Consider the following 56,731-nt stretch of genomic DNA (forward strand, 5'->3'; position numbering starts at 1 on the left):
TCGGTCACCGCAGCACGCTGCGGCTCCCTCCTCCGCCTTGCGAGACACCACCTGACCGATCCTCGCCACGGCAAGATCCGCAGGACAGGGCCTAGCCGTAGAGGGACTCGACCTGCTTGGCGAAGTCGCGCATCACGACGGCGCGCTTGACCTTGAGGGTCGGGGTGAGGTGTCCGCTCTCCTCGCTGATGTCGACGTCGAGCACGGTGAACTTCTTGATCTGCTCGGCTTTGGAGACGAACTTGTTGGCGTTGTCCACGGCCTTCTGCACCTCGGCGACGATGGCCGGGTCGGAGCTGAGGGTGGCGAGGTCCGCGTCCGTCCTGCCGTTGGCGGCCTTCCACTGCTCCAGGGCCTCGGCGTCGAGCGTGATGAGCGCCGCGACGAACGGCCTGTCGTCGCCGACCACCATCGCCTGGCTGATCAGCGGGTGGGCGCGGATGTGGTCCTCCATCGGGGCCGGGGCGACGTTCTTGCCCGCGGCGGTGACGATGATCTCCTTCTGGCGGCCGGTGATGCGCAGGTAGCCGTCCCCGTCCAGCTCACCGATGTCGCCGGTGTGGAACCAGCCGTCCTTGTCGATCGCCACGGCGGTGGCCTCGTCGTTGTTCCAGTAGCCCTCGAAGACATGGCGGCCCTTGACGAGCACCTCGCCGTGCTCGCCGATGCCGATGGTGACGCCGGGGAACGGCTTGCCGACGGTGCCGATCTTGTTGGCCCCCGGCAGGTTGACCGAGGAGGGCGCCGAGGTCTCGGTGAGGCCCCAGCCCTCGAGCACCTCGATGCCCACGCCGCGGAAGAAGTGGCCGAGCCGCTCGCCCAGGGCGGAGCCGCCGGACACGGCCGCGGTCAGCCTGCCGCCGGTCGCGGCGCGCAGCTTGCCGTAGACGAGCCTGTCGAACAGGGCGTGCTTGAGCCTCAGGCCCAGCCCCGCGCCGCCGGTGGACTCCGCCCTGCTCCAGGCGACGGCGGTCTCCGCCGCGGCGTGGAAGATCTTCCCCTTGCCGTCGGCGGTGGCCTTCTGCTCGGCGGCGTTGTAGACCTTCTCGAACACGCGGGGCACGCCCAGCAGGAACGTGGGCTTGAAAGCCTGCAGGTCGGGGCCGACGTTCTTCATGTTGGGGGTGTGCGCGAGGACCGTGCCCGTCTCGATCAGCACGATCTCGATGATGCGGGCGAAGACGTGCGCGAGCGGCAGGAAGAGCAGCGCCGCCCTGTCGTCCACGGTGAAGAGGCGCTCCAGCGGGCCGTGCGCGACGTTCCTGGCGGTGAACAGCAGGTTGTCATGGGTCAGCCGGCAGCCCTTGGGCCTGCCGGTGGTGCCCGAGGTGTAGACGATGGTGGCCAGGTCGGCGATGCCGCGGCTGGATCTGCGCTCGGCGAGCGTGTCGTCGCCGACCTCGGCGCCGAGCGCGGTCAGCTCGTCCAGGGCGCCACCCTCGATGCGCCAGATGTCCTTGAGGCCGGGCAGCTCCGAGATGCCCTCGCGGACCGTCTCCTCGTTCGAGTCCAGCTCGACGAAGACGGCCTTCGCGCCGCTGTCGGAGATGATCCAGGAGGCCTGGTCGGCCGAGGAGGACTCGTAGATCGGCACGCTGACCGCGCCGGCGGCCCAGATCGCGTAGTCGATCACGGTCCACTCGTAGCGGGTGCGCGACATCAGCGCCACCCGGTCGCCGGGTTCGACGCCGGCCGAGATCAGGCCCTTGGCCAATCCCGCGACCTGGTCGCGGAACTCGCGGGCGGTGACGGCGGCCCAGTCGTCGCCGACCTTGCGGCGCAGGGCGACGGCGCCCGGCTCCTCTTCGGCACGCCGGAACACCGTGTCGGTCAGGTTGGCGGAGGCGGGGACATCCACCAGCACGGGGACGCTGTACTCACGCACGGATCACTCCTGGAGACGCACGGATCGATGGGCTGCCTGGAAGCTATCGCGATAAGTTACGCATGAGTAAATTCGTCACCCAGGCGTTATGAAAGGCGATTTCACCGTACCAACTGCTCTCGCCTGGAGTCATTGGCCGCGCCGCCGTGTGAGGTTTGTTACTTATGCCGGTATTTGTGGGTGGTTAGGATGTCCGGCATGCGGGTTCATGTCGTCAGCGACGTACACGGGAGAGCCGACGCGCTGGCCCGCGCGGGGGACGGCGCCGACGCCCTGATCTGCCTGGGGGACCTGATCCTGTTCGTCGACTACGACGACCACTCCCAGGGCATCTTCGCCGAGCTCTTCGGGGCGGAGCGGGCGACGGAGTTCATCGCGTTGCGGACGGCCAAGCGGTTCGAGGAGGCGCGGGCGATGTCCTCGGCGCTCTGGGCGTCGCTGGAGGGCGGCCCGCGCGAGCACATCGAGCGCTCCGTCAGGCGGCAGTACGGTGAGATCTTCGCCGCGATGCCGACCCCCGCCTACCTCACCTACGGCAACGTGGACCTGCCGCACTACTGGCCCGATTACGTGCGCGAGGGCCACCGGGTGCTCGACGGCGAGACCGTGGAGATCGGCGGCCTGCGCTTCGGCTTCGTCGGGGGCGGGCTGCGCACCCCGTACCGGACCCCGTACGAGATCGACGAGGAGGAGTTCGCCCGCAAGGTGGAGGCCGTCGGCGAGGTCGACGTGCTCTGCTGCCACATCCCGCCGGCGATTCCCGAGCTGCTCTACGACGTGGTGGCCCGGCGGTTCGAGCGGGGCAGCGAGGCCACTCTGGAGGCGATCCGGCGGACCCAGCCGCGCTACGCCCTCTTCGGTCACGTGCACCAGCCCCTCGCCGCCCGCACCCGGATCGGCAGGACCGAGTGCCTCAACGTGGGGCACTTCAGGAACAGGGGCGTTCCCTTCGCGTTGGAGTGGTAGCCACCACCGGCCCCGCCGGGCGTACGCGGACGATCGTGAAGCAGTACGGTTGGCCCATGGCTGATCGCACCACCTCCAGCATCACGATCGGCGCGGACCGGTCGACCATCATGACGGTCATCGCCGACTTCCCCTCCTACCCCCAGTGGGCGGGCCAGGTGAAGTCCGCGCGGATCCTCTCCACCGGGGAGGACGGCCGCCCGGCCACGGTCAGGTTCGTCCTCGACGCGGGTGTGATCAGCGACGAGTACACCCTCCGCTACACCTGGAACGGCGACGAGTCCGTCGACTGGAGCATCGCCGAGGCGGGGAAGATGCTCTCCGGGCTCACCGGGAGCTACCGTCTCACCGACGCGGGCGGCGGCACCGAGGTGACGTACGAACTCGCCGTCGACCTCAAGGTGCCGATGATCGGCATGATCAAGCGGAAGGCGGAGAAGGTCATCGTCGACACCGCCCTGAAGGGGCTGAAGAAGCGCGTCGAGACCCGATGAGGTCGCGGAACCGTCCCTCGGGAGGATGACGTGAGCCGGGTTCTGCTCTTCACCGGCAAGGGCGGCGTCGGCAAGACGACCGCCGCCGCGGCCACCGCCACCCTCGCCGCCCGGTCCGGCCTCAAGACCCTGGTGGTCTCCACGGACACCGCCCACTCGCTGGCCGACGCCCTCGGCGTGCCCGTGGGGGAGGAACCCACCGAGATCGCCCCCGGCCTCTCCCTGCATCAGGTCGACACCCAACGGGCGCTGGAGCGCCAGTGGGGCGAGCTGCGCGACTATGCCAGGGGCGTCTTCGCCGAGCTCGGCCTCGACGAGGTGACCGCCGAGGAGATCACGGTGCTGCCCGGCGCCGAGGAGGTCATCGCGCTGCTGGAGCTGCGCGAGCAGGCGCGCACCGGGCTGTGGGACGTCATCGTCATCGACTGCGCCCCGACCGCCGAGACGCTCAGGCTGCTGGCCCTGCCCGAGGCCCTCGACTGGCACGTGAACCGGCTGCTGCCCGTAGGCAGGCGGCTGCTGCGCACCCTCTCCCCGCTGATCCGCCGCCTGGCGCAGGTCAGCGTGCCGGAAGACCACGTGGTGGGCGCGGGGGAGCGGCTCCACCGGGGGCTGCTGGAGGTGCGCGAGCTGCTCACCGGGCCCGGCGCGAGTGTCCGGCTGGTGCTCACCCCGGAGGCCGTCGTGCTGGCCGAGGCCCGCCGCACGCTCACCTCCCTCAGCCTGTACGGCTACCGCGTCGACGCGGTGATCGCCAACCGGGTCTTCCCCTCGGAGGGCGCCGACGAGTGGCGGCAGCGGTGGGTGCGGGCCCAGGCCCTGCACCTGGCCGAGGTCGAGGAGTCCTTCGCGCCGCTGCCCGTGCACACCGTGCCCTACCTCGAGGCCGAGCCCGTCGGCCTCGACGCCCTCGCCGGTGTCGCCGAGGCCATGTACCGCGGGAGCGACCCCTTCGCCCCGCCCTCCGTCGACCCGCCGCTGCGGATCACCGCCGAGGGCGAGCTGATCCTGGCCCTGCCGCTCGCGGACAAGAACGAGGTGGATCTGGCGCGCAAGGGCGACGAACTGATCGTCAACGCTGGTTCCTACCGCCGGGTCCTGGCCCTGCCCGCCGCGCTGGCTCGCAGGTCGGTGCGGGAAGCCGCGCTCCGAGATGGATTTCTCCGGGTACGGTTCGAAGCGGGAGGGCCTGATGACCGATAACACGAATGACGCAGAGAAGACCCCGAAGCCGCGTGCGCCCAGAAAGCCGCGTAAGGCCGCCGACGTTGTGACCCCGGAGGTCGCCGATACCGGAGGCGCCGAGAAGGCCTCGAAGCCGCGTGCGCCCAGAAAGCCGCGTAAGGCCGCTGACGTCGTGACGCCGGAGGTCGCCGCCGAGGTTGCCGATACCGGAGGCGCCGGGAAGACTTCGAAGCCGCGTGCGCCCAGAAGGCCGCGTAAGGCCGCTGACGTCGTGACGCCGGAGGTCGCCGCCGAGGCCGTCGACACCGGAGGCGCCGAGAAGGTCCAGAGGAGCCGCCGCGCGAAGCCTGCCGGGGGAGCCGCGAAGTCCGGGCGTACCGGATCGGCCGAGCCTGTCAAGCCGGTCGAGCCGGCTGCGGCGAGGACCGAGTCCGTCGAGCGGATCGAGGTCGTGGCCGAGGCCTCGGATTCCGGGCGGCCCCCGACCTCGGAGCAGGCCGAGCGCGACGCGCGCGCCGAGTGGTTCGAGCGCGCCGATCGGGCCCGGCGCGAGGAGCGGACCGGCTGGACCCCGTGGGGCCGCCCCGGCGAGCGCGAGGAGCCGGGCGGGAACGAGGAGCGCGGACGAGACGAGCGAGTGCGCGAGGAGCGGGCCGAAGCAGGTAGGGACCCGCTGGGCACCGCCGCCGAGGAGGCGTTCAAACTCTTCGACACGCTGCAGCAGAAGGCGGCCAGGGAACTGGGCAAGAATCTGATCAAGGGCACGATGACCGGTTTCGGCAGCGCGTTCTCCGGTGGCGGTCGAGGAAGAGAGCGGGACGTGTGGGAGGAGGCGGTCTCCGAGCCCGAGGAGTACATCTGCCGGGCCTGCCCCGTCTGCCGCGCGATGGCCGCGCAGCGTGAGTCGGGAGCCGCCGTCACCGACCACCTCATGCAGGCCGGCACCGAGTTGTTCGCCGCCTTCAAGTCGGCGGTCGAGGGGCTCGGCAAACCCGCGCCCGGCCAGCGGACACGGGAGCGCGAGGACACCCCCGTGGAGCACATCGACCTGGGGTGAGCCCAGGGGGAGAGGAAGAAACGGACAATGGCGCTGACCATCGGCGTGGACATCGGCGGTACGAAGGTCGCGGCGGGAGTCGTCGACGAGGACGGCCAGATCGTCGCGCACCTGCTGCGGCCCACCCCGGCCGAGAACCCCGAGCAGGTCGCCCACACCATCGGTGACGCGATCCTGGAGCTCGCCAGGGGCCGCGAGATCGAGGCCGTCGGTCTCGGCGCCGCCGGGTTCGTGGACGAGACCCGGTCCATCGTCCGGTTCGCCCCCAACCTCGCCTGGCGCGAGGAGCCCCTGCGGAAGAAGGTCTCCGACCTGGTCGGCCTGCCCGTCGTGGTGGAGAACGACGCCAACGCGATGGCGTGGGGTGAGGCCAGGTTCGGCGCCGGCCGAGGGGAGAGCCACCTGGTGTGCGTGACCGTCGGCACCGGCATCGGCGGCGGCATCGTGCTCGACGGCTCCCTCTACCGGGGGCGCTGGGGCATGGGCGCCGAGTTCGGCCACATGCAGGCGGTCCCCCAGGGGCGTCAGTGCGGGTGCGGCAACCTCGGCTGCTGGGAGCAGTACGCCAGCGGCAGTGCCCTGGTCCACGAGGCCAGGAAGATCGCCGAGGCCGAGCCGGACAGGGCCGTCACGCTCTTGAAGATCGCCGGCGGTACGCCGGAACAGATCGAGGGCCACGAGGTCACCGAGGCCGCCAGGCAGGGCGACCCGGCCGCGCTGGCCGCGTTCTCCTCGATGGCCCGCTGGATCGGCCGGGGGCTGGCCGACCTCGTCGCCGTCCTCGACCCCGGCTGCTTCGTGCTCGGCGGCGGTGTCTCGCGCGCCGCGGATCTGTGGATCGACGAGACCCGCGAGTTCTTCGCCACGCACCTGAGTGGCCGGGGGCACCGCCCGCTGGCCGACATCCGGCCGGCCGAGTTGGGTGCCTCTGCGGGCCTGGTGGGGGCCGCGGATCTCGCCCGCAGGCGCTGACCGGGGTCCTCCTCGACAAGACGCGCTGAGGAAGGCCCCGCCGGGCCGCCCTCAGCGCGTCCGGCAGGAGCACCGCTCGGCCCTGCCCGGTTTCGGGCCGCGCCTGCCGTAGACCTCCGCCGGAGAGCTTGGGCGGTCGGCACGCACCGCCGCCCGCCGACGGCCCGTATACCGATTAGGGATGGATGGCTGGTATGTCCGGCGGTGCGCGGTTACCCTCGCGTCACGCGTCGCGAAGTGAGGCAGCCGTGGTGCTCAGGATCGCCAGCTACAACGTGCGTTCGATGAGGGACGACATCCCGGCGCTGAAGCGGGTGGTCGCCGCGCTCCGCGCGGACGTGCTCTGCGTGCAGGAGGCGCCTCGGTTCCTCTGCTGGCGCCGCAGGCGCAGACGGCTGGCGGCCTTCGGCGGACTGTCCGTGGCGGCCGGCCGCCGCAGGGGCGGTGTCGCCGTGCTGACCGGTCCCGGCGTGCGGCTGCTGCACGGGGAGGGGCACCTGCTGGAGCCCTTCTTCCCCCTGGAGCGGCGGGCCATCGCGATCGCCGTGGTGGAGGCGGAGGAGCGGCGGGTCGCCGTCGGCTCCATCCACCTGGACCTCGACGAGACGGCCAGGCGCCGGCACGCGGGCGAGGCGGTGAGGCTCCTGGGAGAGGTGGCAGGCCGGTTCGGCGCGTTGCCGGTGCTGGCCGGAGACATCAACGAGCAGTCCGGGCAGCCGAGCTGGCAGCACCTCGCCGAGCGGCTGACCGACTGCTACCCGGTCTCACCGCGCGGTGACGGCTTCACCTTCCCGGCCAGGGGGCCGCACAAGCGGATTGACGCGATCTTCGCGATGGCCGGCCTCTCCGTGCTCTCCTGCGGGGGTGTCGAGGCCGATCCGGCAGACCTGGTGGCCGCCACCGACCACCTGCCGGTGGTCGCTGAACTGGATCATCGGCACCCCGGACCTCATCTCTGAAGAGCCGGCTTTCCCGGGGAGCTGAGAAAACCGGTGGGATCAGGGTTTTCACGACGAACGGTAGGGCGTCTTTCCGGATCGCGCCCGTCAACTGGAGAGACCGGGACACGGGGAGGGGACGAGCCCCGTACCATTTGAAACATGACCCGTCGCCTTCCGCGGCGTGCGCTGGCTCTCTGCGCGGGAGGCCTCATCCTGCTGTCCTCGCACACCTTTCCAGCACATGCCGATCCCGTCAGCCCGCCCGTGGCCGAGGCCTGGCAGGCTCCGGCCAGCGCGGGCCTGAGCAGTGACGGATCACTCTCCGACGTGGTGGGCATCTCGGCCACGAGTGTGTGGGCGGTGGGCCAGCAGAGCGTCTGGGACGTCTGGCAGAGCCGTGGCGCGATCACCCACTGGAACGGTTCCTCCTGGAAAGAGGTCGGCATCCGCAACGACCCGACGGGCGCGGGGCCCCTGCGTTCCGTCGCGGCCGCCTCGGCGTCGGAGCTGTGGGCCGTCGGTGAGGGACATGACGGTCTTCCGTACCTGGCGAAGGGAGACGGGGCGGCCTTCGACAGGGTCGTCGTCGACAAGCTGCACGCGGGTGACTGGCTGGGCGGGGTGGCGGCCGTCCCCGGCAGGGTGGTCGCCGTCGGCCGCCGTGACAAGCAGCCCCTGCTCGTGACCGGCACCGGTTCGAAGTGGAAGCTCACCCAGCTTTCCGGCAGGGGCATGCTGTACGGCGTGGCGCTGTCGGGCAAGAGCGACGGGTGGGCGGTGGGCGACGCCGCGGGCAGGCCGTTGATCATGAGGCAGTCCGACGGGCGCTGGAAGCCTTTCAAGACCCCCGAGATTCCCGGCGGCTACCTGCGTGACGTCCACCTCGACGGGCCGAAGCGGGCACTCGCCGTGGGTGGCCTCTACCGGGGGGCCGGCGAGACCGTCCCGTTGATCCTGTCGTGGAACGGCAAGAAGTGGTCCCGGGTGTCCCTGCCCGCCGGTGACATCCGCCTGTACGGGGTGACCGGTGACCGCAAGGGCCACTTCTGGATCTCCGGGGTCGATCTGGACCGGCCCGGCGAGGCGTTCCTGCTCCGCTACGACGGGCACAAGGTCAAGGCGTTGCGCGGTCCCGAGAGCACCGACTCCCGGACGGTGAGGCTCCAGGCCGTGACCTGTCTGCCGGGCACCGGCACCGTGTGGTCGGTCGGCCACGTGGTCGACGCCTCCGGCAAGTACACGGACGTGATCGAGCGCTTCGGCACCCCGGTGCGCGCCAAGCCGTAGGGCCGGGCCCCGCTCAGATGACCGCGCCGTCGTCCCAGCCGGAGTCGTTGGGCGGGCCGTCGCCCATGCGGACCACCAGCGCCACGAAACCGCCGATGAACGCGGCGACCGCGGTGAACAGCATCCAGCCCTGCAGGTTCCAGCTGAGCGCGGCGCTGAGCAGCAGGTAGGCGGGCCCGCCGAACAGGGCCAACCATGCGATCTTGGTGGTGGCGTCGGTCTTGGGCAGCGGGGGTGGTGGCGGAGGCACGTAGTGCTCCTCCTCCTCGCCGTCACTCCGTTCGCTGTCGGAGTCGTCGTCGGCCGGGTCGTCCTCACGCAGGAGGTCTTCCTCGTCCGACTGCTTGATCACCCGTCGCGGAGGTTCGGCCGGAAGGTTCTCGCTGTCCGGCCAGGGCTGATGTGCCGAGTCATGCTCGGCGGGGTCGTTGAAGGACGCGACGATCTGACGCCAGACCTCGTCCTCGTCACTTTGAGGTGTCACTTAGCTGGGCCCATTGTTCATCGGCCGATCACTTTCTCCCGGAGACCGCGCATCCTCCGCTCGGGATCAGTCTCTCTGCAAGGGTACAGACGCGTTCGTCTTGATGAACTCCAGGCTCCCCGCAAAGATCTGATCCGCATCGTTGTCAAGAGTCGCGACGTGGTAGCTGTTGGCGAGCTCCACCACATTCAGATTCCCCCCGGTCAGCCTCTCACGCAGAATACGCACACTCGCCGGTTTCACAACATGATCCTGTGGACTATGGAAAACCAGTACGGGCTGGGTGATCTTGCTCAGCTCCGACTGCGTCAGTGACCAGAGCCGGGGGAGGGTGGCCGCGGCCTTGACCGGTGTGCGCGGGTAGCCGAGCTCGGTCGCCCCCTCCTTCTTGATGTCCCCCGCCACGCCGGGCACCGACGCGATCACGAACCTGAGCAGGGGGGCCAGCCTGAGCAGCGGCACGTCGTTGGCCACCGACGGGTTGACGATCACCAGCCCCCTGATCCGGTCGCCGTGCACCTCGGCCAGCCGCAGCGCCATGCAGCCGCCGAGCGACAGGCCCATGACGAAGACCTCGGCGCAGTTGCCACGCAGGTCCGCCAGGGACTTGTCCAGCTCGGCGTACCAGTCCTCCCAGCGGGTGTGGCTCATCTCCTGCCAGGTGGTGCCATGGCCGGGCAGTCGTGGCAGCGACACGGTGATGCCCGCCGCCGCCAGGTACTCGCCCCACGGTCGCAGGGACTGTGGCGATCCGGTGAATCCATGACAGAGCAGGACGCCGATCTGTCCTCCCACATGGTGGTACGCCTCCGCACCGGGCATGACTGGCATCGCGGCTCCTTGTAAGGTTCGCCCGATCGTCGCACGACTGGGGCGTGTTTTGCGAGAGGTCGATTTGGGTGGTTCGGTGGTGTAGGTGACCGAGGCCGGAAGTGGGAGGATAACTCCAGGTCCTCGCCTGTCAACTGAAGGAGCATGGAGTGTTCTACTGGGTGGTGAAGGCGATCCTCGGACCCCTACTCCACGTGACTTTCCGCCCGTGGGTGGAGGGCGTGGACAACGTGCCGAGGCAGGGGCCGGTGATCCTGGCCGGAAACCACCTGTCGTTCGCCGACCATTTCTTCGGTGCGCTCTTCCTGCGGCGCAAGGTGATCTCTCTCGGCAAGTCCGACTACTTCACCGGCCGCGGCCTCAAGGGCATGCTGAGCAGAGCCTTCTTCAGTGGTGTCGGCACCGTCCCGATCGACCGCTCAGGGGGCAAGGCCAGCGAGGCGGCGCTCCGCACCGGCAGGCGCATCCTTGACGAGGGCCATGTGCTCGCCATCTACCCCGAGGGCACCCGCTCCCACGACGGCCGTCTCTACAAGGGCAAGACCGGGGTGGCCCGCCTGGCGCTGGAGTCGCGCGTGCCGGTCATCCCGTGGGCGATGGTCAACACCTTCGAGATGATGCCTCCCGGCCGTATCCTGCCCAAGCTGGGCATCCGTCCCGGTGTGAAGTTCGGCAAGCCGCTGGACTTCACCCGCTACTACGGGATGGAGGAGGACCGCCTCGTGCTGCGCGCCGTCACCGACGAGATCATGTACGCGCTGATGGAGCTCTCCGGCCAGGAGTACGTCGACAGGTACGCCGCGAGCGCCAAGGCCGAGGCCGCCCGCGCGGCCAAGGAGGCCATCGTTCAGGCGCGCGAGCGCACCTGAACGTCCCGGGCGGCCGGCCAGGCGGAGATCAGCGGGTCGACTCGCGGACGATCAGCTCGGGCTGGAACATGACCTGCTGGTGGGCGTGGGACTCCGGGTTGTCGCACTCGTCGAGCAGCAGTTCGGTGGCCACCCTGCCGAGCCGGTGGGTCGGCTGCCGGATCGAGCTGAGCGAGACCGCCGACGCCGAGGCGAAGTCGATGTCGTCGTAACCGATGAGCAGGATGTCCTGGGGGACCCGCACGCCCGCGTGGAGCAGCCCTCGCAGCATGCCGAGGGCCAGCAGATCGTTCGCGCAGAACACGGCGTCCGGCAGCCGCCCCTCGGCGATGAGCTTCTCCGCGGCCTGCTGCCCGGATTTGGCGTTCATCGCGTTCATCGCGACCTCCTCCAGCGTCTGCCCGGGGTCGCGACCCGTCGCGGTCAGCGCCCGCTCGGCGCCGGTCAGGCGGTCGGAGCACTGGCGGATGGTGAGGGGGCCGGTGACATAGGCGATCCGGTCGGCCCCGGCGGCCAGCAGGTGGGAGACCGCGAGGAAGCCGCCGGTGATGTCGTTGACCGCCACCGAGCACTGGTCGGCGCGCTCGGCGGGGTGATCCACCAGGACCACGTTGATGCCGCGCTCCCTGAGCTGGTCGAGCTTGGCCAGGTTCCCCCCGGCGGGGGTGATGAGCACCCCGCGGACCCGCTGCTCGGCGAAGACCAGCAGGTTGCGCTCCTCCTTGAGCCTGTCGCCCGAGGAGTTGCCCAGGATCACCGCGTACCCGCGCTCGCTGGCCACCTCCTCGACCCCGGCGGCCACATCCGTGAAGAAGGGGTTGCCGATGTCGATGACCGAGAGGCCGACGGTGCGGCTGTGCCCGGCCCGCAGGCTGGAGGCGGAGCCGTGCCGGACGAACCCCAGCTCACGAATGGCCTCCTCGACCCGGGAGCGGGTGGACTCGGCGACCTTCTCCGGGCGGTTGAGCACGTTGGAGACCGTTCCCGGGGAGACTCCGGCCCGCGCGGCCACTTCCTTGATGCTCACCGAACTCATGTGCACTGATTAAAACGTAATAACGGGGCAAGTGCCAGTGAAGTCACCATCTACGGCCTACCTCCGGCTTTTAAATAAAACGTTTTGCTCCATATCGGGCGGTCAGCCTGTCAGCAGTTTCCTGGCGATCCTGAGCTGCTCGGCGATCTGGTCGGACTCGCCCCCCTCGTGGCCGTTGAAGGCCCACACCCGGATGTCCTTGTCGCCAGCGTAGTGGTTGTAGGCGGCGAAGACCGTGGAGGCGGGGGTGATGCCGTCGCGCAGGCCGACGGAGAAGAGCGCGGGTGTGGTGTTGCGGGCGGCGAAGTTCATGCCGTCGAAGTGGTCGAGGGTGGCGAAGACCTGGTCGACCCGGTGGCGGTTGGACTTGAGGAAGCGGCCGAGTTCGGCGTAGGGGTCCTCGTCGGTGATCTCGGCGGCGCGGCGGATGTGCGACATGAACGGCACGTCGATGAAGGCGAACAGCAGGCCGGGTACCAGCGCGCTCACCGCCATCGCGAGGCCGCCGCCCTGGCTGCCGCCGGAGACGACGATGCGCGAGGCGTCCACCAGCGGGTGCGCGCGGGCGGCCTCGACCGCCCTGACCCCGTCGGTGTAGAGGCGCCGGAAGTAGTAGTCGTCGGGGTCGGACACGCCCTGGGTGAGCTTGCCGCTGCTCTGCGCCCCGGTGCCTCCTACCGGGTCGGGTGTGTCACCGGGCCGCCAGCCGCCGCCCTGCCCGCGGGAGTCCATGACGAGGACCGCCCATCCGGCCGCGGGCCAGGTGAGCCAGTCGTGCGGCAGACCCCGGCCGCCGTTGTAGCCGATGTACTGCACCACACACGGCAGCGGCTCCTCGGCCGCGGCGGGCAGCAGCAGCCAGCCCTTGATCTCCTGACCGCCGAAGCCCGCGTAGCCGACGTCGAAGCAGCGGACCAGGGCCAGGTCCGTCTCCACCTCGGTGAAGACGGCGTTCAGGTCGTGCTCGCGGGTCTCGGCGAGCGTCCTCGCCCAGAAGGCGTCGAACCCGCCGGGTTCCCGGCGCTCGGGCCGGTACTGCCTGAGCCGGTCGAGGGGCATGTCGACGAACAAGAGACCTCCCGGGGGCGGAACGCGCTCCGACGCGCCCTGGGCGCCGGCCGATCACTACCGTAGGCCGTCGCGCTGACCGGGAGTAGTGCGCGGTTCCGGCCCGGCCGCCGAGGTCCCGCCGGCGAGGTGACGGCGGGACCTCACCCGGTCAGGTCAGGTGGGCGCGGATCTGGCGGATGTGCTCCGGCGTGGTGCGGCAGCAGCCGCCGACGAAGGCGGAACCCGCCGCGTTCCACCCGGCCGCCGCCTCGCCGAACTCCACCGGGTCGGCCAGCCCGAGCCAGCGGTGGTTCGCCGAGTCCCAGACCTCGCCGGAGTTGGGGTAGACCATGGTGGGCTTGCCCTTGATCTGGGAGATCAGGTTGAGCACGTGGCGCGGTGCCGTGCAGTTGACGCCGATCGCGATCACCTGGGGGTTGCCGGCGAACAGGCGGGCCGCGGTCCGCAGCGGGGTGCCGTCGTTGATGTGCTCGCCGTCGCGGCAGGAGAAGCTCACCCACGCCCGCATCCCCGGTGTCTCGGCCAGCAGCCGCCGGAGCGCCCTCGCCTCGGGGTAGGAGGGGATGGTCTCGCAGGCCAGCAGGTCGGCCTCGCTGTCGGCCAGGATGTGCCAGCGGTCGCGGTGCCAGTCGGTCAGGCCGTCCTCGTCGAGGTCGTACTTTCCGGTGTACTCGGCGCCGTTGGCCAGGTAGGCGCCGTACGGCCCGACGCTGGCGGCCACGGTGCCGGAGCCGTGGGTGTCCCTGGCCTGGGCGGCGAGGTGCACGGAGAGCAGGATCAGATCCTCGGCCTCGGCGGCGCTCAGTCCCCGCCGCAGGAACGCCGGTATGCTCGCCTGATAACTCGCCGTTATCGCCACCTCGGCACCGGCGGTGAAGTAGTCGAGATGCGCCTGCCGGATCACGGAGGGGTTCTCCAGCAGGAGCTTCGCCGACCAGAGGTCGTCTCGCAGGTCCGCGCCCAGCTCCTCCAAATGGGTGGCCAGGCCGCCGTCCAGAATCACCATTCCGCTACTTTATGTGGAGCCGCGAGGCCGGGGAGCCCGCTGTCCCGTACCGGCCCCGCCGGGCCGTGCCCGTAATGCCGGGAGTCGCGGACCCGGGTGTCCCGCGCCGGAGAACGCCACGGGCGGCGGAACCCGGCGGACACCTGCTCCGGGCCCGGTCGTCCGGTGGTCCGACCGGGCCCGGAGGAGATCATCGCTTCCAGAACGGGCGGCGCCCGCCGGTGTCCACCAGGGCCTCCAGCACCTCCACGGCCCGCTGCCACAGGGCGTCCACGTCCCCGCCGGCCCGCAGCTCCTCGGCCAGGGCCGCCAGCTGCGGGTGGCCGCCGAGGTAGACCACCAGGGCCGCGAGGCGGCTTCCCAGGTCCTCCAGCACGCGCAGCCGCTCGGCGGCGGGCAGCGACGCCGCGGCGCGCAGCCGCTTCAGCTCCTCGGCGAGCAGTTCCCTCGGCGGCTGCTGCGGGCTGCCCTGCGGCTCGGGGGCCGGCACCGGGCGGGGCAGCATCCGGGCGCGGTCGTCAAAGCCGCCGGCCGCCGCCTCCTGCGGCAGGCCGCCGCCGATCGCGCTCGCCGCGAACTTCGGCACGGCACCGGGAGCGGCCATCCCGGGCGGGCCCATGGGCCGCCCCATGGGCGGCCGGGGAGCCGCGCTCGGGGTGGCCATCGAGGTCAGCATCATCGGCGCCGCCGCGACGACGGGGCTCTCCCAGCCGCTGGGCAGCTCCACCGGCTGGATCACCCGGTGCCCGGGACCACCCTCGGCGACCACCTGCGTGTCGACCGCGACGAAGGCGGTGAACCGGCAGAGCACCCCATACCTGAGCGAGGTCTCCACGATCTCGGCCTCCAGCGACCGGTCGCCGATCGCGTAGCGGTCCTCCAGGGTCCGCAGCCGCTCCCGCGCCCAGATCGCCCGTAGCGCCGGGTTGTCCACCGTCGCCGAGGCGACCCGCCGCTCCCACGGCAGGCCCGCGGCGTCCAGGCCCCGTACGGTCAGCGCCCCGGTGGCGGCGCCACGGTAGCGGCCGAGGACGGTGAACGGGACGCCAGGATAGATCGAGCCGACGTGGCCGACCGTCTCGGTGATCAGGTCGAGCCCCTCGGAGTGCAGGGCCAGGTCGGTGACCAGCGGGGCGCCGATCCTGCGATGGATGTGCTCCATCGCCTCGTCAAGCCGGTCCTCGGACTCGACCAGCTCGCACCGGCCCCCGCCCAGCCCGGCGAGCCTGCCCAGGAACCCGGCGTTGACCGCCCTGTCGATGCCGACCGTGTGCACCCGCACACCGGCCAGCCGGGATCCGGTCCGCTTCAGGATCTGGTCCTCGTTGCCCACCTGCCCGTCGGTGACCAGCACCAGCACCCGGTCCCTGGCGGAGTCGGCGAGCAGCGCGGCGGCCTGCTCAAGCGGGGCCAGCATCTCGGTGCCGCCGCGCGCCTCCAGCCTGGCCAGATGCTCCACGGCCCGGTAGCGGTTGCGGTCGGAGGCCGCACAGAGCCCCTCGCCGAGCCCGTCCGGCTGCTCCACGACGGTGTCGAAGGAGAGCACCGCGAACCGGTCGCGCGAGGTGAGCGTGTCGACGATGCGGGCGGCGGCGCGCCGGGCGGCCACCATCTTCCAGCCGGTCATGCTGCCCGAGCGGTCGAGCACCAGCACCACGTCCTTGGCCCTGGCTCCGGCGGGTGCCGCCTCGGGGACGACGGTCAGCGTGAACGTGCCCTCGCCGTTCTCGTCGTCGGGGGCCAGCGCCAGGGAGGTGGAGGCATCTGCGGCCAGACGCAGGATGAAGTCGCGGTCCAGCCGCTCGCCCGGCTGGAGGCGGATCGTGCCGCCCTCCTGGAGAGTCACGTGCAGGCTGGAGCGGATCTCGCGCAACTCCAGCCCCGCCGGGTCGACGGAGACGGCCAGCGAGAGCCGTACCGGGTTGGGGAAGCCGGGCAGCAGCACCGGCGGGGTGATCCGGGAGGCGTCGGGGACCGCGTCGGTGTCCGGGGTCCACCCGTCGCCCGCCCGCTCGCCGTCCAGCGGGGTGCCGGGGATGTAACGGGGGGCGACGACCAGCGGGAAGCGGAAGGTGGCCGCGCCGTCCTCGTACGGGAGCGGCTGGTTCAGCGTGAGATGGACGGTGACCCGCTCGCCGGGCACGATGTTGCCGACCCTGATGGTGAAGACGTCGGGGCGGTCCTCCTCGGCGATCGCGGCCCGCTTGCCCTGGGCGATCGCCTGGTCGTAGTCGGCCCTGGCCTGGCCGCGCTCCTTGAGCACGCCCTCGATGACCCGCCCGTCGGCCTCCATCCTGAAGGCGGTCACGGCGGCGCGGTCGGGCAGCGGGAAGACGTACGTCGCCTCCAGTGCCACGTCGTGCGGGTTGTGGAAGCCCTGGACCAGCTCGATGTCGGCCAGCAGGCCGGTCACGGCGGCGGTCACGTCCACGCTCTCCAGCGGCAGGTTGCCGCGCTCGGTGGTGAGCGTCCCCAGCCCGGCGTCCGGGACGGGCGAGCACTCCTCCGGTGACAGTGTTGCGATCGAGGTAATCATGGTTGCGTTCCTTCCGGAGGTGTGAGGCCGCGTTCGCGCAGGAGCGACAGGAGCTCCCGTGACGCGGCGGCGATCTCGGCGAGGTCGTCGGGTGAGGGGGGGCGTCCGCCGCCGTCGAGCAGCAGCGTCACGCCGTCCGTCAGGCGTACGCCGTGCACGATCACGGCGGGATGGGGGGTCACTGCGGGTACGCCCGCCCGGGGCGTGGGCCGGTGGGACGGGGCCGAGCCGTGTGCGGCCTGATCGGGTGGGGCCTGGCCGGAGGGCGCCGGGTGGGACGCGGCCTGGCCGGGGGGAAGCGTGGCCCCGCCGGACGAGGTCGGAAGGGGCGGGGTGCTGGAGGGGGCAGGTTTCGGTGGTGGCGCGGGTTTCTGTGGTGGTGTGAGGCCGGTCTCCGCCGGGACCGAGGACGGCTCGGCCCAGAAGCGCGGGCGTGCCGTCCTGGGGGAGACCGTCTCGGTGGAGTGCTCCGGTGACCGCTCGGGGATGCGGGCGATCGACTCCAGGGTCTGGTCGGTGGCTCCGGTCAGCTCGGCCTGGATCTCGGCGATGGTCCGGCCGTCGGCCTGGCGCCGCTTGACCGCGATGAGCTGGAGCAGGTGGCGCCTGCCGTACAGGGCCACCCGGCCGCGTCGGGCCAAGGGGGGGTCGAGCAGGCCGATCGTGGCGTACCACCGGATGAGTCGCTCGTTGGGCACGTCCCTGATCCGCCCGTTGAGCTGGGCGGTGGGGGCCAGCGCCGCGGACGCCCGCTCAGCCAGTTCACCGATGGTCCATTCCATATGTCGATAATGACACTGTCATCATGACACTGTCAATCTAAGAGGCTGGATAGGGATGCGGATAGATGGGTACGGACATTCCGTAGCAAACGGGAAACCGAGCTCGAAACAGGGGGAAAATTCCATGTCCTCGATCACCAGTCCACTCAAGCCAGAAGACAAGAAGGTCGTCGGCCAGGCGCTCCAGGGGGCGCTCGTCGACCTGCTCGATCTGTCGCTCCTGACCAAGCAGGCCCACTGGAACGTGATCGGCCATAACTTCCGCACACTGCACCTGCAGCTCGACAAGATCGTCTCGTCTGCCAGGAAGCACGCGGACACCGTCGCCGAGCGCGCGGTCGCCATGGGGTGCAACCCCGACGGCCGGTCCACCACGGTCGCGAACCACACCGAGGTGCCGCAGCTGGAGGCGGGCTACATCAACGACGGCAAGGTCGTCGCCGCCATGACGGACATCCTCGGATCCATCATCCGCCGGATGCGCGAGCGGATCGCCACCACCGAGAAGCCCGACCTGGTGACCCAGGACCTCCTGATCGAGATCACTCAGGACCTGGAGAAGCACCACTGGATGATCGAGGCCCAGCGCTAGATCGTCCCGCCAAGGCGCTCCGGCCCGTGGGCCGGGGCGCCTTTTTTGGCCGAGAGACTCCCGGGAGTGTGACGGTTCTACCGGAGGCGGGGCCGTTTGCCGGCACCTGTTTCGCGGGGGATGAGAGTGGCGAAGGCGCCTGAAGAACGTGAAAACCCATGGTTTCCCTGTCCCGGCAGGGAAACCACGGGCGAGGTGATGCCGATCAGATGCAGTTCACCAGATATGCGGCCTTCTTGACCGGCTTGTTATGGTTCAGTACATCGATGGCGACCGTTCCGCTGGTCCTCGAATCCCGGTACCAGTGAGCGGACTGGAGGTTGAGGACTCCGCTGGATCCGACCGTGAACGTGGTGGTGTCACCCGGCTTCCCGTCGATGACCCACCGGTAGCTGACCTCCGTGCCCGGAGCCGCATGGAGTTTTGCCGACGCGGTCGGGTACGGCGCGGCGTCGCAGTCGCCGTAGTAGGCCACCGGGGTCAACGCGCCGATGCGGACCGTGCCCGGCGTCGGGTTCTTCGGCACACAGGTCCAGGAGTAGGTCTGCTGGGTGAACGGCTTGTTGTGGTTGAGCACCTCAAGCCGTACGGTGCCGCTTCCGCTGCTCAGTGTGGACTTGTTCCAGAAATAGCCGATCGTCTGGGTGACGCCGGGTTTGAGCACCTCGCTCAGGACCGGCCCCGGCTCGCCGTCGGCCACCAGGCGGTACCTGACCTCGGTCTCCCGGTCCGTCGTGAACAGCACGTCCATTCTCAGGGTGAAGGAAACGTCGCAGTCGCCCTCGTAGAGCGGCACGGTCATGTAGCGGAAGGTCAGGTTGGCGTCGTTGGGCCCTTCGTCGCAGGTGAAGGTGTACGAGCGCTCGTCAGGCTGGGAGGGGCCGCCCTCGACCATGAGGCCGACCTTGTGCGGGCCGCCCCCGGCGGCACCGAGGGTCCAGGAGGCGGAGACGTCCTGGGAACGGGCCTGGGCGGAGGCGGGGAAGTTCAGCACCTGCTGCTGCCAGGCGGTGCCGTCCACAAGCCACCAGTAGGTGACCTGCTGTGCGGCTCCGGCGGGGAGCGTGACCTGCCCGGCGGCCCGGTAGGCGACCGGCTCCACGCAGGTTCCCTTGTAGTCGCCCGGGGTGAGCTCCACGATCTGCCGTCCCGGCGTCAGCGGAGGCTGCGTGGGCGTGGACGTCGGGGTGGACGTGGGCGTCGACGTCGGGGTGGACGTCGGGGTGGGCGCCGGGCCGGCCTTGCAGGTCACCGTGTAGTCGGCGCGGCCGGAGTCGTGTCCGCCGGGGGTGAGGATGCGGACGGCCTTCCAGCCGCCGGTGGAACTGCCCACGCTCATCGGCAGCGTGACCTGGCGGATGCGCGACCCGCCGGCGGCGAAGTACAGCGACTCCGGCCGTCCTTCGCCGGTGATGCTGTCGATCCACTGGTAATCGACGGTGGCCGGGGTGCGCGAGACCTGGATGGTCGCGGTGAACCGCACCGTCGCCGGGCAGACGCCGGTGTAGTCGGCCGGGCTGACGTCCACGTCCGCCGCCGACTCCAGCGCCCGGCCGGGCTGGGCGGGCAGCGGGTGGGAGACGTCCCACACCTGCGCGGGACCGGCACAGGCGACGCTGAACCGCGCCTTGCCCGACAGTCCCTTCTTGCCCAGGATCTCGACGGCCTGCCAGCCGGTGGTGTCGCGGTCGAAGGTCTGCCGGTCTCGCACGACCACCTTGCGCGAGCCGTTGACGCGGAAGCTCTTGACGACGCTCTTGCTGCCGTCACCACGTACCCACCTGTAACGGACGGAGCCCTTGCCCTTGGCCGCCACCACCGCGGAGAATCCCACCGTGGTCGGACAGGCGCCCGACTGCTTGGCGGGGCTCGCCTTCACCTGGGCCACGGCGGTCTTGAGCGCCGGGGCGGACGATGGGGCGGCGTACGAGGGGGTGGCGGCCAGCAGCCCGCCGAGCACCACCGTGCTCAGCAGCAACGCTGTCCTCTTCATCAGGTTCCCTTTCTTCTTTGCGAAAGATTTCCATGATCGAGATCCTCACTTGTTGATCACTTGGTCTTTGGTTGTCGTCCGGCCGCGGCGTCGTCCGGCCCGACCGCCGGCGCGAGCGGGTCGCCCTGTGCGAGGTCGATGCCGATGAGCGGCCCCGTGCCTCTCACCTGCCTGCCTGCGCTTTCGGCCATGCGCGGTGCCGCGTTCCTCGGCGGTGACCGGCTCCCGGCATGGCACCCCGTGCCGGGAGGTGGATACTCGTGTGCGCCCGCTGGGTGAGACGCGGAAACGTTCACGGCCGGCTGGTCCCTGGTGGTCGAGCCGGCCGCCGCTCTCATCTGTCACCGTCGCCTCGCCAAAGGAGAGACGGACGTCAGGATCAGGCCTGGCCGCTGAGCCGGGCGTAGGCGGCGGGCGGCATGCCGACCGCGGTGGTGAAGTCGCGGGTCAGGTGGGCCTGGTCGGCGTAGCCGAGCTCGGCGGCCAGCGTGGCGAGGTCGAGGCCCTGGTAGACCCGCTCCGCGGCCTCGTGCAGCCGGAAGCGGCGGATCACCCACTTGGGGCCGATGCCGACATAGTCCCGGAACAGCCGCTGCAGCGAGCGCACCGACCGCCCCGATCTGGCGGCCAGCTCGTCGACCCTGGTCACGGACATGTCGTTCGCCACCATCGTCACCAGCGCTGCGGCCTCTTCCGTCAGCGGATCCTGATCCGGCCTCAGACTCAGCAGGAACGTCTCGGTGAGCGCGATGGCGGCCCGGGTGTCGGGCTCGGCCAGGACCTGCTCGCCCAGGGTCGCGCCCGCTGCGCCGTACATCTCGCCGATCTCCACGAAGCGGCCGGTCAGCTGGGACACCGGGCCGCCGAGGAACGGCCGGAAGCCGCCGGGGCGGAAGCGCGTGCCGAGCACGCGGCCGCTGCCCCGCATCGTGTAGGAGAACCCGCCCTTGATCACTCCCGCGATCCGTTGGAAGTCCGCGGTGATCGTCATGTTCACGGTGGGGTGCGAGACGATGCGCTGTTCGTACGGCTCGGCGAGGTCGGTCCAGGTGACGACCCAGAAGTAATCCACATATGCCGAGATTTCGGGCGATGGCGCCTGACGGACGAAATCGAAGGTGCTGAGCCCTGCGTACGGGTCGACCCAGCCGCGCTGTCGCGTTTCTACAAGCCGCGCCTCAGGTAGGCGGGGCATGATGGCTGCCATGGACGACATGATGCCGCTGATGACGCACGCCACCGAACGGACCGCGGGATTGGTGCGCGCGGTACGGCAGGAGCAGCTCGGGTCCTCGACGCCATGCGCGAAGTTCGACGTCAAGGACCTGATCAACCACCTCGAGTGGGTGGCGGAGATGTTCGAGTCGCTGGGGCGCAAGGGGCCGAACGTCGAGCAGGGACCTTACGCGGGCGACTTCCCCGAGCGGGCGGAGCGCATGCTGGCCGCCTGGTCGCGGCCCGAGGCGTGGGAGGGGACCAGCCCCGGCATGGGCCTGCCGATGACCACGCTGGCCCACATGTACCTCGTCGACATGGTCGTGCACGGCTGGGACCTGGCCAGGGCCACCGGTCAGGAGTACGAGCCGGACCCCGAGGCCGTCTCTCGGGCGCTGCACTTCGCCGACCAGATGGCGGAGACGGGCAGGCAGCGCGGTGCCTTCGGGCCGCCGGTGGCGGTGCCGGACGACGCCCCGCGGTTCGACCGCCTGCTCGGCGTCATCGGCCGGGACCCGGCCTGGACGCCGTGATCCGCCCCAGCCCTTCAAGACGGCTCCCGGCACGGAGTCGGTGCCGGGAGCCGGAACCCTGGCCGGCCTGCCGAAGAAGGTCACGGCAGGTTCCGATCGCCTGCGAACGCTGAGGACGACCGGGAGCGGATATCGCTCAGGTGAGCGGGCCGAGATCCTGAGCGCCGGAATCGTCCCGGCATCCAAGAAGATCGTGGATGCGCTGGGAGTCGAGACAGGGACCTCCGTCGTTCGGCTTCCGGCAAAGCATCGCTCTCACCCCGGACGGCTCTGGCCGGCGATCGCGCGGTGGCGGGGCACGTTTGGTGGTCGCCTCCGGTTGCCGATCACGGTGTTCCCCAGGAAGGAGAAGCAGCCCAGGATCCACCGCGACCACCCGTCCTGAGCTCAGCGGGTCTCGCGGCATCAGGGGGCGATCAGGAGCAGTCGCCGTCCTGCAGCCGATCCGGATGGGCCTCGGGCCGGAGCCTGTATCCATCGGCCAGGAGGAAGGCGCGCCGGTACGAGAGCACGCCGGGTTTCGTGCCGCAGTGCAGCCCGGTGAGCTGGAACGGCTTTTCCTGGTCCTTGATCAGGATGTGCTTCGGCTCATTGCCGATGAGGTAGTCCACCCGGAGGTAGAAGGTGGAGTGGTGACGTTTCTCGTTCAGCCGGACGATCAGTGTTTTCTGTTTGCCGTCGGGGAGCGAGATCACCTGCTTCTCGAAGTACGGCTCGCCCTCGGTTCCGTCACCGAACGGGTTCCCGGCCACCACCTCCCGGGCCACCGGGATGGGCTCGTGGAGATTGATCACCATACGGGCTATCGGCGTGCCCGCCTGCGACGGCACGCTGAACAAGGTGCCACCCAGCCCAGCCGATCTTTTGAGGATCACCGGCCGGATGTCGACGATCCGGATCTCTCTTTTCCGCCGCCCCTCGAAATTGATCCGCAGGGTGAGCTTGCCGAGATTGACGCCCCCCATCGCCCGCAGCCGATCGTTCAGTTCGGAGGACACCGCACCGTTCTGCCGATTCATGATTTTCAGCAGCGAGGCGTCCGGTAGCACGACGTCGGCGAAGGCCATGGATCTGCCCTCGTCCTCTCCGTAGATCGTCTCCACGTGATAGTCGAGGTCGTCGTCCCCTCTGATCTCTGCACGGACCTCGTCCTTCAGGGCGGCGTCATCGACCAGTTCGGGCCACAACCACCCCAGGCCGGCCAGCGCCACACCACCGACGACCGTGGCGACCACACCGCCGATCCAGACCGCCGGCTTGGCGTACCACTTCTCCTTTGTGCCCTCTTTGGGGGGATTCTCCTTTGCTGGGGCCACCGGGTCTTTCGCGCGATTCCGGGCCGCCTTCTTCTTTCTCGCCATCACCCACCGCCCCTCGCCGGACGCGGCAGAGCGGCCCGGATCGGCTACGCCCGCAACGCTAGGTAGGTCGGCCGCCGCCCATCGCCAACATCATCAGACCGTTATAAGTCCTGACGAACATCATGAATTCTCATCGGATATTCGGCGCTCAAAGGAGATAGCGGGCCAGATCGGCGATGGGGTGGGGGCGGGAGAGCAGGTCGCGGAGGGACTCCAGGTGGGGGGAGTCGTGGCTGGTGAGGCCGGTCTCGTGGACGATCCGCTCCCAGGCCGGATCGTCGCTCGCGGCGGCCTCCAGACGGCGCAGGATGCTCACCCCGTCGATCTCCCTGGCCAGCAGGGTCAGCAGGTGCGGCCACTGGACGGCCAGCGCGGCGAGCTTGGCGACCTCGCCGTCCGAGGCGGGAGCCGCCCCGGCGAGGGCGCGGCGGTAGGTCAGGAACGAGTAGAAGCGGAAGACGTTCACGTACCGCTTGATCTCGCGCGGGTTGAAGAAGGTCAGCGCGGGGAGCACGAACTCGATCGCCAGATAGGCGTTCTCGTCGCTGTAGAGGTCGTCGAAGACCCGGTCGGCGGCCTCGCGGGTCGCCGCGCACAGGCCGCCGACGGCGTCCGAGCACTCGATGCCCAGGGCGTCCTGGGCCAGCCGCGCCGCCTCGTCGAGCGTCGTCGTGGTCGGGCGCAGTGCCCAGATGGCGTCCTGCAACCGGCTCACCTGGACCGGGTCCGGCGGCTCGGCCGCCCACGGGCCCGATGCGAGCGAGCCGTCCTGCGGTGTGTGCGATCCCGTTACGTCCGTCAGCGGGGACGGTCCCAGCGCCTCCACCGGCGCCCACAGTTCCAGTCTCCGCGCGCCCGCCGGTGGTACGGATGTACGCCGCCCCTGCACGGCCGCTCCCGACCGCGTGGCGGTGCCGGACGAGCCCGGCGTGGCCGCGTCGTGCGGGAAGGGCCGTGCGGGAGGCAGGGGACCGCGCGAACGCGGTCCGGCCGGATCCGGGGGCGGGTCGAGCCGTTCCAGGGCGGCTGGGGGACCCGCCGGACGCGGTCCGGCCGGATTCGGTGTTCCTATGGCGCCCGGGTCACCCGGTCGTACGGTCTCCAGGCCGGGGAGAACGTCCGCGGGCCGGACGGTGTCGGCGACGCCGAGCAGTGCCCGTACGAAGGCGGGCAGCCGGTCGGCGTCGTCCAGCAGCGGCACGCTCAGCGGTAGCTGCACGATCTTCTCCAGGAACCGCCAGCCCAGGCCGGACCGCCCGCCGGTGGGCAGCGTCCCGGCCAGTTCCGGGTAGGCGGCCTCGACGTGCGCGACGACCACCTCCGGCTCCATGGCCAGCACGAACACGCAGTTGGGGAACTCGCCGGCGAGGAACAGGTTGATCGCCTCGATGACCTGCGCCACCGTTCCGGACGAGCAGCGGTCCAGGTCGTCCACGAACACCACCAGCGGGCGCTCCTCGGTGGCGACCAGGTCGAGGACCTGCCGCATGTCGGTCTGCACCAGGTGCAGGAAGCCGGTCTTGGACCGGTATCCGGGGGTGGTCGCGCCCTCGCCGCCCGCCCCGTCGGCCGCACCCGGGCCGAGCAGGTCGGGCTGCGTGACCAGGCCGCGGAACGCGTTGTCCGCCGACTCCCCGAAGAACCGGGCCAGCCGCAGTGCGCCCGCCCCCACCACGGCCGCCGCGCCCGCCGAGCCGACGGCCGCCGCGGCGTTCCCCAGCAGGGAGCCGAAGGCGGGCAGCAGCGCGGCGGCGGCCAGCAGCGCCCCGGTGAGGACGAGGGTGGCGACCAGGCCGAGGGCCACCGGCGCCAGGCGGGTCAGCGCCAGGTGGTAGGCGCGGCTGCGGACCGCCTCCCGGTCGATCCTGGACAGATTCAGCTCCAGCCAGAACCGCTCCCGCTCGGCGCGGGGCAGCCGCCGGGTGACCTGACTGATGATCTCGTGTGCCAGTCCGGCCCAGACCTGCTCACCGTTCTGGTACATCCACGGGTTGAACCAGACCGTGGGCCGCCAGTCCGCCCGCCGCAGGGGGAGCGGGTCCGGCTCCGCCCACCCGGCGCTCCCCCTGGGGCGCCGGCCGGTCCTGGCCAGCACCTCGGCGTTGGTCAGCGCCCGCTCCGCGCGGGAGCCGGGCAGGTGGATCGGGGCGGGATCGTCCCCGGCGGCCCCGGGGTCCAGCAGGTCCTGGATCATCCGCATCAGGGAGGTCTTGCCGGTGCCCCACGGCCCCTTGACGCCGATCGTCAGCGGGGGCCGGGTCTCGGGGTGGCGGACGAACGCGGCGATGGCCTCGGCGTAGACCCGGTGCCCGAGCTGGTCCTCGGTGGTCCACCGGTCGGCGGTGAGCCTGGCCCGGGGCCGTACCGTACGGAGCCCGGCCCGGCGGCGGCGGAGCAGCGCCGAGGTCTGCGCCCGCTCGGCCGCCGAGAGCCGCGAGTGGCCGAATCTCCGCACGTCCGGATGGACGAACGTGGTCGTCTCGCCCAGCAGGCCCCACTGCCTGAGCTCGGCGGCGTCGCCGAGGATCTCGTCGATCGGCTCGCCCTCGTCGAGCAGGGCGGCCCTGCGCAGCAGTTCCCTGGCCGGCTCGCTCAGGTGGAGTTCGTAGACCCGCCGGACGATCTCGATCCCGCAGCTGGGCGGGGCGTGATCGCCGAGCCGCGCCAGGGCGCGGGTGAAGGCGGCGTGCGGGGCGGCGGCGTCCCTCGCCGGGGTCAAGGCGACACCGGCGACGGCTCCGTAGGCGATCAGGATGGGGGTGCGGGCGGCCGAGACCGCCGTGTAGCGGGCGAGCGCGTAGGCGTGCAGGTCCCCGACGCTGATCGTCCCGTCCCCGTCGAGGTCGGCGGCCCGCGTCATCAGGCCCTCCGCGATGACGTCGGTCAGCGTGCGCACCGGGCCGGGCACCGTCTCGTCGAGCCTCAGCGTGAGGGTCAGCGCCGCCGCCGCCACCCTCGGCTCCCCGGCCACGGCGAGCTGCCTGACCGGTTCGGCGGAGCCGTCGAGGGCGCTCCAGCCGAAGTCCACGATCAGCAGCACGGCGGCCGCCAGCGACTCGCCGACCTGCCGCCCGAACGTGCCGATCATCGATCCCAGCTGTCCCGAGGTCCAGCCGCCGTCGGCGGGCAGCCGGATCAGCAGCAGGTCCCCCTCCCGCGCCGAGCGCAGCAGGTTCCACACCCGCTCACCGTCCGCGTCCGCCCCGCCGCTGGTCTCGGCGTCGACGGTGAACCCCTCGGCGCGCAGCGCGCTCGCCAGCCGCGCGTCCGGCCGCCCGGTACCCGGCCCCGCGGCGTGCGGCCCGGTGGTGTGCGGCCCGGTGGTGGAGGTGCCGGGGGGCGGTGTCGTGGCCCGGTCGTGTGGCCGGGCCGGGTGCGGGACAGGGGCCTGGAGCGGATCGGGGGCCGAGGGCGGAGCGGGAGCCCGGGGCGGGAGCGTGTCCGGCGGGGAGTCGAGGAAGACGAGAGCTCGGCGGGTGCCCACCCGGGGCGTGGTCTCGAAGACTGGATTCGCGAACGCGAGTCCCTCGCTCAACGGTCCTCCCGATCCGACAACGGTGAAGATTCCACTGTGGACGCGTCCGGCGGGACAGATGGCGATCTTGGTGATAGACCGACCTGGTTTGGCGGATGTTTGTCCTTCGGTTCGCGCAAAGTTTGCGCTCAAGGAGTCTCGGCGTTCATGTGAGTTCGATCGGCTTGCGGCGTACCGTGAGGGACGACGAGGAGGGGCCATGCTTCGCCGCACGTTTGTACGTACCGGAGGTCTGACCGCCGGTGCGGTTCTCGCGGGCTCGCTCTGGCAGGGGGTCGCGGGTGCCGTCGCCCCGAGCTTCGAGAGCCCCTACGGTCCGCTTGGCGAGCCCGACGCCAACGGGGTCGCGCTGCCCGAGGGGTTCACCAGCCGGATCGTCGCCCGTACCGGCCGCCGGGTCGGCGGGCTGCTCTGGCACCCGGCGCCGGACGGCGGCGCGTGCTTCCCCGACGGCGACGGCTGGATCTACGTGTCCAACTCGGAGATCCCGCTGCTCGGCGGGGCGTCGGCCATCAGGTTCGGGCCGGACGGAGCCGTCGTCGGCGCCTACCGCATCCTGTCGGGCACCAACCTCAACTGCGCGGGTGGCCGCACCCCGTGGAACTCCTGGCTGTCGTGCGAGGAGATCTTCCGCGGCCGGGTCTTCGAGTGCGACCCCTACGGCTCGCGGGCCGCGATGCCGCGCCTCGCCATGGGCCGGTTCAAGCACGAGGCCGCGGCCTGCGACCCGGAGCGGCGGGTGGTCTACCTGACCGAGGACGAGCCCGACGGCTGCTTCTACCGGTTCCGGCCGGTCTACTGGGGTGACCTGACCTCGGGCACCCTGGAGGTGCTCTGCGCCTCCGACTCGGGCGCGGTGACCTGGCGGCGCGTGCCCGATCCCGGCGCGCTGCTGAAGGCCACCCGCGACCAGGTCGCCGGCGCCACCCGCTTCTCGGGCGGGGAGGGCTGCCACTACGCGGACGGTGTGTGCTTCTTCACCACCAAGGGTGACAACCGGGTGTGGGCCTACGACACGGAGCACGAGCACCTGAGTGTCGTCTACGACGCCGACGCCCCGCTGAACGGCGTCGACAACATCACCGGAACCCCGTCCGGGGACCTCTACGTCGCCGAGGACGGCGGTGACATGGAGATCAACCTGATCACTCCCGAGCGGGTCGTCACCCCCGTCCTGCGGATCGCGGGCCACTCCAAGTCGGAGATCACCGGACCCGCCTTCTCACCGGGCGGCGACCGCCTCTACTTCTCCTCACAGCGCGGCGCCCGCGGTGACGCCGCCGGTACCGACGGCGTCACCTACGAGGTCACCGGGCCCTTCCGCCGCTGACCGACGCGGCCTGTCTGACCACCTCGGTCAGCTCCTCACGCAACTCGGCGAAGAGCGGGTCGGTGCGAGGGTGCTCCCCGTACGGCACGGCCGAGGCGCGGTCGGAGACCACCCGGCCGGGCCTGCCGCTCAGCGCGAGCACCCGGGTGCCGAGATAGACGGCCTCGTCCACGCTGTGGGTGATGAAGACCACGGTCGTGCCGGCCCGCCGCCACAGCTCGCGGACCTCCTCCTGCATGCGCTCCCTGGTGAAGGCGTCCAGGGCGGCGAACGGCTCGTCCATCAGCAGCAGCGCGGGGTCCGGGGCGAGCGCGCGGGCGATCGCCGCGCGCTGCTGCATGCCTCCCGACAGCTCATATGGCCTGGCCCTGGCGACGTCGGCCAGGCCGGTCAGCTCCAGCAGTTCGGCCACCCGCTCGCGCCGCGCCGCCCTGGGCAGGCCGCGCAGCCCGAAGCCGACGTTTCCGGCGACTGACAGCCAGGGGAAGAGCCGGTGCTGCTGGAACACGAAGCCTCTGGTGGGGGCGGGCCCCGACACCGTCGCGCCGGAGGCGGTGATGGTTCCCGCCGAGGGTGCGGTGAAGCCCGCCACCAGCCGGAGCAGCGTGCTCTTGCCGCACCCCGACGGGCCCGCGATCGTCACGAACTCCCCGGCGGTGATCTCCAGGTCGATCGGCCCCAGCGCGTCGACGATCCCGGCGCGTCCCCGGTAGGAGTGCGACACCCCGGTGAGGGCGAGCGCGGTGTCCCGCGCCGCCCCCGGATCGGCCGCCGGGGCGGTCTTTCCGTCGTTGGCGGGAGCACTCTCGTGCGCGGTGCCGTTCGAGGTGGCCGGGTCCGCTCCGGGGGCGGTGGTGCCGGCGTCAGCTTCCGGCGAAGGCATCCGCGAGCTCCTGCGTGGCCAGGCCCTTCTGGAAGACCGCCGGATCGGGGACGGCGTCGATCTTCTGCTGGCCCTTGAGGAACTCGGCCGCGCTGTGCAGGTTCTCGGCGAGCTTGCCGGGAGCGTCCGGGGTGCCGAGATAGTCGGCGGAGCGCTGCTCGCTCGCGTCGAGGAGCACGAGCTGGCCGAGCTGGCGCGCGGCCTCGGCCGGGTCGAGGTTGAGCTGGCGGCCGATGGCCGCGGCGGCGGCGCCGGTGTCGCTCCTGGCCAGCTTGACCGCGCGGTCCTGCTGCTGGAGCCAGACGCTCAGCGCCTTCGGGTACTTCTTCGCGAAGTCGTCGCTCACCACCGCGAGGTCGGCGGTGAGCCTGCCCCGCTGGGCCAGCTCCCGGCTGGTGACCAGCGTCGTGCCGCCGTTCTTCTGCAGCTCGGCCAGGGTGGGCGTCCAGACGTAGGCGGCGTCGATGTCGCCGCGCTGCCAGGCGGCCTGGATGTCCGGCGGCTCCATGTCGAGGATCTTCACGTCGGACTCGGAGAGGCCGGCCTCGGTGAGTGCGGCGAGCAGGCTGTAGTGGGTGGTCGAGGCGAAGGGGGCGGCGACCCGCTTGCCCGCGAGGCCCTTGACGTCGGTCACCCCGCCCCGGGCGACGAGCGCCTCGTTGTCCCCGATCACGTCGAAGATCCACGGCACCCGGTACGGGATGTTGAGCGGCGCGGACAGGCCGCGGGTGACCGGGCTGCTGCCCGCCAGCCCGATGTCGAGCGAGCCGGCGATCATGGCGGTGTTCACGTCGCCGCCCGAGTCGAATTTGCTCCAGGTGATCTTGGTGTTCGGCAGCGCCTTCTCCAGCCACTGCTGGTCCTTGACGATCAGGTCGCCGTTGGGAATGAGCTGGTAGCCGATGCGCAGGGTCGCGGGGGAGCCGTCGGCGGCGGGCTTGGCCTCCTCCGTACCGGACCCGCAGGCGGCCAGGGCGAGGGCGGCGGCTGTCAGGGCGAGGGCTATGCGTTTCATGGGGGTCTTTCCTAGGTACGGCCGCGCCAGGGAACCAGGCGGCGGTCCAGCGTTTGCAGAAGGAAGTCGATGAGCAGACCTGACAGGCCGATGACGATGATGCCGAGCACGACCACGTCCGTCTGGTTGTAGCGCTGGGCGTCACGGACCATGCCGCCGATGCCGGGCACCCCGTTCACGGTCTCGGCGGCGACCACCGTGGTGTAGGCGACGCCCACGGCCACCCGCACCCCCGTGATGATCTCGGGCAGCGCGCTCGGCAGCACCACGCGGAGCGGCAGCTCGTGCCGGCGGGCGCCGAGCGAGCGGGCCGCGTTCAGATAGTCCTCGTGCACCCCGCGTACCGCGTCGGCGGTGGCCACCGCGACCGGCGGGAGCGCGGCCAGCAGCAGGAGCCAGATCTTGGGCTCCTCGTCGATGCCGAACCAGATCACCAGCAGGCTGAGGTAGGCCAGCGGCGGCAGGGTGCGGACGAACGTGACCAGGGGGCCGAGCAGCGCGCGCAGCGTGGGGACCATGCCGATCAGCAGCCCCAGCACGATGCCGCCACTCACCCCGTACAGGCAGCCGAGTCCGATCCGGCGCAGGCTGGTGAGCAGGTGTTCCTGCAGGGTGTGGCCGCTCACGCCGTCGGCGGTGGTGCGCAGGAACTGGTCCCAGACCGCGACCGGCTCCGGTACGAAGACCGGTGGCCAGATCTCGGCCATGGCCACGGCCTGCCAGATCGCGACCAGCGCGACGATCGCTCCGGCCCGCAGCGCCAGGGCTCGCCAGAGGGTACGGCCGGCGCCCGGCTCGGTTCCGAGGACGCTCACGCGACGAGCGCGGGGGCCGCCAGCCGGGGAAGGACGAAGTCGCCCACCCGCCAGGCCTCCTCCAGGTGCGGCCAGCCGGACAGCACGAACTCCGACAGGCCCAGCCCGGCGTATTCGCGGAGGCGTTCGGCCACCTCCGCGTAGCTGCCGACCAGCGCGGTACCGGCGCCCTCGCGGACCAGGCCGACCCCGGCCCAGAGGTTGGGGGAGATCTCCAGGGATTCGGCGGAGCCGCCGTGCAGGTCGGCCATCCGGCGCTGTCCCACCGAGTCCATCCGGGCGAATCGCGCCTGGGCGGCGGCGATCCTGCCGGGGTCCATGCCCGAAAGCAGCCGCCTGGCGTATGCCCAGGCCTCGTCGGCGGTGTCGCGGGCGATGACGTGGAGCCGGATGCCGTACCGGAGCTCGCGACCCGCCTCGGCGGCGAGCTTCCGCATCCGGGCGACCCGCTCGGCGATCATCGCCGGGGGCTCGCCCCACATCAGGTGGACGTCCGCCCCGGTGGCGGCCACCCGCTCGGCGGCGGGGGAGGCTCCGCCGAAGTAGATGTCGGGGGTGTCGAGCAGCGGCGTGGCCAGTCCGCCGCCCGACACCCGGTAGTGGGTGCCCCGGTGGTCGAACGGCTCGCCGGCCCAGGTGCGCCTGAGCACCTCGATGAACTCGCCGGTCCGTTCGTAGCGGGCGTCGTGGTCGAGGAAGTCGCCGTAGGCGCGCTGCTCCTGCGGGTCACCGCCGGTGACCACGTTGAGCAGCAGCCGCCCTCCGCTGATCTGCTGGAAGGTCTGCGCCTGCTGGGCGAGGAGCGTCGGCAGGGTGAAGCCGGGCCGGAAGGCCACCAGCAGCCTGAGCCGCTCGGTCCGCGCCGCGACCGCGCTGCACGCCACCAGCGGGTCGGGGCAGCCCGCTCCGACCGGGGTCAGCGCCGCCTCGAAACCCGCGGACTCCGCGGCCCGGGCCACCTGGGACAGGTAGTCGAGCGTCGCGGGCCGGTCCGCGGCGGCACCCGCCGCGACGGTGGTCGTGGCGGGCCTGACGTGGTGGCCGTCGCCGGTGGTCGGCAGGAACCAGTGCAAGCGCATCTTCGCCTCATACAGAGCTCATCCGGAACGGGCTGGTGCCCCCGATATTAATCACATAATACCTATCTAGAAAGAGGGAATTTAGGCCGCGCCCCCTCCGGGGTGCGGCGACCGGAAGCCGGGGCGGCCCGGAGGGGGCGCCGGGGGCGCCGAGGGTGGCGGGCGGCCGCCGGTCAGTCGCCGGGGGAACGGGCCGGCTCCGCCGCGAAGAAGACGAAGAAGAAGGGTCAGAGGTCGCGGACCCAGATCTCGTCGACGATGTCGCCGTGCTGTTCCTTCTCGACGAGCTCGAAGCCCGCCGCCCGGTAGATGCGCCTGGCGCCCAGCAGCACGTCCCTGGTCCACAGCCTCATCCGCCGGTAGCCCGCGGCCCTGGCGAAGCGCACACACTCCGCCACGAGCAGGCTGCCGATGCCCATGCCCCGCACGGACGGCTCGACCAGCAGCAACCGCAACTGGGCCGTCTCGTCGTCCTTGCGCACGCAGAAGACGCAGCCGGCCCGCTCGCCGTCCACCTCGGCGATCCAGCCCGCCTCGCGCGCCGGGTCGTGGTGGTCCACGTAGTCGGCCGCGACCCTGGCCACCAGCGCCTCGAAGTCCATGCCCCAGCCCTGCTCGGAGCTGTAGAGCGTGCCGTGCCGGTGGATCACCCAGCCGAGGTCGCCCGGACGCAGCGGACGCAGGACGTAAGGAGAGCCCGTCCTCGGCTCCGCGCCGAGGATCTCCTCGATGACCGCCATGCTCGCGACCAGCCGCCCGCGGTCCTCGTCGGTCACCCCGGCCAGCAGTTCGCGCACCTCTTCGGCCGCGCGCCCGTCGAAGAGCGCGAACCTGGTCCGGCCCTCGTCGGTCAGCTCGACCACCTGCCGCCGCGCGTCGGTGGCGGACCGCTCCCGGACGACCAGTCCGTCGCCCTCGAACCCGGCGAGCATCCGGCTGAGGTATCCGGCGTCGAGCCCGAGCAGCCGCCGCAGGTCGCCGGTCTCCATGCGGTCCGCCCGGTCCAGCTCGAACAGCACCCTCATCTCGGTGAGCGAGTAGGGAGTGTCCAGGATGCCCTGGTGGAGCACGCCGATGAGCCGGGTGTAGAAGCGGTTGAAGGCCCGGACCTCCGCCACGTGTCTCTCCATGCTTGACAGCATCAACGAATTCATTGACCAGGTCAACGAAATGATGAGAGATCTTTGCGGGCGGGTAACTGTGAGATCACCGGCTAACTGCGCTAACTTCGCATTTTGCCTTGGAACGGACGATGAGCTGGGGCGGCGCGTGCCGTGCCCATGGCGGGAGCATGATGGCTGAGGTCGCGTACATCGGTGGGTACACCCCGGACACCGAAGGGTCCGGGCCGGGGATCACCCTGGTGGAGCTGGGAAGTCTCGCCCGGCTCGGCGAGACGCCCGCCTCCGGGCCGTCGTTCCTCGCCGTTCACCCCGTCCTCCCGGTCCTGTACGCGGTGGGGGAGAGCGAGCGCGGTACGGTCGGCGTCTTCGCCCGCGCCGGCGACGGCACGCTGAGCCCGCTCGCGCAGCGGCCCAGCGAGGGGTCGGCCCCCTGCCACCTGGCGGTGGACCCCACCGGCACGCGCCTGGCGGTGGCCAACTACGGCGACGGCACCCTCAGCGTGCACGGCATCGACGGATCCGGCCTGCTGACCGACACGTGGATCTTCCCCTACCGCGAGGGGGCCCACGCCCACCAGGCGGTCTTCGGCCCCGACGACGTGCTGTACGTGAGCGACCTGGGGGCCGACGAGATCCGTCGCTACCTGGTCGGCGACGAGGTGATCCCGCACCCGGAAGGACCGGTCAGGCTCGCCCCCGGCATGGGCCCCCGGCACATGGCCATGGCGGGCGGCCACTGGTACGTGGCGGGAGAGCTGGACGGCACCGTGCGCGCCTACGACGCCGAATGGCGCGAGATCCACGTCGCCCCGGCCAGCGGGAGCGGGGGGCGGAACCAGCCCTCACACCTGGAGGCCCGCGGCGGGCTCGTCTACGTCGCCAACCGGGGTCCCGACACGATCTCGGTCTTCGCCGGCCCCGAGTTGGAGCCGGTCGCGGAGGTCGCCTGCGGCGGCGCCTGGCCGAGGCACTTCGCCATCGCCGACGGCCGCATGTACGTGGCCAACCAGCATTCGGACACCGTCGCCGTGCTCCCGCTGAAGGACGGCGTCCCGCGGCCCGCGGGGGAGGTCTTCGCCGTCGGCACCCCGTCCTGCGTGCTGCCGCTGCCCTGAGCCGCCGGTGAGAAGGGGGGCGATGGTTCCGGGTGGGTATGACCTATGAGGTGGCCGGGGATTCCCGAGCCCGGAATCCCGCAGGTGACGTACGCGACCCGTTCGGCACCGGACCTCGGGTCCGGTGGAGGCGCCCATGTGTCGCTTCTCCGTCGATCGTGGGAGGCGACATATGAGGACTAGTTCTATTTGGTCTAGACCACTGGCGCATCTGACGGCAGAATGCGTTTCGTCGGTGGCGGAAATCCGTCGCCGATCGGCCCATGCCCTTTAGTCTGATCATCTTGGCTCGGACTCATAACCGGAGGATGTCATGCGTATCGGAGTGCTCACCGGGGGCGGCGACTGCCCCGGCCTGAACGCCGTTATCCGCGCTGTCGTGCGTAAGGGAGTGGGCGTCCACGGGCATGAGTTCGTCGGGTTCCGCGACGGCTGGCGGGGTCCTCTCGAGGGCGACACCATGCCGTTGGACATCGAGGCCGTACGCGGCATCCTGCCGCGCGGCGGGACGATCCTGGGCTCGTCGCGGACCAACCCGATCAAGATCGATGGCGGCGTTGAGAAGATCAAGGAGAACCTCGCGAAGGGCGGGGTCGACGCGCTGATCGCGATCGGCGGCGAGGACACCCTCGGTGTGGCCAAGCAGCTCTTCGACAAGGGGGTGAAGGTCGTCGGCGTGCCCAAGACGATCGACAACGACCTCAACGCCACCGACTACACCTTCGGCTTCGACACGGCGGTCAACATCGCCGTCGAGGCGATCGACCGCCTGCACACCACCGCCGAGTCCCACCACCGCGCGCTGATCTGCGAGGTCATGGGCCGCCACGCGGGCTGGATCGCCCTGCACGCCGGCATGGCGGGCGGTGCCAACGTCATCCTCATCCCGGAGAAGCCCTTCGACATCGACCGGGTCTGCGCCTACGTCGAGTCCCGCTTCAAGACGAAGTACGCGCCGATAATCGTGGTCGCGGAGGGCGCGCACCCGGTTGAGGGCCAGATGACGCTGCAGGCGGGCGAGCTCGACGCCTTCGGTCACGTGAGGCTCGGCGGCATCGGCGAGAACCTCGCCAGCGAGATCGAGAAGCGCACCGGCAAGGAGGCCCGTACCACGGTGCTCGGCCACATCCAGCGCGGTGGCACCCCCACGGCCTTCGACCGGGTGCTGGCCACCAGGTTCGGCCTGCAGGCCATCGACGCGGTGCAGGACGGCGACTTCGGCAAGATGGTCGCCCTCCAGGGCACCGAGATCGTGCGGGTGGGTCTCGACGAGGCCACCAAGGAGTTGAAGACCGTGCCGGCCAGCCGCTACGAGGAGGCCGAGGTCTTCTTCGGCTGAGACGTCACCGCGGCCCCTCGCGGAGAGTGGCCGTTTGCAAGCGTTCTGCAAGCGTCCGGTCCTAGCCTCCTGACTGGGCGGCCGGCCGCCTGCGATTCCCCTCCATGTACGGCTTGCGCCCTGACCAAGCGGCCCAGCGGGCGCAGGCCGTACATCATCGCTCTCGGGAGTCGAACAAAGACGGGCCCTTCGGTGTCTGAGCGGCGGGCGGGGTGACCGGCTCGTGCAGCCGGGCCTCGGCGCGGCGGTTCTCCAGCCTGGCCAGCAGGGTGGCGTCGTGGTCCAGCTCCGGCTGCGACGGCGACAGGATGACGGTGAGCAGCAGGCCGACGGTCAGCAGGCCCAGCACGGTCAGCGTGGGCAGCATGAAGTCGATGCCCTTGGCCCCTCCGAGCGGTGCGGGTGAGAGCCGGGGGTGCACCTCGAGCGCGAACATGCCGGTGTAGTGCATGCCGCAGACCGCCAGGGCCATGATCATCGCGGCGCCGCCGATGGCCGGCACGCCGCTGATCCGCAGGCTGAACCAGAGCGCCACGATGGACGCGGCGATCGCGATCGCGACCGAGACCCCGACCAGCACCGGATCGTAGGAGAGGTGGGCCGGCATTCTCATCGCGAACATGCCGATGTAGTGCATGCCCGCCACGCCGAGACCGGTGAGCACGCCGCCGGAGACCAGCGGCACGAACCTCTCGCCCTGGTAGGAGACCAGGAACAGGCCCGCGCCCACGACGACGACGGCCAGGGCCGCCGAGCCGATCGTCAGCGGCACGTCGTAGCGGATCTGGCCGCCGCCGACGGAGAAGCCCATCATGGCGACGAAGTGCATGACCCAGATACCGGTGCCGCCGATGGACAGTGCCCCGCCCACCAGCCAGCGGACCCGTGCCGCCCCCGCCGCCTCGCGGGCTCTGGCGGTGAGCAGGAGGCCGAGCATGCATCCGACGCTCGACATGACATAGGCCAGCACGGGGGTGAGCAGGCCGTAAGAAAAGTGATCTACGTGGGACATGTTCCAGTTTTTCGTGAGAAAGAAATCGGTGGATTATTGCAGTACGCCGCTTTCTTGTTGAGAGGTAGGGCCGGCGTGTGACGGGAATCGAGGGGCCGTTCTGGCGGGCGGTCGCGGTGTTCCGCGTCGCATCCCTTGGGTACGCGGCGGTTCTGCTCATCCGTGCCGGGGGGTACGCCCACCCGGCGATCGGCTGGCTGGTGATCGGCGTCATGGCGCTGTGGACCGCGGGGACGATCTTCGCCTACTCCGTCGAGGAGCTCCGCGGCTGGCCGCTGCTCGCCGCCGACATGCTCGTGACCGTGGGCTGCCTGCTCGCCACCCCGGCGGTGCAGGGCGCCTACCAGGAGGGCAGCCTGCCGATCACCGGCACCTGGATGGGCGGCGCGGTGCTCGCCTGGGGCGTGTACGGCGGGCGGCGGCTGGGGGCCGTGGCCGCGTTGATCGTCTCGCTGGCCGACCTGTGGCTGCACGGTGTCCCCGGAGGCGGCTTCGAGACGCTGCCGATCAACGGCACCGTCCTGCTCTTCCTCGCCGGGACCGTCGTCGGGCACGTCGCCCGGCTGGCCAAGAAGGCCGAGGAGCGCATGGAGCAGGCGATCGAACTGGAGGTCGCGGGGCGGGAGCGGGAGCGGCTCGCCCGGGGAATCCACGACTCGGTGCTCCAGGTGCTCGCGCTGGTTCAGCGGCGCGGGCAGGAGATCGGCGGCGAGGCGGCCGAGCTGGGCAGGCTCGCGGGCGAGCAGGAGGCCGCCCTGCGCGAGTTGGTCAGGCTCAGGCCAGAGGCACCCGCCGCGGGCACCGCGGACCTGTGCGCCCTGTTGCACAGGTACGGCTCGGCCACGGTCACCGTCTCGGCCCCGGCGACCCCGTTGATCCTGCCCGCGGCCACCGCGGCGGAGATGGCCGCCGCGGTCGGGGCCGCCCTGGACAACGTCGCCCGCCACTGCGGGGCGCGGGCGCCCGCGTGGGTCTTCGCCGAGAGCGATGACGGGCTGGTCACCGTGACCGTCAGGGACGAGGGGCCGGGTATGGCACCCGGACGCCTGGAGGAGGCCGCCGCCGACGGGCGGCTCGGCGTCGCGCAGTCCATCCGGGGCCGTGTCGCGGACCTTGGCGGCACGGTCAGTGTGATCTCCGCTCCCGGCCGGGGCACCGAGATCGAGATGTCGGTGCCGGCCGGCTAGACCGCCTCTCGCGGCCGCCACGGTGGGCGGGCCGGGCTGTCCGGACGCTGTGCAGCAGGACGGGCACCTCCGCAGGAACGGGCCTAAGGTAGGCCAATGCGCGTGATGGTGGTGGACGACCACCCGATGTGGAGGGACGGGGTGGCCAGGGACCTGGCCGAGGCCGGATACGAGGTGGTGGCCGCGGTCGGGGAGGGGCGGCAGGCGGTCCGGGTGGCCGCGGCGGTCCGGCCCGAGCTGGTGGTGCTGGACCTGCGGCTGCCCGACCTGCCGGGGGTCGAGGTGGCCAGGAGGCTGGCCACCTCGGAGCCGCCGCCCAGGGTGCTGGTGCTGTCGGCCAGCGGCGAGCAGGAGGACGTGCTGGAGGCCATCAAGGCGGGAGCCTCCGGGTATCTCCTGAAATCCGCGAGCAAGGAGGAGTTCCTCGACGCGGTCCGGCGCACCGCGGGGGGCGACGCGGTTTTCACCCCCGGGCTGGCCGGGCTCGTGCTGGGGGAGTATCGGAGGCTGGCGGCCAGGCCCGCGCCCGAGGCGACGCCCCGCCTGACCGAGCGGGAGACCGAGGTGCTCCGCCTGGTCGCCAAGGGGTTGTCCTACAAGCAGATCGCCGAGCGTCTCGTGCTCTCCCACCGGACCGTGCAGAACCACGTCCAGAACACGCTGAACAAGCTTCAGCTCCACAATCGGGTGGAACTGGCCCGCTACGCCATCGAGCAGGGCCTCGACGAGTCGTAGTCCCGACTAAAGTAACAAGGTCGAGAGGTTGTCTTTGCGCGAACGCGCGAGAGACTTGACGAAGCCCTACCACGAAACCCTGCATATCCCCTCGAAGCTCCACCGGAGGTTGCACCATGACCATGTCCGCCTTGGGCGAGCCCTGCGTTCTGCTCAAACTGGGCGAGGTCGTCCTCAAGGGCAACAACCGTGAGCTCTTCGAGCGGAGGTTGCAGGCCAACATCAAGGCCGCGCTGAAGGATGTCGGCGTCAAGGTCGACGTCCGGCAGCGCCACGGCGTCATCGCGCTCTTCCTGCCGGACGGCACCGAGGTCGAGGTCGCGGACACGGTCGCCGAGCGCGTCTCGTACGTCCCCGGGCTGGTCTGGATCCACCGTGCCTGGCGGGTGGCCAAGGATCCCTCGGCGATCACCAAGGCCGCCATCGAGCTGCTGGCCGACCGCGACGACGTCAGGCGCGGCGTCTCCTTCGCGGTCCGCTCCCGCCGCCGCGACAAGCGCTTCCCGCTCACCTCGATGCAGCTGGACCGCTCGGTCGGCGGCGAGCTCAACGACATCTACGGACTGCCGGTCGACCTGAAACGTCCCGAGCTGGTGGTCTCCATCGAGGTCGACCGCGACGAGGCGTTCGTCTTCACCGGCGGGCTGCCGGGCCAGGGCGGGCTGCCGGTCGGCACCAGCGGCCGGGGCCTGGTCCTGATGTCCGGTGGCATCGACTCCCCGGTGGCCGCCTACCGGATGATGCGCCGCGGCCTGCGCGTCGACTTCCTGCACTTCTCCGGCATCCCTTTCACCACCTCCGAGTCCATCTACAAGGCGTACGCGCTGGTCAGGGCACTCGACAGGTTCCAGGGCGGGTCCCGGCTGTGGGTCGTCCCCTTCGGCAAGGCCCAGCAGTCCATCAAGGCCTCCGGCCAGGACCGCCTGGCGGTGATCACCCAGCGCCGTCTGATGCTGAAGACCGGTGAGGAGGTCGCCCGCCGCCTGCGTGCCGGTGCCCTGGTCACCGGCGACTCCCTGGGCCAGGTCTCCTCGCAGACCCTGCAGAACATCACCGCCCAGGACGACGCGGTCGACATGCCGATCCTGCGCCCGCTCATCGGCCTGGACAAGACCGAGATCATGGCCGAGGCCCGCCGCATCGGAACCCTGGCGATCTCCGAACTGCCGGACGAGGACTGCTGCTCGCTGCTGGCCCCCCGCCGCGCCGAGACCGCCGCGAAGGTCGCCGACCTGAAGAAGATCGAGCGTCGTCTGGACGCCGAGGAGCTCGCCGTCCAGCTCGCCGGGTCCCTGCAGGAGTACCGGCTCGACGCCTGAGATCGGATCCCCCGGCCCCGGGGGCGCACCCGGGACCGGGGGGCCGTGGCGAGCGGATGGGTCAGGCGGGGGCCAGGGCGTCGACGGCCGCGACCTTGCCCAGCAGCGGCGGGAACCGCTCCATCACCCGGGCCAGCTCGCCCAGGTCGCCGTCGACCAGCGCCTGGGGGCCGTCGCAGAGGGCCTGGTCGGGGCGCGGGTGGACATCGATGATCACGCCGTCGGCGCCGGCCGCGATGGCGGCGCGGGTGAGCGGCAGGACCAGGTCGCGGTGGCCGCCGGAGTGGGACGGGTCGACGATGACCGGCAGGTGCGACAGCCGCTGGGCGAGCGGCACCGCGGAGACGTCCAGGGTGTTGCGGGTGGCGGTCTCGAAGGTGCGGATGCCGCGCTCGCACAGCACGATGTCGAGGTTGCCGCGCTGGGCGATGTACTCGGCGGCCATCAGCCACTCCTCGATGGTGGCGCTCATCCCGCGCTTGAGCATCACCGGCTTGCCCGCGGCGCCGACGGCCTGGAGCAGCGCGAAGTTCTGCGCGTTGCGGGTGCCGACCTGGAGCATGTCGGCGTAGGAGGCCACCAGTTCCACGTCGGCCGCGTCGACGACCTCGGTGACGACCGGAAGCCCGGTCTGCTCGCGCACGTCGGCGAGGATGCGCAGGCCGGCCTCGCCGAGCCCCTGGAAGGCGTACGGGGAGGTACGGGGCTTGTAGGCGCCGCCGCGCAGCAGGGTGGCCCCGGCGGCAGCGGCCATCCGGGCGGCCTGAAGGGTCTGTTCGGGGGTCTCCACCGCGCACGGGCCGGCGATCAGGGTGACCGTGCCGGGACCGATCGGCACACCGCCGACGCGGACCGTGGACCGCTCGGGGTGGTTGTCGCGGCTCACCAGCTTGTACGGCGCGCTCACCCGCATCACGTCGGCCACCCCGGTCATGCCTCGCAGGTCGAGGGTGGTGAACTGGGCGACATCGCCGACCAGGCCGATGATCGTACGGCTCACGCCCCGGCTGACGAACGCCTCGCCGCCCGCCGTGCCGATGACCTCCACGATCGCCTCGACGTCCTGCTCCGTGGCGCCGGGTCCCATGACGATGACCATGTCTCTCCCTCTTCGACGGCTCCGGCCGGTCCGACCGGCTCCGAGGTCTGTGGTGTGTTCGATGAAGACCGGGAAAAGCAGAAGGCCCCGAGTCCGAAACCGGACCCGGGGCCTTCTGTTCGCCAGGCTGTCAGCGCAGCATCTGGTGGCGAACGGTCCGACTCACGGGTCCGTCGCCATAAAAAAACCAGAACGCTGTACGCATAGTGGGAAATGATAGCGCACGGTCAGAGCGCCCCTGCCCCGCCAGGCGAGAGAACGTTATTCGGTAGCCGCCGGGGCGCCGGGAAGTCCGCGATGGCAGGATTACCACGTGCCATAGGGGAAACGGCGGAGGGAGTGATGGTGGAGCAGTCCGAACCTTCGTGGGAGGAGCCTCGCCTGCCTCCGGGCCAGTACGTCCCCCGGGGCCGACCGGTGATCCACTACGGCCGGGTGCCCCGGTTCCGCCCGGAGACCTGGCAACTGCACGTCATGGGGGCGACGGCCTCGGGTGAGCAGCACCGTTTCACCTGGCCCGAGTTCTCCGCGCTGCCGCGCACCACGGTGGTGGCCGACTTCCACTGCGTCACCAAGTTCTCGATCATGGGTAACGAGTGGGGCGGGGTGTCCGCGGCGACGCTGATGGAGGTCGCCCCGCCCGCGCCCGGTGTGAAGCACGTGATGATCTGGGGCGAGTACGGCTACAGCGCCAACGTGCGGATAGGCGACTTCGACCGCTCACAGACGATGCTCGCGCTGGAGCTGGACGAGAAGCCCATCGCCCTGGAACGCGGGTTCCCGGTGCGGATGGTCGTCCCGCACCTGTACGCGTGGAAGAGCGTCAAGTGGGTGCGCGCCGTGGAGTACCTGCTGGAGGACAGGCGCGGCTTCTGGGAGGAGCGCGGCTATCACAACATCGCCGACCCCTGGCGCGAGCAGCGCTACTCCTATCAGGAGGAAGCGGGCGAAGGTCCGCCCTGATCGGTCCGTGATCGGCGTTCGCCCCCGATCTCCGGGGTGGGTTGACTACGGTTTTCCGCATGTCGACCACGGGCTGGGTGCTGCTCTGCGCCTTCAGCGCCCTTCTCGGACTCGTCCTTCCCCGCCCGCGCCGGCGGCCCCCGGACCGGCAGGGCGGTCCGACGGACGAGGCCACCTTCCTGACACTGCACATCGCGGCGATGGCGGCTCCCTCGCTGCGGTCCGGGCTCACCCACGAGTCCGCCCGTAAGGCGGTCCGCCACCTGCGTACCCTGCTGGGCACCAGCGCCGTCGCGGTCGCCGACAGCGGCGGCCTGCTCGCCTGGGACGGCGCGGCGGGCTGCCACCGCGACCACGCGCCCGAGCACGCCAGGACCGTACTGGCCTCGGCGCGCCCGCACGTGGTGACCGGGGACGAACCGGCTTGCGACACACCGGGCTGTGCCACCGGGGGCGGGGTCGTCGTACCGCTCACCGTCGACGGGCGGGTGGTCGGGACGCTCGCCGCGTATGACGCCGTGGTGAGCGTGGTACTGGTGCGGACCGTCACCGAGGTCGCCAGGTGGGTCTCGGGGCAGCTGGAGCTGGCAGAGGTCGACTCCTCGCGGCGGCGGACGATGGAGGCGGAGATGCGGGCGCTGCGCGCCCAGATGTCTCCGCACTTCGTCTACAACGCGCTGACCACCATCGCCTCGTTCGTCCGCACCGACCCCGAGCGGGCGCGGGAGCTGCTGGTGGAGTTCGCCGACTTCAACCGGTACGCGCTGCGCCGGGCACGCGACTTCACCACCCTCGCCGAGGAACTGCACTGCGTGGACCGCTACCTGCTCCTGGAACGTGCCAGGTTCGGCGACCGGCTCCGTTTCACCCTCAGGGTCGCGCCGGAGGTGCTGTCGGTCTCCGTCCCGTTCCTCTGCCTGCAGCCGCTGGTGGAGAACGCGGTCAAGCACGGCGTGGCCGCCGCGGGGCGTCGTGGAGAGGTGCGGGTGGTGGTCAGTGACGCCGGAGCCGAGGCTCACATCAGCGTGCAGGACGACGGCCTGGGCATGCCCCCCGAGCGGGCCAGGGGGCTCCTCGACGGCTCCGCGCCGCCGGGAGAGGAGGGCGGGATCGGGCTGGCGGGCGTCGACGTGCGCTTCCGCCAGATCTACGGCGAGGACTACGGCCTGGTCGTGGAGAGCGCCCCGGACGCGGGCACGACGGTGCGGCTCCGCGTTCCCAAGCTCCACCCCGCCAATAGCCATTTGTAGTCAAACCATTACCTGAAGTTGCCATGAGGCTTGCGGCGGGTGTGGTTCAGAGGGCAGCGTGGGGTCATGTTGCGAGTCCTGGCCGTTGACGACGAGGTCCCCGCCCTTGAGGAGATCGCCTATCTCCTCCGCCAGGACCCCCGTATCGAGCACGTCTCCACGGCCGCGGGCGGGGTCACCGCGCTCCAGGACATGGTCCAGATGATCGGCGCGGGCGAGCGGCTGGACGGGGTGTTCCTCGACATCCGGATGCCGGGCCTGGACGGCCTCGACCTGGCCAGGCTCATCGCGGGGTTTCCCAACCCGCCGCGGCTGGTCTTCGTCACCGCCCACGAGGAGTGCGCGGTGCAGGCCTTCGAGCTGGAGGCGGTCGACTACCTGCTCAAGCCGGTCAGGGCCGACCGGCTGGCCGAGGCGGTACGGCGCCTGGAGTCCATGATTCCGGCTGCGGCCGACCCCGTGCTGGAGGACGTCATCCCGGTCGAGCTCGCGGGGCGGACGCGGTTCGTGCCCCAGCAGGCCGTCTGGTTCGCCGAGGCGCAGGGCGACTACGTCCGGCTCCACACCGACGAGGGCAGCTACCTGGTCCGCATGTCGCTGGCCGCCCTGGAGCGGCGCTGGGCGGGGTCGGGGTTCATCCGGGTGCACCGCAGCACGCTGGTCTCGGTGCGGCACGTGAGCGAGCTGCGCTTCGACGGCGGCAGGGTGATGCTCCGGGTGGGCAACGAGACGCTTCCGGTCAGCCGCCGGCACGCCCGCGAGGTCCGCGAACGGCTGGTCCGCCAGTTCCGTGACCGCCCGGCCGTCCCCGGTGTGGTCCGGGCCAGGCCCCTGCCCTCCGCGGCCGCCCTGCGGTAGCCGCGGCACGCTCTCTGTGGGCCCTCGCGCGGTGATTCGCGTCCGTGCGGGCTTCCGCTGCCGTGCCACGGTCGCCGTCCCCTTGGCGTCTCTCCGCGCGCCGACCGGCCCCGCGCCTTCCGTGTGCCGTTCCACGGCCGTACGGCCCATCGGCGTTTCCCCGGCACGGGCGGGTCCCAGGGGTCCCACGAGCCCCCGATCGACCGTTCGTCGCCCGCCGTGAGCCGTTCGTCGCGCCGGAGCTCTCCGCACATCGACAACTACTGACCGTTAATCGCGCTGGCGGGAAAGCGCCGCTCGCTCGTCTGGACGCGCCTCTAGTGTTCCCTCATCGGAGAGCGAGACCCGCCGGATCAGGGGGGACAGGGCCGTAAGGCTCGCACAGGACCTGATGCGCGGACACGGGGTGACCGCCGGCATCCGGCCACCGGGTCCTTGACCGGAAGGGGGAGGGGTCGCCGCTCTCCGATACGACGGGACGCCCGCGTTAGCCAGCGGGCCGGACCGTGATCCGGCCACACGGGGGCGGCCGGATCACGAGGACGGGCGTCCCGTCCGACCTTCCGGCAGGTCAGGAACTCACCCGGTCGCGGAGCTTCTTGAGCGCCTCGATGTCCTCGCGGTGCTTCTCGGCGCCGCCCGGTGTCTCGATGCAGAACGGCACCCCGGCCATCACGGGATGGCTCAGCATGTCGGCGAAGGGCTCGGCGCCGATGTGGCCGGAGCCGATGTTCTCGTGCCGGTCCTTCCTGGAGTCGCACACGTCCTTGGAATCGTTGGCGTGGACCAGCTTGAGCCGTCCGGGGGCGATCGCGTGCAGGGCCTCCAGAGTCTCGTTGACGCCCTCGGAGGTCGACAGGTCGTGCCCGGCGGCGAAGGCGTGGCAGGTGTCGAAGCAGACCCCCGCCTTGGGGTGCCAGTCGAGGGCCGCCAGGTAGGGCTCCAGGTCCTGGACCGTCGCGCAGAGCACCGCGCCCTGCCCGGCCATCGGCTCCAGCAGCAGGTCGGGCCCGTCGTCGGGGATCTCGTCCAGGAGCGGCAGGAGATGTTCACGCAGCTGGCGCAGCGCCTCGTCGCGGGACTGGCTCACCGCCGACCCCGTGTGGACGACCACTCCCTTCGCGCCGATCGCGTGGCCGCGCAGCAGGTTGTGCCGCACGGTGGCCACCGACTTCTCCAGCGTCTCCGCGCTGGGCGAGCCCATGTTGACCAGGTAGGGCGCGTGCACGAAGGAGAGCACGCCCGACTCGAGGAGCTTGGCGTCCTGGGCGGGGTCACCCACGGCGAGCGCCCAGCCGCGAGGGTTGGTGACGAACACCTGGATCATCTCGGCACCGATGTCGGAGGCGTAGCGCAGCCCGCCCTTGGCGAGACCGCCGGTGACGGAGACGTGTCCGCCGATGGAGGAGAGAGAAGTCATGGTGACCTCAGTTTAGGCGGCGCCCTCGGCGCTTCACAGCCGACAGGCCGCCCACCTGACCTGCCCTCCCCGCACTCTGGGGCGAGGTGACCGGTGAGGGGCGCCGGCGGTGCGCTCAGCCGCGTCTCCCAAGGGGAACCGAGCGCCGGGTACCAGCAGGTTTGGAGTATGTTGCGGAAATCTGCGGCGAACCCTTGGCATAGTTTGGGGTGCTTGCCGCTGGACTGTACGCGCCGGTGGTGTGTGTACTGCTCCCATGTCTAACGTGCACTCCGCGCCGCAGGCCGCGGGGCTGGCCGCCTTCAACGCGCTGGGCACCGAGGAGGCCGAGGCCGAACTGCTGGCCTGCTGCGCCTGCCGGGACTTCGCCGCGCGGGTGGCGGCGTCGCGCCCCTACCGTGACCTCGACAGGCTGGCCGAGGTCGCGGAGGCCACCGTGCGGAGCCTGGACTGGTCCGGCGTACGCGAGGCGCTGGCAGCTCACCCCAGGATCGGTGAGCCGCCACGCGAGGGCGGCCCGGTGGCCGGTCGTTCCGGAAGGGAGGCGGCCTGGTCCCGCCGCGAGCAGTCGGGGGTCGCGGCGGCGGGGCGGGAGGTCCTGGACCGGCTGACGGAGGGCAACCGCGCCTACGAGCGGCGGTTCGGCCACGTCTACCTGATCTGCGCCACGGGCCTGTCGGCCGAGGAGATGCTGGCCCGCCTCACCGAGCGGCTCGGCAACGACGAGGACACCGAGCGGGACGTGGTCAGGGCCGAGCTCGCGAAGATCATCCGTCTGCGGCTGGCGAAGCTCCTGGGGGCGGCCACGTGAGCCTGTCCACGCATGTGCTCGACGCCGCCCTGGGCAGGCCGGCGGCGGGTGTCGCGGTACGCCTGGAGCGGGACGGCGAGGTGCTCGCCGAGGGCGTCACCGACGCCGACGGGCGGATCGCGGGATGGACCTGCGGGGCGGGCGCCCACCGGCTGGTCTTCGAGACCGGGGACTACTTCGCCGCCCGCGCGGTGGACGCCTTCTACCCGCGGGTCTCGATCGACTTCACGGTGGCGGACCCGGGGGAACACCACCACGTGCCCCTGCTGCTCAGCCCGTTCGCCTACTCGACGTATCGAGGGAGCTAGCATGCCCGTCGTTCTCGGACCCAACCGCTACGGCAAGGCGGAGACCCGCCTGGTCCGTGTCGTCAGGGACGGTGACGTCCACCACATCAAGGACGTCACCGTCGGCTCGGCACTCTCCGGCGACATGGAGGCGGTCCACCTCACCGGCGACAACGCCGCGGTCCTGCCGACCGACACGCAGAAGAACACCGTGTACGCCTTCGCCAGGAAGCACGGTGTCGCCCAGATCGAGGACTTCGCGATCCTGCTGGCCCGTCACTATGTGGACTCCCAGCCCACGGTCCACCACGCCCGGGTGGAGATCGAGGAGTACTTCTGGGACCGGATCCCGGTGAACGGCGACTCCGCCTCGGGAGCCGGGCACTCCTTCGTTCGCTCCGGCAGGGAGACGCGCACCTGCGTCGTCCACCACGACCGGGACGGCACCACCACCGTGGTCTCCGGGCTGAGGGACCTGGTGGTGCTCAACTCGACGGGGTCGGAGTTCTCCGGCTTCGCCCAGGACGAGTACACCACCCTGAAACCCACCAGGGACCGCGTCCTGGCCACCGAGGTCTCGGCCCGCTGGCGGCACCTGCCAGGCATGCCCCCGCACGGGGACTCCTTGGGGGCCTCCTTGGCGGATTCCCACTACGGGGAGTCCTACGACGAGGTGCGCCGCTGCCTGCTCGGCGCGTTCGCCGAGACCTACAGCCTGTCGCTGCAGCAGACGCTCTACGCGATGGGCGAGCGGGTGCTGAACACCCGGAAGGGGGTCTGCGAGGTGCGCCTGGCGATGCCGAACAAGCACCACTTCCTGGTGGACCTCACCCCCTTCGGGCTGGACAACCCCAATGAGGTGTTCTACGCCGCCGACCGTCCCTACGGGCTGATCGAGGGCAGCGTGCTCCGCGACGACACCCCCGACGCCCGCTTCGCCTGGGAGTGATGACCGTGGATTTCCTGCGACCCGCCACCTGGGCGGAGGCGCTGGCCGCCAAGGCGGACCGGCCGGAGGTGGCGCCCATACAGGGCGGCACCGACATGATGGTCGAGCTCAACTTCGACGTGCGAAGGCCCGCCGGGCTGCTCGACCTGAACCGGATCGCCGAGCTCGCGACCTGGAGTGAGGAGGCGGACGGCAGGCTCAGGGTCGGTGCGGGCGTGTCGTACGCCCGGCTGATCGCCGAACTGGGCGACCGGCTGCCGGGTCTCGCCCAGGCCTCCCGTACCGTCGGCTCGCCGCAGATCCGCAACCGGGGCACGGTGGGCGGCAATCTCGGCGCGGCCTCGCCCGCGGGGGACAGTCACCCGCCGCTGCTCGCGGGGGACGCGGTCATCGAGGTCGCCTCCGCCGCCCGGGGCGTGCGGATGATCCCGGCCGCGGCCTTCTACCTCGGGGTCAAGCGCAGCGCGCTGGAACCCGACGAGCTGATCAGGGCGTTCTGGATGAGCCCGGCGAGCGGCCCGCAGTACTTCTCCAAGGTCGGTACCCGTAACGCCATGGTGATCGCGGTCTGCTCGTTCGCGATCGCGCTCCACCCCGCGGAGCGCCGGGTCGGCACCGGCATCGGCTCGGCCGCCCCGACCCCCCGGCGCGCCGTCGCGGCCGAGGAGTTCCTGGCCGCCGAACTCGACTGGGAGGCGCGGCTCGACCCCGCGCTGCTCGGGCGCTTCGGTGAGCTGGCCGCCGAGGCCGCCTCGCCGATCGACGACGTGCGCGGCACAGCCGACTACCGGCGTCACGCCATCGCGGTGATGGCGCGGCGCACCCTGACCTGGGCGTGGAACGACCTGCGCTCCGGGCGTTTCGAGAGGAGGGCAGGCTGATGCGCGTCACCTTCACGGTCAACGGCCGCAGTGAGACCGCCGACGACGTCTGGGAGGGCGAGAGCCTCCTGTACGTCCTGCGTGAACGGGTGGGCCTGCCGGGTTCCAAGAACGCGTGCGAGCAGGGCGAGTGCGGCTCCTGCACCGTCTACCTCGACGGGGTGCCCGTCTGCGCGTGCCTGGTCGCGGCCGGGCAGGCCGAGGGCCGCGTGGTCCGCACCATCGAGGGACTCGCTGACGGCGACCGGCTCGACCCGGTCCAGGAGGCGTTCGTCGAGTGCGGAGCCGTCCAGTGCGGGTTCTGCACCCCCGGCCTCGTCGTCCAGGCCCACGACCTGATCGAGCGGATCCCGCGCCCGTCCGACGCCGAGATCCGCGAGGCCCTGGCGGGCAACCTGTGCCGGTGCACCGGCTACGAGAAGATCCTCGACGCCGTACGCCTCGCCGCGGCACGCAAGGCCGGTGCGGGGCCGGGGCCGCGCGGCGAGGAGAAGGAGTCCCGTTGAGCGCCATCCTGATCGAGAACGCGCACATCGCCCCGGTCGTGGGCCCGGAGATCCCCTCGGGACACATCCACATCGAGGGTGACCGGATCGTGGCCCTCGGCGCGGGGCCCGCCCCGGTGGTACCGGGTGCGGTCAGGATCGACGGCACCGGCTGCCTGGCCACCCCCGGTCTGGTCAACACCCACCACCACCTCTACCAGTGGGCCTCCCAGGGGCTCGCCCAGGACGCCACGCTGTTCGAGTGGCTGACGGCGCTCTACCAGGTGTGGGCCGCCATGGACGCCGAGGTGGTGAAGGGCGCGGCGGGCGCGGGGCTGGGCTATCTGGCCCTGTCCGGCTGCACCACCTCCAGCGACCATCACTACATCTTCCCGAAGGGGCGAGGGGATCTGTTCGCCGCGGAGATCGAGGCGGCCCGGGAGGTCGGGCTCCGCTTCCACCCCGCCCGGGGCTCGATGGACCGGGGTAGGTCGCAGGGCGGCCTGCCGCCGGACGTGGTGGTCGAACGGCTCGACGAGATCCTCGACGCCACGGCCGAGGCCGTCGACACCTACCACGACCCGTCCTTCTCCTCCAGGCTCCGCGTCGCGGTCGCCCCCTGCTCGCCGTTCTCCGTCAGTGCCGACCTGATGACCGAGGCCGCCGCGCTGGCCAGGTCCAAGGGGGTACGGCTGCACACGCACCTCGCCGAGACCCTCGACGAGGAGGAGCACTGCCTGCGGCAGATCGGGCAGCGCCCGGTCGACTACATGGAGAAGCTCGGCTGGCTCGGCCCGGACGTGTGGTTCGCCCACGCCGTCCACCTGAGCGACGACGACATCGACGTCTTCGCCCAGACCGGTACCGGCTCCGCGCACTGCCCGAGCTCCAACGGCCGCCTCGGCGCCGGCATCGCCCGCGTCTCCGAGATGCTGCGCAGGGGCGCGAACGTCGGCCTGGGGGTGGACGGCAGCGCCTCGGCCGAGCTCACCTCGCTCTCCGGCGAGATGCGCCAGGCCCTGCTGTTCCAGCGGGCCAGGTACGGGCCCACCGCGCTCACCGCCCGCCAGGCCCTGGAGATCGCCACCCTGGGCGGGGCGAGGAACCTGGGCCGGCAGGAGGAGCTCGGCTCGCTGGAGGTGGGAAAGCTCGCCGACATCGCCCTCTGGCGCACCGGGGCCTTCGCCTCCGCGGTCGCCGACCCGGTCTGCGCCCTGGTCTTCGGCACCCGGCAGCCACCGCTGGCCCGGCTGCTGGTGGGCGGCGAGACCGTCGTCGAGGACGACGAGCTGCGCACCGTCGCCCAGGACGAACTCGGCCGCGCCGGTGGCGAGGCCCACCGCCGCCTCATGCGGCTGGCCGCCGAGCAGGGCTTCACCGCGGGCCAGGAGGTCGGCGGATGAGGACCGGGCGTCGGGGGCGCTCAGCGGTGGATGTGATGATTGTTCTCCGTTTCACCGGGGTCAGGCATTCGCTCCCCACCGGCTCGCACGGGCGGGGGGCGCGTGCCGCCCATCCGCCATTAGGGAGCAGGGTTGTCTGAGTCGTCGGGACATGTAGTGATCGCCCCGGACAAGTTCAAGGGCTCGCTGACCGGTGCCGAGGTCGCCGCGCGGATCGCCGCGGGTCTCGGGCCCGGTGTCGCCACGGTCGCGCTGCCGGTGGCCGACGGCGGTGACGGCACCGTGGACGCGGTCGTGGCCTGCGGGTTCACCAGGGTCGAGGTCGAGGTCACCGGCCCCGTCGGTGAGCCGGTCCTCGCCTCCTATGCCTGGCGCGACGCCCTCGGGGAAGGAGATGTGGCCACCGCGGTCGTCGAGCTGGCCGAGGCGTCGGGGCTGCGGCGGTTGCCGGCCGCCTCGGGGCCGATCGCCCCGGCGGCGGGCTCGCTCGCGCACGAGGGCGTCGAGACGGCGCCCCTCACCGCGACCAGCCACGGTACCGGCGAGCTGATCGCCCACGCGGTACGGCGCGGGGCCCGGCGGATCGTGCTCGGTCTCGGCGGCAGCGCCTGTACCGACGGGGGTGCGGGCATGATGCGGGCGCTCGGCGTCCGCTTCCTGGACGCCGAAGGGCGGGAGCTCCCGTTTGGTGGAGCCGCCCTCGGCGACCTGGCGAAAATCGATAAATCCGGCCTTATCAAGATTGATGATGTCGAGTTCGTCGTCGCGGGCGACGTGGACAACCCGCTGCTCGGTCCGCACGGGGCCGCCGCCGTGTACGGGCCGCAGAAGGGCGCGAGCCCCGACGAGGTGAGGCTGCTCGACGCCGCCCTCGCCCGGCTGGCCGCCGTCGCCGCGCACACCCACGGCCTGGTCGGGGCCGCCGAGCACGACGGCGTCGTCCGTTCGATGGGCGTGGCCGGGCAGCCGGGCGCCGGCGCCGCCGGGGGAGTGGGCTTCGCCGCGCTGGCCTTCCTGGCCGCCGAGTTCCGGCCCGGCATCGAATACCTCCTCGACCTGCTCGGATTCCACGACAGCCTGGAGGGCGCGCGCCTCGTCGTCACCGGTGAGGGCTCGCTCGACGAGCAGACGCTGCGCGGCAAGGCGCCCGCGGGGGTCGCGAGCGCCGCGGCCAAGGCGGGAGTCCCCGTGGTCGTGGTCTGCGGGCGCCGGGCTCTCGGCGACGAGGAGCTGAGCGCGGCGGGCATCACGGCCGCCTACGCGCTCACCGACATCGAGCCCGACCCGGCCGTGTGCATGTCGCAGGCGGGCCCGCTACTCGAACGGCTCGCGCGCACGGTCGCCGAGAGGCACCTTTGAGCGCCGTTCCGGCACCGTCCGGGCGCGGCGGGGGCGGGAAGGGGACGCGGGGCCGATGAGCGTGAGCGGGGTACGGGCGTCCAGGCCGGCGCGTTCCGCGGCGAGAAGCGGGCAGGAACGGAGAGGCGATGAGTGCGAGGGCTGAGGACGTGCTGGATCTGGTCATCCGGTCCCGCCGGGCCGTGCTGCCCGGGAAGGAGGGACCGGCGGCCGTCGCGGTAAGGGCCGGGAAGATCGTCGGGGTGCATGCCCACGACGCCGAGCTGAACGCCGCCGAGCAGGTCGACCTCGGCGGTGTCGCGCTGCTGCCGGGCCTCGTCGACACCCATGTGCACGTCAACGAGCCCGGCAGGACCCACTGGGAGGGGTTCGCCTCCGCCACCCGGGCCGCCGCGGCGGGCGGGGTGACCACCATCGTGGACATGCCGCTCAACTCGCTGCCGCCGACCGTGAACGCGGACGCCCTGGCGGTGAAGAGGAGCGCCGCGGACGGGCAGTGCGCGGTGGACGTCGCCTTCTGGGGCGGCGCGATCCCCGGCAACGTCGCGGACCTGAGGGCGCTGCACGAGGCGGGGGTGCGCGGGTTCAAGTGCTTCCTGTCCCCGTCGGGGGTGGAGGAGTTCCCGCCGCTGGACACGGACGGGCTGCGGGCGGCCATGGTGGAGATCGCCTCCTTTGACGGCCTGCTGGTCGTGCACGCCGAGGACCCCGCGCTGCTCGCGGACCCGGTGGGACCGCGGTACCCGGAGTTCCTCGACTCCCGCCCCGGGGAGGCCGAGCGCCGTGCCGTCGAGCGGGTCGCCGCGCTGGCCGCGGAGACCGGGGTGCGGGCGCACATCCTGCACGTGTCGTCCGCGCTCTGCCTGGAACCGCTGGCCAGAGCCAGGCAGGAGGGGATCAGGCTCACCGCGGAGACCTGCCCGCACTACCTCACGCTGGTGGCCGAGGAGGTGCCCGAGGGCGCCACCCAGTTCAAGTGCTGCCCGCCGATCCGTGCCTCGGCCAACCGCGACGAGCTCTGGCGCGGGCTCGCCGACGGGGTGCTCGGCTGCGTCGTCTCCGACCACTCGCCCTCCACCCCCGACCTGAAGGTGCCCGACTTCGCCGCCGCCTGGGGTGGTATCTCCTCCCTCCAGCTCGGCCTGACCGCGGTCTGGACCGAGGCGGCGCGGCGCGGGCACGGTCTGGGCGACGTCGTGCGCTGGATGGCCACCCGCCCGGCCGAACTGGCCGGGCTGCACGGCAAGGGCGCCATCGTCGAGGGCGCCGACGCGGACCTGGTCGCCTTCGACGCCGACGCCGTCCAGACCGTGGACGTCGCCAGGCTGCACCACAGGAACCCGGTCACGCCCTATCACGGCAGGACGCTCACCGGCGCGGTCCGCACGACCTGGCTGCGCGGCCGGGCCGTGCGGAAGGACTTCAGGGGCGTCCTGCTTTAGCGCTCCCGCGGAACGATCCGGCGGCCAGGATTCCGCTCCTCGTGAGAAAGGTTCTCTCCTTGATCGAGTTCACCGCACTGCCCGACCTCGCCCTGCGCGCCCTCGGTGGCTCGGTGATCGCGGCCAACGACGAGTCCTTCGCGGAGAAGGAGAGCCTCATCAGGCCTGGACGCCCCGGCTTCCGCCCGCACACCTTCGGCGCCAAGGGCCAGGTCTACGACGGCTGGGAGACCCGCAGGCGGCGCGAGCCCGGCCACGACTGGGCCCTGGTCAGGCTCGGCATGCCCGGGGTGGTCCGGGGTGTCGTGATCGACACCGCCTGGTTCAAGGGAAACTACCCGCCGCACGCCTCCGTCGAGGCGTGCGAGGCCGAGGGCTATCCGACGGTCGCCGAACTGGAGACGGCCGACTGGGTGGAGATCGTGCCCATGAGCGACCTCGAGGGGGACGCCGAGCACTTCTTCGAGGTGTCCGGAGAGCGCCGCTACACCCATGTGCGGCTGAACATGTTCCCCGACGGGGGCATCGCCAGGCTGCGGGTGCACGGCGAGATCAGGCCCGACCTGTCGGTGTACGAGGGACTCGGCCTGGACCTGGCCGCGCTGGAGAACGGCGCGCTCGTCACCGCCTGCTCCAACGAGTTCTACTCCTCGCCCAACAACGCCATCTCCCCGGGCCTCGCCCGCCACCAGGCCGAGGGCTGGGAGACCGCCCGCCGCCGCGACGGCGGCAACGACTGGCTGGTCATCCGTCTGGCGGGGCCCGGGATCGTCAGGCTCGCCGAGATCGACACCACCAACCTGGTGTTCAACGCTCCCGCCGAGGTCTCCGTCACCGGCAGCGCGGACGGCGCCACCTGGTTCCCGCTGCTGCCCAGGACCCGCCTGCTGCCCGACACCCGGCACCGCTTCCGCATCACCGACGCGCCCGAGGCCGCGTACGCCAGGGTGGACATCCACCCCGACGGCGGTCTCGCCAGGATCCGCCTGCACGGCTTCCTGGCCGAGGGCTGAGCACCCGGAGGTTCGTCCCGTGCCCGGCTGCCGGTACCGGCCGGAGCACGGGGATCCGTCTCGCCGAGCCCGCCAGGCCCGGCCGTCAGTACCAGATGGTGACCTCGGTGCCGGCCGGGACCGTCTGGCCGCCCGGCGGGATCTGGGCCAGCACCCTGCCCTTGCCCAGGGTCCGCCTCAGCTTCACCGTGACCCCCGCGGCGCGCAGCTCGTCGCGCGCCGCCCTGAAGTCCTTGAACATGATGTTCGGGATCTGCACGACGTTGCCGCCGTCGCCGGGAGGCTGCTCGCCGTTGTTCTCCCAGGGCCAGTGCCACTCGCCGGCGCACTGCGAAAGGGTCAGCCGGACCACGGCGCCCTTGTCGACCTCGGCCTTGGGCTGGGGGTCCTGGGCGATGACCGTGCACGGCTGGGCGGCGTCGGTCTGCTCGACGAACTCGGGAGCGAATCCCGCCCCGCGCAGCACCCCGTCCGCCTGGTCGCGGGGCATGCCCATGACGTCCGGCATGAGCAGGCCCGCGCTCACCACCAGATCGACCTTGCTGCCCTCCTTGACCGGGTTTCCCACGGCGGGGACGGTCCGCATCACCTGGTCACGCGGCACGGTCTCGCTGGGCTGCCTCCTGACCTTGCCGACGACCAGTGAGGCCTCCGCCAGCCTGCTCCTGGCCTGGGGTTCGGTCATGCCCACCACGTTGGGCACCGCGACCCGCTTGGGGCCGGCCGAGGCGATCAGGATCAGCTTGCTCCCCGGCTCGGCCTCGGTGCCCGCCACGGGATCGGTGCGGAGCACGTTGCCCTTGGGCACCTTCTCGTCGTGCTCTGCCTCGCCCTCCTCGACGGTGAAGCCGCGCTGTCTGGCCTCGCTGGTGGCGACCGTGATGTTCTTGCCCACCAGGGTGGAGGGCACCACGATGGTGGTGTTCTGTGAGAACAGCCAGCCGGTCACCCCCACCGCGATCACCATGACCACGGCCAGCGCGAGCAGGAACCAGCGGGCGCCGGACATCTTGCGCGTCGTGGAAACGGGCGGTGGCTGGTCGCCCACCGGGCCGGTGGGCAACTCGACGCGGGGCTGGATCAGCGTGTGGTTGGCCGGTGCGGGCGGTGCGGACGGTGCGGACACGACGGTCTCGTGGGCGTGCGGCGGCCCGACGGGGACGGACGGCACCGGGCCGCTCTCCCTGGGCAGCATCCGGTGCGCGTCGACGGCGGCGACCAGCAGCGCGGTGGCGTCCGCGGGACGGTTCGCGGGATCGCGGGCCGTCGCCCTGGCCACCAGGGTGTCGAGCAGCGGGGAAGAGCCGGGGAGCAGCGCGGAGGGTACCGGCACCGTGTCGTGTACGTGCCGGTAGGCCACCGACATCGGGGTGTCGCCCTCGTACGGCTGGCGGCCGGTCAGGAGCTCGAACAGCATGATGCCGGCCGCGTAGACGTCGCTGCGGGCGTCGGCGGCCCCCGAGGTGACCTGCTCGGGGGACATGTAGCCGATGGTGCCGATCATGACGCCGGTGCGCGTCTGGTTGGTCGCCTCGATCGCGCGGGCCAGGCCGAAGTCCACCACCTTGACCCGGCCGTCGTCGGCGAGCAGCACGTTCTCCGGTTTGACGTCCCGGTGGACCAGGCCCGACTGGTGGGCGGCGCCCAGCGCGGCGAGCACCGGGATCATGACTTCCAGTGCCTCGCGGGCGGGCAGCCTGCCACGGTCGCGGAGCACGTCGCGCAGGGTCCGGCCCGGCACGTACTCCATCGAGAGGTAGACGTTGTCGCCATCCGTGCCCTGGTCGAAGACGTGCACCACGTTGGGGTGCGACAGGCTCGCCACCGACTTGGCCTCGCCGATGAACCGCCGTACGAAGGCGGGGTCCTCGGCGAGCGAGCGGTGCATCACCTTCACGGCGACAGTGCGGTCGAGCCGGATGTCCAGGGCCAGATAGACGGTCGCCATTCCGCCCCGGGCGATCCGGGACTCAACGCGGTAACGCCCGTCGAGGAGTTTCCCGACCAGGGGGTCCGTAAGCGTCGTGTCCACGTGGCCGAGTTTACGGGCGATTTGACGCCGACAGGGTCCCTGAATCCCAAACCGATGCCGAGACGTGGTCGTTTTCTATCGATGAAGAGGGGAGGAGGCCTCCGCGTAGCGACGCCGGGGTATCCGCCCGGCCAGGCGCGCCGCCCGGCCCGCCGCGACGGCCGAGCGCATGGCCTGCGCCATCAGCTCCGGACGCTGCGCCCGGGTGACCGCGGTGGCCAGCAGAACCGCGTCACAGCCCAGCTCCATGGCCAGTGCCGCGTCGCTGGCCGTGCCGATCCCCGCGTCCAGGATCACCGGCACGCTCGCGAACTCCACGATCAGCTCGATGTTGTGCGGGTTGCGGATGCCGAGGCCGGAACCGATGGGCGCCCCCAGCGGCATCACCGCCGCGCAGCCCGCCTGCTCCAGCCTGCGTGCCAGCACGGGGTCGTCGCCGATGTAGGGCAGCACCACGAACCCGTCGGCGACCAGCCGCTCGGCGGCGTCGAAGGTCTCGATGGGATCGGGCAGCAGGGTGCGCTCGTCGGCGATGACCTCAAGCTTCACCCAGTTCGTCTCCAGTGCCTCCCTGGCCAGCCTGGCGGTCAGCACGGCCTCCCCGGCGGTGAAGCAGCCCGCGGTGTTCGGCAGCACCCTGATGTCGCGCCGGCGCAGCACGTCGAGCACCGAGCCCCGCGCGGCCGGGTCGAGCCGCCGCATCGCGACGGTGGTCAGCTCGGTCCCCGAGGCGGCGAGCGCCGCATCCAGGATCTCCAGGGACGGGGCGCCCCCGGTGCCCATGATGAGACGGGAGGAGAACTTCTCGCCGCCGATGATCAGATCGTCCACCATGCCCCTCATCCTCCCTGAACCGCGGTGAGCACCTCGACCCTGTCGGCCTCCGCGAGCGGGG

At 71.3% G+C, this 56,731-nt stretch carries 52 protein-coding genes (1 of these 52 cut by a window edge); 28 read left to right on the forward strand and 24 right to left on the reverse strand.

The window, feature by feature from the left end; translation table 11 throughout:
• Positions 1–91 precede the first annotated feature (91 nt).
• Positions 92–1,885 carry an AMP-dependent synthetase/ligase gene (locus ABT130_RS06520; protein WP_350953431.1) on the reverse strand — a complete coding sequence of 598 codons (1,794 nt, stop codon included), beginning with the start codon at positions 1,883–1,885 and terminating at the stop codon, positions 92–94.
• Between the two features lie 198 nt (positions 1,886–2,083).
• Here ABT130_RS06520 and ABT130_RS06525 point away from each other — a divergent pair, with 198 nt between their 5' ends.
• From ABT130_RS06525 to ABT130_RS06555, 7 genes are all read left to right on the forward strand, one after another.
• Positions 2,084–2,851 (forward strand): metallophosphoesterase family protein, encoded by a 768-nt coding sequence (locus tag ABT130_RS06525; protein ID WP_350953433.1) that lies wholly within the window; start codon positions 2,084–2,086, stop codon positions 2,849–2,851.
• Between the two features lie 56 nt (positions 2,852–2,907).
• Positions 2,908–3,345, forward strand: a complete 438-nt coding sequence (locus ABT130_RS06530) for an SRPBCC family protein (RefSeq protein WP_350953434.1) — start codon at positions 2,908–2,910, stop codon at positions 3,343–3,345.
• A 30-nt stretch (positions 3,346–3,375) separates the two neighbouring features.
• A complete protein-coding gene (locus tag ABT130_RS06535; RefSeq protein WP_350953436.1) occupies positions 3,376–4,548 on the forward strand; it encodes an ArsA family ATPase in 1,173 nt (390 codons plus the stop codon).
• A gap of 253 nt (positions 4,549–4,801) precedes the next feature.
• Positions 4,802–5,587 carry a hypothetical protein gene (locus ABT130_RS06540; RefSeq protein WP_350953438.1) on the forward strand — a complete coding sequence of 262 codons (786 nt, stop codon included), beginning with the start codon at positions 4,802–4,804 and terminating at the stop codon, positions 5,585–5,587.
• 27 nt (positions 5,588–5,614) lie between these two features.
• On the forward strand, positions 5,615–6,559 hold the full coding sequence (locus tag ABT130_RS06545) for an ROK family glucokinase (RefSeq protein ID WP_350924308.1): 945 nt from the start codon (positions 5,615–5,617) through the stop codon (positions 6,557–6,559).
• A 248-nt stretch (positions 6,560–6,807) separates the two neighbouring features.
• Positions 6,808–7,518 (forward strand): endonuclease/exonuclease/phosphatase family protein, encoded by a 711-nt coding sequence (locus ABT130_RS06550; RefSeq protein ID WP_350953440.1) that lies wholly within the window; start codon positions 6,808–6,810, stop codon positions 7,516–7,518.
• A gap of 141 nt (positions 7,519–7,659) precedes the next feature.
• Positions 7,660–8,787 (forward strand): hypothetical protein, encoded by a 1,128-nt coding sequence (locus tag ABT130_RS06555; RefSeq protein WP_350953442.1) that lies wholly within the window; start codon positions 7,660–7,662, stop codon positions 8,785–8,787.
• Between the two features lie 13 nt (positions 8,788–8,800).
• On the opposite strand, the gene ABT130_RS06560 is transcribed toward ABT130_RS06555, so the two are convergent.
• Both ABT130_RS06560 and ABT130_RS06565 read right to left on the reverse strand, forming a co-directional pair.
• On the reverse strand, positions 8,801–9,271 hold the full coding sequence (locus tag ABT130_RS06560; protein WP_350924314.1) for a hypothetical protein: 471 nt from the start codon (positions 9,269–9,271) through the stop codon (positions 8,801–8,803).
• A 66-nt stretch (positions 9,272–9,337) separates the two neighbouring features.
• Positions 9,338–10,102 (reverse strand): alpha/beta hydrolase, encoded by a 765-nt coding sequence (locus ABT130_RS06565; RefSeq protein ID WP_350924316.1) that lies wholly within the window; start codon positions 10,100–10,102, stop codon positions 9,338–9,340.
• A gap of 149 nt (positions 10,103–10,251) precedes the next feature.
• On the opposite strand from ABT130_RS06565, the gene ABT130_RS06570 reads away from it, so the two are divergent.
• On the forward strand, positions 10,252–10,971 hold the full coding sequence (locus tag ABT130_RS06570; RefSeq protein WP_350924318.1) for a lysophospholipid acyltransferase family protein: 720 nt from the start codon (positions 10,252–10,254) through the stop codon (positions 10,969–10,971).
• Between the two features lie 28 nt (positions 10,972–10,999).
• Here ABT130_RS06570 and ABT130_RS06575 read toward each other — a convergent pair whose 3' ends face one another.
• The 5 genes from ABT130_RS06575 to ABT130_RS06595 form a co-directional block, all read right to left on the reverse strand.
• Positions 11,000–12,007, reverse strand: a complete 1,008-nt coding sequence (locus tag ABT130_RS06575; protein ID WP_350953444.1) for a LacI family DNA-binding transcriptional regulator — start codon at positions 12,005–12,007, stop codon at positions 11,000–11,002.
• A 102-nt stretch (positions 12,008–12,109) separates the two neighbouring features.
• On the reverse strand, positions 12,110–13,078 hold the full coding sequence (locus ABT130_RS06580; protein ID WP_350924322.1) for an acetylxylan esterase: 969 nt from the start codon (positions 13,076–13,078) through the stop codon (positions 12,110–12,112).
• Positions 13,079–13,226: 148 nt separating this feature from the next.
• Positions 13,227–14,084, reverse strand: a complete 858-nt coding sequence (gene mmuM, locus ABT130_RS06585) for a homocysteine S-methyltransferase (protein WP_350924324.1) — start codon at positions 14,082–14,084, stop codon at positions 13,227–13,229.
• A gap of 190 nt (positions 14,085–14,274) precedes the next feature.
• Positions 14,275–16,620, reverse strand: a complete 2,346-nt coding sequence (locus tag ABT130_RS06590) for a VIT domain-containing protein (RefSeq protein WP_350953446.1) — start codon at positions 16,618–16,620, stop codon at positions 14,275–14,277.
• A complete protein-coding gene (locus tag ABT130_RS06595; RefSeq protein ID WP_350953448.1) occupies positions 16,617–17,402 on the reverse strand; it encodes a MerR family transcriptional regulator in 786 nt (261 codons plus the stop codon). The genes ABT130_RS06590 and ABT130_RS06595 overlap by 4 nt, the downstream gene beginning before the upstream one ends.
• A gap of 124 nt (positions 17,403–17,526) precedes the next feature.
• Between ABT130_RS06595 and ABT130_RS06600 the strand changes: the two genes are divergently transcribed.
• The gene (locus ABT130_RS06600) at positions 17,527–17,994 is read left to right on the forward strand and encodes a Dps family protein (protein WP_350953449.1); all 468 of its coding nucleotides are present in this window, start codon (positions 17,527–17,529) and stop codon (positions 17,992–17,994) included.
• A gap of 205 nt (positions 17,995–18,199) precedes the next feature.
• On the opposite strand, the gene ABT130_RS06605 is transcribed toward ABT130_RS06600, so the two are convergent.
• The 3 genes from ABT130_RS06605 to ABT130_RS06615 form a co-directional block, all read right to left on the reverse strand.
• Positions 18,200–19,987 (reverse strand): hypothetical protein, encoded by a 1,788-nt coding sequence (locus tag ABT130_RS06605; protein ID WP_350953451.1) that lies wholly within the window; start codon positions 19,985–19,987, stop codon positions 18,200–18,202.
• 56 nt (positions 19,988–20,043) lie between these two features.
• Positions 20,044–20,178, reverse strand: a complete 135-nt coding sequence (locus ABT130_RS06610) for a hypothetical protein (RefSeq protein ID WP_350953453.1) — start codon at positions 20,176–20,178, stop codon at positions 20,044–20,046.
• Between the two features lie 188 nt (positions 20,179–20,366).
• Positions 20,367–21,194: a DUF6597 domain-containing transcriptional factor gene (locus tag ABT130_RS06615; RefSeq protein WP_350953455.1), complete on the reverse strand. Its 828-nt coding sequence runs from the start codon at positions 21,192–21,194 to the stop codon at positions 20,367–20,369.
• Between ABT130_RS06615 and ABT130_RS06620 the strand changes: the two genes are divergently transcribed.
• A complete protein-coding gene (locus ABT130_RS06620) occupies positions 21,193–21,735 on the forward strand; it encodes a TIGR03086 family metal-binding protein (RefSeq protein ID WP_350953457.1) in 543 nt (180 codons plus the stop codon). The two genes, ABT130_RS06615 and ABT130_RS06620, sit on opposite strands and share 2 nt — an antisense overlap.
• A 416-nt stretch (positions 21,736–22,151) precedes the next feature.
• Here the strand turns inward: ABT130_RS06620 and ABT130_RS06625 are convergent, their stop codons facing one another.
• Positions 22,152–23,051 (reverse strand): hypothetical protein, encoded by a 900-nt coding sequence (locus ABT130_RS06625; protein WP_350953459.1) that lies wholly within the window; start codon positions 23,049–23,051, stop codon positions 22,152–22,154.
• 193 nt (positions 23,052–23,244) lie between these two features.
• Positions 23,245–26,631: a P-loop NTPase fold protein gene (locus ABT130_RS06630; RefSeq protein ID WP_350953461.1), complete on the reverse strand. Its 3,387-nt coding sequence runs from the start codon at positions 26,629–26,631 to the stop codon at positions 23,245–23,247.
• A gap of 199 nt (positions 26,632–26,830) precedes the next feature.
• Here ABT130_RS06630 and ABT130_RS06635 point away from each other — a divergent pair, with 199 nt between their 5' ends.
• A complete protein-coding gene (locus tag ABT130_RS06635; protein WP_350953463.1) occupies positions 26,831–27,961 on the forward strand; it encodes an alkaline phosphatase PhoX in 1,131 nt (376 codons plus the stop codon).
• Here ABT130_RS06635 and ABT130_RS06640 read toward each other — a convergent pair.
• The 5 genes from ABT130_RS06640 to ABT130_RS06660 all read right to left on the reverse strand — a co-directional run bounded on the left by ABT130_RS06640 (position 27,939) and on the right by ABT130_RS06660 (position 32,883).
• The gene (locus tag ABT130_RS06640; RefSeq protein ID WP_350953465.1) at positions 27,939–28,844 is read right to left on the reverse strand and encodes an ABC transporter ATP-binding protein; all 906 of its coding nucleotides are present in this window, start codon (positions 28,842–28,844) and stop codon (positions 27,939–27,941) included. The genes ABT130_RS06635 and ABT130_RS06640 overlap by 23 nt on opposite strands.
• Entirely contained in the window at positions 28,825–29,859 is a 1,035-nt protein-coding gene (locus ABT130_RS06645) for a taurine ABC transporter substrate-binding protein (RefSeq protein WP_350953467.1), read from the reverse strand. The genes ABT130_RS06640 and ABT130_RS06645 overlap by 20 nt, the downstream gene beginning before the upstream one ends.
• A gap of 11 nt (positions 29,860–29,870) precedes the next feature.
• Positions 29,871–30,674, reverse strand: a complete 804-nt coding sequence (locus ABT130_RS06650) for an ABC transporter permease (RefSeq protein WP_350924357.1) — start codon at positions 30,672–30,674, stop codon at positions 29,871–29,873.
• Positions 30,671–31,753, reverse strand: coding sequence for an LLM class flavin-dependent oxidoreductase (locus ABT130_RS06655; protein WP_350953469.1), 1,083 nt, complete (start codon positions 31,751–31,753; stop codon positions 30,671–30,673). The genes ABT130_RS06650 and ABT130_RS06655 overlap by 4 nt, the downstream gene beginning before the upstream one ends.
• Before the next feature lie 227 nt (positions 31,754–31,980).
• Entirely contained in the window at positions 31,981–32,883 is a 903-nt protein-coding gene (locus ABT130_RS06660) for a bifunctional helix-turn-helix transcriptional regulator/GNAT family N-acetyltransferase (protein WP_350953471.1), read from the reverse strand.
• A 161-nt stretch (positions 32,884–33,044) separates the two neighbouring features.
• Between ABT130_RS06660 and ABT130_RS06665 the strand changes: the two genes are divergently transcribed.
• On the forward strand, positions 33,045–33,992 hold the full coding sequence (locus ABT130_RS06665) for a lactonase family protein (protein ID WP_350953473.1): 948 nt from the start codon (positions 33,045–33,047) through the stop codon (positions 33,990–33,992).
• A 313-nt stretch (positions 33,993–34,305) separates the two neighbouring features.
• Positions 34,306–35,331, forward strand: a complete 1,026-nt coding sequence (locus ABT130_RS06670) for a 6-phosphofructokinase (protein ID WP_350924365.1) — start codon at positions 34,306–34,308, stop codon at positions 35,329–35,331.
• A 154-nt stretch (positions 35,332–35,485) separates the two neighbouring features.
• Here ABT130_RS06670 and ABT130_RS06675 read toward each other — a convergent pair whose 3' ends face one another.
• Complete coding sequence (locus ABT130_RS06675) at positions 35,486–36,343, reverse strand: MHYT domain-containing protein (protein WP_350953475.1); 858 nt, start codon at positions 36,341–36,343, stop codon at positions 35,486–35,488.
• 77 nt (positions 36,344–36,420) lie between these two features.
• Between ABT130_RS06675 and macS the strand changes: the two genes are divergently transcribed.
• The 3 genes from macS (at position 36,421) to thiI (ending at position 39,584) form a co-directional block, all read left to right on the forward strand.
• Positions 36,421–37,530, forward strand: a complete 1,110-nt coding sequence (macS, locus tag ABT130_RS06680) for a MacS family sensor histidine kinase (RefSeq protein ID WP_350953477.1) — start codon at positions 36,421–36,423, stop codon at positions 37,528–37,530.
• A gap of 105 nt (positions 37,531–37,635) precedes the next feature.
• The gene (locus tag ABT130_RS06685; RefSeq protein WP_350924574.1) at positions 37,636–38,265 is read left to right on the forward strand and encodes a response regulator; all 630 of its coding nucleotides are present in this window, start codon (positions 37,636–37,638) and stop codon (positions 38,263–38,265) included.
• Positions 38,266–38,381: 116 nt separating this feature from the next.
• A complete protein-coding gene (thiI, locus tag ABT130_RS06690; RefSeq protein WP_350924371.1) occupies positions 38,382–39,584 on the forward strand; it encodes a tRNA uracil 4-sulfurtransferase ThiI in 1,203 nt (400 codons plus the stop codon).
• A gap of 61 nt (positions 39,585–39,645) precedes the next feature.
• On the opposite strand, the gene aroF is transcribed toward thiI, so the two are convergent.
• A complete protein-coding gene (gene aroF / locus ABT130_RS06695; RefSeq protein WP_350924373.1) occupies positions 39,646–40,683 on the reverse strand; it encodes a 3-deoxy-7-phosphoheptulonate synthase in 1,038 nt (345 codons plus the stop codon).
• Positions 40,684–41,025: 342 nt separating this feature from the next.
• Between aroF and ABT130_RS06700 the strand changes: the two genes are divergently transcribed.
• From ABT130_RS06700 to ABT130_RS06710, 3 genes are all read left to right on the forward strand, one after another.
• A complete protein-coding gene (locus ABT130_RS06700) occupies positions 41,026–41,646 on the forward strand; it encodes a molybdopterin-dependent oxidoreductase (protein ID WP_350924375.1) in 621 nt (206 codons plus the stop codon).
• 59 nt (positions 41,647–41,705) lie between these two features.
• Complete coding sequence (locus tag ABT130_RS06705; protein WP_350924377.1) at positions 41,706–42,896, forward strand: histidine kinase; 1,191 nt, start codon at positions 41,706–41,708, stop codon at positions 42,894–42,896.
• A gap of 66 nt (positions 42,897–42,962) precedes the next feature.
• Complete coding sequence (locus tag ABT130_RS06710) at positions 42,963–43,754, forward strand: LytR/AlgR family response regulator transcription factor (protein ID WP_350924379.1); 792 nt, start codon at positions 42,963–42,965, stop codon at positions 43,752–43,754.
• Between the two features lie 571 nt (positions 43,755–44,325).
• Here the strand turns inward: ABT130_RS06710 and ABT130_RS06715 are convergent.
• Positions 44,326–45,174: a deoxyribonuclease IV gene (locus ABT130_RS06715; protein WP_350924381.1), complete on the reverse strand. Its 849-nt coding sequence runs from the start codon at positions 45,172–45,174 to the stop codon at positions 44,326–44,328.
• Positions 45,175–45,430: 256 nt separating this feature from the next.
• Between ABT130_RS06715 and uraD the strand changes: the two genes are divergently transcribed.
• The 9 genes from uraD to alc all read left to right on the forward strand — a co-directional run bounded on the left by uraD (position 45,431) and on the right by alc (position 53,804).
• Positions 45,431–45,985, forward strand: a complete 555-nt coding sequence (gene uraD / locus ABT130_RS06720; RefSeq protein ID WP_350924383.1) for a 2-oxo-4-hydroxy-4-carboxy-5-ureidoimidazoline decarboxylase — start codon at positions 45,431–45,433, stop codon at positions 45,983–45,985.
• Entirely contained in the window at positions 45,982–46,293 is a 312-nt protein-coding gene (gene uraH / locus ABT130_RS06725; RefSeq protein ID WP_350924385.1) for a hydroxyisourate hydrolase, read from the forward strand. Before uraD ends, uraH begins: the two co-directional genes overlap by 4 nt.
• Position 46,294: 1 nt before the next feature.
• The gene (gene pucL / locus ABT130_RS06730; protein WP_350953479.1) at positions 46,295–47,221 is read left to right on the forward strand and encodes a factor-independent urate hydroxylase; all 927 of its coding nucleotides are present in this window, start codon (positions 46,295–46,297) and stop codon (positions 47,219–47,221) included.
• A 5-nt stretch (positions 47,222–47,226) separates the two neighbouring features.
• Positions 47,227–48,102 carry an FAD binding domain-containing protein gene (locus ABT130_RS06735; protein WP_350924576.1) on the forward strand — a complete coding sequence of 292 codons (876 nt, stop codon included), beginning with the start codon at positions 47,227–47,229 and terminating at the stop codon, positions 48,100–48,102.
• A complete protein-coding gene (locus tag ABT130_RS06740) occupies positions 48,102–48,608 on the forward strand; it encodes a (2Fe-2S)-binding protein (RefSeq protein ID WP_350953481.1) in 507 nt (168 codons plus the stop codon). Before ABT130_RS06735 ends, ABT130_RS06740 begins: the two co-directional genes overlap by 1 nt.
• Complete coding sequence (locus ABT130_RS06745; protein ID WP_350953483.1) at positions 48,605–49,990, forward strand: 8-oxoguanine deaminase; 1,386 nt, start codon at positions 48,605–48,607, stop codon at positions 49,988–49,990. Before ABT130_RS06740 ends, ABT130_RS06745 begins: the two co-directional genes overlap by 4 nt.
• Before the next feature lie 132 nt (positions 49,991–50,122).
• A complete protein-coding gene (locus ABT130_RS06750; RefSeq protein ID WP_350953485.1) occupies positions 50,123–51,349 on the forward strand; it encodes a glycerate kinase in 1,227 nt (408 codons plus the stop codon).
• A gap of 128 nt (positions 51,350–51,477) precedes the next feature.
• Complete coding sequence (gene allB / locus ABT130_RS06755) at positions 51,478–52,791, forward strand: allantoinase AllB (RefSeq protein WP_350953487.1); 1,314 nt, start codon at positions 51,478–51,480, stop codon at positions 52,789–52,791.
• 59 nt (positions 52,792–52,850) lie between these two features.
• The gene (gene alc, locus ABT130_RS06760) at positions 52,851–53,804 is read left to right on the forward strand and encodes an allantoicase (protein ID WP_350953489.1); all 954 of its coding nucleotides are present in this window, start codon (positions 52,851–52,853) and stop codon (positions 53,802–53,804) included.
• A gap of 85 nt (positions 53,805–53,889) precedes the next feature.
• Here the strand turns inward: alc and pknB are convergent, their stop codons facing one another.
• From pknB to thiS, 3 genes are all read right to left on the reverse strand, one after another.
• Complete coding sequence (gene pknB, locus ABT130_RS06765; RefSeq protein ID WP_350924399.1) at positions 53,890–55,836, reverse strand: Stk1 family PASTA domain-containing Ser/Thr kinase; 1,947 nt, start codon at positions 55,834–55,836, stop codon at positions 53,890–53,892.
• Between the two features lie 75 nt (positions 55,837–55,911).
• Positions 55,912–56,670 (reverse strand): thiazole synthase, encoded by a 759-nt coding sequence (locus ABT130_RS06770; protein ID WP_343979663.1) that lies wholly within the window; start codon positions 56,668–56,670, stop codon positions 55,912–55,914.
• Positions 56,671–56,675: 5 nt separating this feature from the next.
• On the reverse strand, positions 56,676–56,731 hold the 3' portion of the coding sequence (gene thiS, locus ABT130_RS06775; RefSeq protein ID WP_350924401.1) for a sulfur carrier protein ThiS. Its footprint extends 145 nt past the window's final position; the window shows 56 of its 201 coding nt (coding positions 146–201); its start codon lies off the right edge, out of view; its stop codon occupies positions 56,676–56,678.

The sequence above is a fragment of the Streptosporangium sp. NPDC001681 genome, assembly GCF_040298085.1.
In the GTDB taxonomy this organism is placed as follows: domain Bacteria; phylum Actinomycetota; class Actinomycetes; order Streptosporangiales; family Streptosporangiaceae; genus Streptosporangium.

Bases quoted from the DNA above. Each gene is read 5' to 3' on its own strand.
- ABT130_RS06525 (WP_350953433.1), top strand. From the start codon at position 2,084: ATGCGGGTTCATGTCGTCAGCGACGTACACGGGAGAGCCGACGCGCTG.
- ABT130_RS06530 (WP_350953434.1), top strand. From the start codon at position 2,908: ATGGCTGATCGCACCACCTCCAGCATCACGATCGGCGCGGACCGGTCG.
- ABT130_RS06545 (WP_350924308.1), top strand. From the start codon at position 5,615: ATGGCGCTGACCATCGGCGTGGACATCGGCGGTACGAAGGTCGCGGCG.
- ABT130_RS06555 (WP_350953442.1), top strand. From the start codon at position 7,660: ATGACCCGTCGCCTTCCGCGGCGTGCGCTGGCTCTCTGCGCGGGAGGC.
- ABT130_RS06565 (WP_350924316.1), bottom strand. From the start codon at position 10,102: ATGCCAGTCATGCCCGGTGCGGAGGCGTACCACCATGTGGGAGGACAG.
- ABT130_RS06575 (WP_350953444.1), bottom strand. From the start codon at position 12,007: ATGAGTTCGGTGAGCATCAAGGAAGTGGCCGCGCGGGCCGGAGTCTCC.
- mmuM (WP_350924324.1), bottom strand. From the start codon at position 14,084: ATGGTGATTCTGGACGGCGGCCTGGCCACCCATTTGGAGGAGCTGGGC.
- ABT130_RS06590 (WP_350953446.1), bottom strand. From the start codon at position 16,620: ATGATTACCTCGATCGCAACACTGTCACCGGAGGAGTGCTCGCCCGTC.
- ABT130_RS06595 (WP_350953448.1), bottom strand. From the start codon at position 17,402: ATGGAATGGACCATCGGTGAACTGGCTGAGCGGGCGTCCGCGGCGCTG.
- ABT130_RS06600 (WP_350953449.1), top strand. From the start codon at position 17,527: ATGTCCTCGATCACCAGTCCACTCAAGCCAGAAGACAAGAAGGTCGTC.
- ABT130_RS06605 (WP_350953451.1), bottom strand. From the start codon at position 19,987: ATGAAGAGGACAGCGTTGCTGCTGAGCACGGTGGTGCTCGGCGGGCTG.
- ABT130_RS06610 (WP_350953453.1), bottom strand. From the start codon at position 20,178: ATGGCCGAAAGCGCAGGCAGGCAGGTGAGAGGCACGGGGCCGCTCATC.
- ABT130_RS06620 (WP_350953457.1), top strand. From the start codon at position 21,193: ATGGACGACATGATGCCGCTGATGACGCACGCCACCGAACGGACCGCG.
- ABT130_RS06615 (WP_350953455.1), bottom strand. From the start codon at position 21,194: ATGGCAGCCATCATGCCCCGCCTACCTGAGGCGCGGCTTGTAGAAACG.
- ABT130_RS06635 (WP_350953463.1), top strand. From the start codon at position 26,831: ATGCTTCGCCGCACGTTTGTACGTACCGGAGGTCTGACCGCCGGTGCG.
- ABT130_RS06640 (WP_350953465.1), bottom strand. From the start codon at position 28,844: ATGCCTTCGCCGGAAGCTGACGCCGGCACCACCGCCCCCGGAGCGGAC.
- ABT130_RS06645 (WP_350953467.1), bottom strand. From the start codon at position 29,859: ATGAAACGCATAGCCCTCGCCCTGACAGCCGCCGCCCTCGCCCTGGCC.
- ABT130_RS06655 (WP_350953469.1), bottom strand. From the start codon at position 31,753: ATGCGCTTGCACTGGTTCCTGCCGACCACCGGCGACGGCCACCACGTC.
- ABT130_RS06660 (WP_350953471.1), bottom strand. From the start codon at position 32,883: ATGGAGAGACACGTGGCGGAGGTCCGGGCCTTCAACCGCTTCTACACC.
- ABT130_RS06665 (WP_350953473.1), top strand. From the start codon at position 33,045: ATGATGGCTGAGGTCGCGTACATCGGTGGGTACACCCCGGACACCGAA.
- ABT130_RS06670 (WP_350924365.1), top strand. From the start codon at position 34,306: ATGCGTATCGGAGTGCTCACCGGGGGCGGCGACTGCCCCGGCCTGAAC.
- ABT130_RS06675 (WP_350953475.1), bottom strand. From the start codon at position 36,343: ATGTCCCACGTAGATCACTTTTCTTACGGCCTGCTCACCCCCGTGCTG.
- ABT130_RS06685 (WP_350924574.1), top strand. From the start codon at position 37,636: ATGGTGGTGGACGACCACCCGATGTGGAGGGACGGGGTGGCCAGGGAC.
- thiI (WP_350924371.1), top strand. From the start codon at position 38,382: ATGACCATGTCCGCCTTGGGCGAGCCCTGCGTTCTGCTCAAACTGGGC.
- aroF (WP_350924373.1), bottom strand. From the start codon at position 40,683: ATGGTCATCGTCATGGGACCCGGCGCCACGGAGCAGGACGTCGAGGCG.
- ABT130_RS06700 (WP_350924375.1), top strand. From the start codon at position 41,026: ATGGTGGAGCAGTCCGAACCTTCGTGGGAGGAGCCTCGCCTGCCTCCG.
- ABT130_RS06705 (WP_350924377.1), top strand. From the start codon at position 41,706: ATGTCGACCACGGGCTGGGTGCTGCTCTGCGCCTTCAGCGCCCTTCTC.
- ABT130_RS06710 (WP_350924379.1), top strand. From the start codon at position 42,963: ATGTTGCGAGTCCTGGCCGTTGACGACGAGGTCCCCGCCCTTGAGGAG.
- ABT130_RS06715 (WP_350924381.1), bottom strand. From the start codon at position 45,174: ATGACTTCTCTCTCCTCCATCGGCGGACACGTCTCCGTCACCGGCGGT.
- uraD (WP_350924383.1), top strand. From the start codon at position 45,431: ATGTCTAACGTGCACTCCGCGCCGCAGGCCGCGGGGCTGGCCGCCTTC.
- pucL (WP_350953479.1), top strand. From the start codon at position 46,295: ATGCCCGTCGTTCTCGGACCCAACCGCTACGGCAAGGCGGAGACCCGC.
- ABT130_RS06740 (WP_350953481.1), top strand. From the start codon at position 48,102: ATGCGCGTCACCTTCACGGTCAACGGCCGCAGTGAGACCGCCGACGAC.
- allB (WP_350953487.1), top strand. From the start codon at position 51,478: ATGAGTGCGAGGGCTGAGGACGTGCTGGATCTGGTCATCCGGTCCCGC.
- ABT130_RS06770 (WP_343979663.1), bottom strand. From the start codon at position 56,670: ATGGTGGACGATCTGATCATCGGCGGCGAGAAGTTCTCCTCCCGTCTC.